This is a genomic window from Billgrantia zhangzhouensis (assembly GCF_021404465.1).
Lineage (GTDB): Bacteria > Pseudomonadota > Gammaproteobacteria > Pseudomonadales > Halomonadaceae > Halomonas > Halomonas zhangzhouensis.
In genome coordinates this window covers 282,567-339,305 of sequence record NZ_JABFTT010000004.1, presented here as the reverse complement: position 1 = coordinate 339,305, position 56,739 = coordinate 282,567, and the positions used below count along the sequence as shown (strand labels likewise).

Here is a 56,739-nt window from a genome sequence, read left to right as displayed (position 1 = left end):
AAAGATTGAGCGTACCGTCGAGGGTCAGGTCTTCAGCGACGTGGATGCGATCACTGACCCCGGAGGCCGGGTCATCCTCGCTGCCCGGACCGCCAAGCTGAAAATCGAGGATCGAGCCAGAGGAAAGGACAAGGCTGCCGCCGAAGTCGAGCGTGCCGATGGAATTGCCCGGTGCAAGAATGCCGCCATCGGCAATCGTCGTGGTGGAGCCCGAGCTGCCAACCGTGCCCGAACCACCGAGTGTGGCGCCTTCCGCGACCGTGATCGAGCCACCGAGCCTGCCGATGCCGTCGGCGTCGCCTACCAACAATGTGCCACCGGAAACGGTCGTTTCCCCCGAAAAGGCGGAACTGTCGCCGGTCAGCAGCAGCGTACCGGCTTCAATACCTTCGCCGAAGATCGCCATGCCTTCGCCAAAGACCGCCCCAGTGTAGACGCCATCGAAGTCATGATTGAAAACCATAACCGCGTTGTTCTCGACCTCCACATCGCCGCGCAGGCTGTCGGTGTCGACAAGAAGCGCGCTGTTGCGCTCAACCAGCCAATCGGTTCCTGCACGGTCATAGCCCGTCAGCATGGTACCGCTGCCGCTGCGGTTGACGAAATTCTCGAACCCGCTATAGAGGCTGCCCAGGTCTTCCACGTCGAAGCGCTCGACATCGCCCAGCGCCAGGGTGGCGTTAGCGCCGTTTGCGACCACATCGCCTTGGAAGGCATAGCCCGCCCGCAGTTCCAGCGTTCCGTCGCCCCCGTTCAAGGTCAGCGCAGCGGCGCGCCCGCGCCCCGAGCCGCCGGAGATGGTGCCGGCGTTGACGACCGTGGCCCCGTCGGCCTCGACGATAACGCCGACATTGCCGGCTCCGCCGACGCCATTACCTGATTCCCCGCCATCGCCGCCGGAGATCGCGCCTTCATTGACGATCCTGGCCCCATCGGCCTCGACGATGATGCCGACACCGCCGTCTCCGCCGTCGCTGCCTGTGCCCAAGTGTGCCCTTCCGCCATCCCCGCCGGAGATCGCGCCTTGGTTGATCAACTCACCGCCAGAGAAGGTGAGGCCGATACCCCCGTCGTTCCCGGCTCCCGCCCCGCCTTCGCCGCCGAAGATACTGCCCCGGTTGGTCAGATCGCTCCCATCGAAAACAAGACCGATGCCGCCGACGCCGCCATCAAATTCGTCATGTTCCATGCGACCACCGGCGCCGCCGGAGATCGTGCCGTCGTCGTCGTTAACAAGGGTCGTACCGTTGAAATCCAGCCCGGTGCCGCCGAACCCGCCATCTCCCTGGCGAGCCGGCCCGCCGTCGCCGCCCGAGATCGTGCCTCGGTTGATCAGTTCGCGACCATCGAAAATGAGGCCGGCACCGCCGTCGCCGCCGTCCAAGTCCCAGGTTACGTTTCCGTCACCCGACGAGCCCCCGGAGAGCCTGCCCGCGTTCGTCAGGCTGTCCCCCTGGAAATAGAGGCCGGCACCGCCGTCGCCGCCCCTGCCGCGATTGTCTCGGTCGATAGAGGAGCCGAGCCCTCCATCGCCTCCCCGGAGCGACTGGCTGTCGGCGATTTCCGCCGTTCCGCCATTGGTGACGAAGGCGCCATAGCCTCCGGCACCGCCGCCGCCGCCAGAATTCCCCCTACCGCCGTTACCCCCGGCGATGTCGTCAGCAGCGGGAATATCCTCCCCCAAGTAACCATGGCCGCCACCGCCGCCACCGCTAGTCAGACCGCCCCCGTGCTCACCGTCGCCCCCAGTGGGATCGCCCTCGTTGCCGTGGCTGCCGCCGCTTCCGCCACCGTCGGCGCCTCCAGCGGCACCGGGGCCGCCACCGCCGCCGGCGCTGCCTGCGATACCTTCGCCATCCGCGTCGATGCCACCGCCAGCGCCGCCATTGGCACTCTCGCCGCCGCTGCTGTGAGGCGGAGAAGGGAGGGTCTGGGCCAGGGCTGGCGGCATGAGCAGTGCCAGCGCCACGCCCCCTATCTGTAATGAGCGCCTGCACACAATCGCACTCATTAATGGCCGGCAAATGCGCTGCGTTGCACTCCAGCCGCTCTTGCCTCGCGCGCGAGCCGTCTCCGGCACGGCCTGCCACACCTTCAGGCTGCGATTGAAAAGACGCTTGTAGTGATGGTTCATTCTGTGCGTTCCCCCCGCCCTTGTCATCAGGCGCTTGTCTTCAGCGCGCCAATACACGTGGCAATACCCTAACGGGGCGGAACGAACGGTTCTTACACTCAGCGGTACAACAGGGAAGAGAAAGCCCCCATATTCCCCTGAATGGAAAGGCCGTTGCGGGCGTCCTTTGGGGTCATGCCGAAACGCTGCCGGAAGGCACGGTAGAACCAGGAAAGATTGTTGAAACCGGACGAATAGGCAACATCCACGATCGGGCGGCCGCCTCGTCGCTGTCCAGCTAGCTGTCGGTAGGCTCGTTGCAGACGCAGTTCGAGCAGGTGGTCGGTAAAGCTGGTGCCCTGGCGCTTGAACAGGGCTCGAACATAATCGGGCGAGATGCCGTAGCGCTTGGCCACCCAATTCACCGACAAACCACCGTAACTGGCATGAGCCGCCATCATGGCCTTGATGGCTCGCAGACGCGCCGCGCTCAAGCCACGCTTCACCGCCAGTTCCGTGGCATCCCGTGTGCCACCCAGCGTCAGGGTGGCCATATCCAGCAGTTGCTCTGCCGCCTGCGTGGTCCGTTCAGGCGATAGGGCCTCGGGAGAGTGGGTCAGTTCGAGCGCCTGACGCATGAGCAAACGCAGCGCTTCGCCAGGTACGAGACGCCCCCTGGCCGCATCCTCCAGGTCGGCCACCCGTGGCGCCAGCAACTCGCGGGGGAAATCTATACTCATGAAGCGCGCCCGCTGTCCAGGCTGCCCATGAAAATCCATCAGACCGGGACGATCCTTGAAGCCAACGCAGCCAAATCCCGCCGGGCACACCAGGTGACGCAGGTGGCGCTGATAGCTTGCCCAGCCCCCAAGGCCACCGGGATTCAACAGCAGGGAGATGTTGTCGTTACCATCGGCAAGTTGCCCCCCACCACGCTTCACCCTCAACGTGGAGCACTCCGCGAATGCAATGGAAACGCCTGGCAGAAAGCGCATCCGAACCGTGATATCGGGTGTTTCAGAGCGCGGCACACCAAGCTCGACTCTCGCCATCGGAGCATAGACATCCCGCGCCACCTCTAAACGATCCGCTTCCGGATAAACACGGGTGGAAAATTGAACTAAACTCATCTCAGTCTCTGTAACGCTATTATTTTTCTTATTCCTATCTTAATTTCATGGACGGAATGTGTCATAGCCGAAAAAAAAACCGCTCCGGCAAGCCGGAGCGGCGAAAAGAGACCATATGGGTTGACACCGATAAGGTCTGCAGGGAAATGGTGTCCTTCGAAGCGTCCCTTTGGCATCCCTGCCGATGACCTTACAGGAAGTTGAACAGCGATAAGCCCTTGATGTCGACGAAGGCCCTCTGGGCGGCCTGCAGGCCCACCTGGCGCAGACTGTATTCGGAAATTGCCTGGGCGTAATCGAGGTCGACCAAATCGGACAGCGTCTGCTCGTAGTTCATCATGCGGTTACCGCCAACGGCGTCGACCACGTCCAGCTCGTTGAGACGCGCCCCCATGGAGGCGCGAACGGTCAGCACGTTGTCGAGGCTATTGTCCAGTTCGCGCATCGCCGTATTGAGGGTGTTGCGGAAGTGAGCGCGGTTCTCAGCGGTACCCTCCTGATCCATCTCCAACAGATCGATGGCGTCCTTGAGGGTCTTGAACAGATCCTGGTTGGCGCCCTCGTCATCGGCGGGACGCACTTGAATCTGATCGCCTTCTTCGGGCATGCCTTCCAGGGTGATGCTAATACCGCCGAAGCTGACAGTCTCGCCCGATTCATAGGCCTCATCATCAACGACGAGCGTCCGGCTACCATCTTCTTCAATGGCATGGACGGAAAAGACGGGATTACCATCCTCATCGGTCGAGAATTCCAGCTCGAATGGCTTGCCGAAATGCTCGGCATTCGGATCTACACGGCTCGGACCGCCAGTGAAGGTCACGGAACCGGCGTTGGCGTAATAACCATCTTGAACGCCGAGAGAACTCGGATCACCGGGCGCGCTGTCTCGCTCCGCCCGCGCCACATAGCCGGCACCTGAAGGTATGCTCTGGAAGATGGTTTTTCCGTTGTCGGCCACCGGCATCAGCCGCGAGGCGTCGATGCGCTGCTCGCGGGTGTTCTCGTCGCCAATATAGCTGACGCCGGAAATGCCCTCGTCAGAGGTACGGGCAAAGGGCGGCGAGCTGTCCTGATAGCCGCCGAACAGGTAGCGACCGTTGCCATCGGTGGCATTGGCTTGACCGATCAGCGTCTCGTAGACACCGCGTAGATCCGCAGCCACGGATTCGCGATCGACATCGCTCAGGGTGTCGCTTGCCGCTTGTACCAGCAGTGTCTTGGCACTGGTAATGGCATCGGCAACGCTGTTGAGCACACTTTCGGACTGAGCCAGGGAGTTGCGCGCCGTCACCCGAGCATCGGCGTACTGCTGGGTCACCGCCTTGGACTGGGAAACGCCCACCGCCCGCGACGCTGCCTGAGGGTCATCGGACGGATTGACCACGCGACGACCGCTGGCGATCTGCTGACTGACCTTGAGGAAATCGCTCTGCTGCCGGTTCATGGATGCCATGCTCTGATCGAACATGGTCACGGTGCTGATACGCATCGTACTGGACTCCCTGAAGATCAGTTACGCAAGCCAAGAATGGTGTCGAACAGCGTCGAGGCAGTATCGATGACCTTGGCGTTGGCCATGTAGAACTGCTGATAGCGGATCAGATTGGCGGCCTCCTCGTCCAGGTTGACGCCGGACTCGGACTGCTGCACCGCCTTGAGCTGATCGGTGAGCCCTTGGCGCGCATCGAGGTTGACCTGCACGATATTGGTGCGGTTGCCGACATCGCTGATCATGCCCGCGTAGGCTTGGCTGACTGTTGCGCGACCGCCCACCAACGCCTTGTTCTGCAGGTCCTGTAGCGCCAGAGCATTACGGTTGTCGCCGGTGGCAGCAATGATGTTCTGGGTGACCGTCAAGGTCGCCGTTTCACCTTCTTCAGGAAGTTCGCCAAGCGTAAAAGTGATGCCATCTATAACGATGGTGTCCCCGGCCGCCAATTCCTCAGTAGACGCATCGAAGACCTCACCATTAACTCTAATCGTTGCCGCAGGTGTCAGTGACAACGTACCGTCCGAGTCCACCTCGAGCTGGTATTCCTTGCTGTTGGAAAAAGCTCCTGACGTTACGCTGAGGCCACTAACATCCAGATCGCCCGAACTTTTGAAGGAATGAAGCGCGCTCCCCCCTTCGCCCGTCGGATCACCCGCCGCGATCTTGTCCAGGTCGCTGATCAGCGCCTCGAAATTGGCCGCGGCGCGGCGTACCGGCTGCACCTCGAAGCGGTCGCCGTCAGCCGGAGTACCGCTGAATTCCAGTGTGATGCCGCCGAAGCTGAGGGTCGAGGAACCGGCATCCCAGTCGATCTCATCGGCCGGCACGGCCTGACCGTTATCCTTGCGAATCACCTGCGGCTCACCACCGGTGAAGCGTACCGTGTAATCGGTGGCGCGCAGCTTGTCGATATTGGCCGTATCGAAGCTCGCCTCAACGACCTCCACCCCGCCGCTATTGCGCTCGTTGGAGTAGGCCTGGGGCTGACCGATACCGAAGAAGTCCTCACCCTGCTCGCCATTGAGGTCAATGCCCTGGCGATGCTGCTCGTTGAAACCCACCGCCAGCGATACGGCCAGTTGACCGATCTGGTTCTGGGTCTTGTCCAGCGTCTCGGCGCGGAAGGTCATCAGGCCGCCCAGGGTGCCGCCCTGAATGGTGTTTTCCGGCAGCGATACCAGGTTGCCGCTGGAGTCGCGATAGCCCAGCACGGTACGCTGCGGGTCGTGGGGCGAGTCCATCGCCTCCAGACGATAGTGATTGGTGCCCGACACCAGCGGCTGGCCGTTGGGCAGGCTGATGTTGTAGCTCTTGCCATCCTGGATGTTCAAGCGAATGTCCATGCGCTCGCTTAGCTCATGCACCAGGTGGTCGCGCTGATTGAGCAGGCTGTTGGGCGCCTCGCCGCTGCGTGCGCGGGCCAGTGCGATCTCGCGATTGAGGGTCGCAAGTTGCTCGGTCATGTTGTTGATCTGGGTGACTTCGTCCCTGATCTGGCCGTTGATGCCCTCCTGCATGTCCTGCAGGTAGCTATCGAACGCGCGGAATTGGGCCGTCAGCGTGTCGGCGGTACCGAGTAACCCCTGGCGCGCAGCCGGGTCGGACGGCGCACCGGCGAGATCCTCCAGCGACGAGAAGAAGTTCTGCATCAGCGGCGCCAGGCCGGCCTCGCGGTCGGCCAGCAGGTTGTCGATCTGGCTGATCTGGTTTTCGTAGGTTCTCAACGCACTGGAGGCACTGGTCGCGGCGTTGAGCTGCGAGGCCACGTACTGGTTGTACTGGCGCTGAATGTCATTGACCTGCACGCCGGCATCGGCACGGCTCTGGCCAAAAATCGTCAGCTCCCGGTTATAACCGGGCGTATAGACGTTGCTGATGTTGTTGCCGGTAGTGTTCAGCGCGTTCTGGGCGGCATTCAAACCGCTCAGGCCAACGGAAAATAGGATGCTCATGGTGTCGTTTCCTTTCGCCAATGTCCGTTATATCGGCCCGTCCAGCCGGAACTTTAGGCTCTGTACGAAAACTGTCTGCGCTCGCCCATACGGCGTTAAAAATCGGCTCAAACTACTCATTTACACCCCGTAAACTCCGTCTTTTCGCCGATTTTTGCCTTGTCTGGCCATCGCTCGCCGACTTTTCGTACAAACCTAGGGATCAATAGCTGAAAAAGACCAGCGAGTCGCCGCGCTGCGCCTGCATCGGCCCCATGCCGTTCATCACCGCGATCAGCTTGTCGGCATAGGCCGGGTCGGTGGCGTAGCCGCCCGCCTGCAGCGCCCTGGCCGCCTGCTCCGGGCTGCCTGCCGTCGTCACCTCGGCATAGCGGGGGTTGGTCCCGATCAGCCGCGCATAATCGGTGAAGGCTTCTTCGAACGAGTTGTAGACGCGGAAGCTATCGACGACCCGGGTACGCTGACCATTGATGTATTCATGGGTCACGATGTCGGTAGTACGCCCTTTCCAACTGCTGCCCGCCTTGATACCGAACAGGTTATAGCTGTTGCGACCATCGGCCGTGGCAATCTCGTGGCGCCCCCAGCCGGTTTCCAGGGCCGCCTGGGCCAGAATCAGCTCGGCCGGCACACCGGTCTTGCGGCTGGCGGCTTGGGCGGGCGCCGAGAGCCGCTCCATGAAACGCTGTACATACTCAGGCCCCCGGTCGGTCGAGCCGGAGCGGGCGTTCGCCCCTGCCGGCGCCGCCGGGCTGCCTGCCTGTGCAGCGGACGCTGAGGCGGGCAGCGTGGCATCGAGTGCCGCCATGAAGCCGCCGCGCACGCTCTCGAGCTCATCGAGGAAGCTGGCCGGCATGGCGACCCGCTCTGTTTCTTGCCCCGGGTCCGCAGCATGCCGTTCGGTAAGCTTCTCTTCCCTCTCGCGTGCGGGCTGCAAGGCATCCTGGAGTACCCGGGGCGTGCCGCGCGGGATGCCGGCGATGAGTTCACTCAGTTCGCGATCCGCCACGCCGGAGCGTGGGGTCGAGGTTCCCAACTGGCCTTCCAACTGTGCCACCAGATGATCGGCCAAGCCGATACCCCGCCCCGCCATGGTCTGCGCCCACTGCTGGTCGAGCAGCGACTGGTAGAACTCGGTCTGCTGGCTGTCGAGCAGGCCACCCGAGGGAACGGTGTCGCGCATGCTCTTGAGCATCATCTGCAGGAACAGCGCCTCGAACTGTTGGGCCGCGCCGCGCAAACCGGCCGCCTCGTCGTTGCGCGCAGTATGCTTGAGCCGCTCGAGCCCCTGCACGTCGAGGGCGAACTGGCTGCCCATGTCCTGAATGCTCATCAGATGATCTCCAGGTCGGCGCGCAGCGAACCGGAAGCCTTGAGTGCCTCGAGGATTGCCATCAGGTCGCTGGGCGTGGCACCAAGCGCGTTGAGGGCATTGACCACATCGACCAGGTCGGCGCCTTCGACGACGCGCAGGTAGGCATCCTGTTCCTGCAGTTCGATCTCGGTATCGGGCACGACCACGGTTTCACCTTCGCCGAACGGGGCCGGCTGGCTGACCAGGAAGCGGCTATCGATGACGATCGACAGGTTGCCGTGGGCCACGGCGGCACGCCGCAGTGTCACGGCGCTGTTCATCACCACGGAGCCGGTGCGGGCGTTGAACACGACCTTGGCCGGGGCCTCCATGGGTGTGACGCGAATGTTTTCCACCTGAGCCATGAAGTTGACCCGGGAGTTGGGGTTCGCGGGGCCATCCAGTGCGATGACCCGACCGTTCCGCGCCGCCGCCACCGGGCGGCCAAACTCATCGTTGATGGCGTTGACCACCCGCTGCACGGTACCGAAGTCGGTCTGCTTGAGTTCGAGTTCGAGCAAACCGGCATTGGCGCCAAGATCCAGCGGTACCTCGCGTTCGACCATGGCCCCGCCGGCAATGCGTCCCGCAGCCAGTTGGTTGACCTGCACCTGGGCACCGCCCGCGGCCGCCCCCGCTCCGCCCACCAGCAGGTTGCCTTGGGCAATCGCGTAGGTGTCGCCATCGGCCCCCTTGAGCGGGGTCATCAGCAGGGTGCCGCCACGCAGGCTGCGGGCGTTGCCGATCGAGGAAACGTTGACGTCCAACCGCTGCCCCGGACGCGAGAACGGCGGCAGATCGGCGGTGACCATCACCGCCGCCACGTTGCGCAGTTGCATGTTGGTGCCCGGCGGCACGGTGATGCCAAGCTGGGAGAGCATGTTGGTGAGACTCTGCCCGGTGAACGGCGCCTGCATGGTCTGGTCGCCGGTGCCGTCGAGCCCGACCACCAGGCCATAGCCGACCAGTACGTTGTCGCGAACGCCGGCAAAGTTGGCGATTTCACGAATGCGCTCGGCTTGGGCCGGCAACGCCAGCAGGCATAAACATGCCAGTAACAGGAGCTTTGCCACCAAGGAGGGAGAACGGTTTGGCTTGAACTTCATGGGAGTCGTCATGGTCGCCTCGCTCGCGGCCGCTCAGAAAGGCGAAATGTTCAGGAAGAAGCGCTGCAGCCAGCCCATATGCTGCGCCTCGCTGATATAGCCGTTGCCCACGTACTCGATACGCGCATCGGCCACCGCCGTGGAAGACACGGTATTCTGTCCGGTGATAGTGCGCGGATTGACCACCCCGGAGAAGCGAATGAACTCGACGCCCTGGTTGATGCCGATCTGCTTCTCGCCACGTACCCGCAGGTTGCCATTGTGCATTACCTCGAGCACCGAGACGGTAATGGTACCGGTCATGCTGTTGCTGGCCTGGGAGCCACCGCCGCCGGAGAAGCCGACATCGCCGGCGGCAGAGATATCGAAACCGAGGTTGGCCAGCGCATCCAGCGCATCGGACTGCTGATCAAAGCTCAAGCCGGAGGAGGCGTTGCGATTCGCATTGGACTGTGAGTTCTTGCTGGCGCTGACCTGCTCATCCAATACGATGGTCAAGATATCGCCCACCATGCGCGGACGGCGATCCTCGAACAGCGGCTGCGATCCACGATGGCCCTGATAGATGGAGCCATTGGCCAGCCGCGGCGGCGGTTCGATGATATTGATCTGCTCCTGCTCCCCCACCACCGAGGCACGCGGCACTTGGGCACATCCACCCAAGGCCAACATCGCAATGGCAAGAATCGCCATGGCCACTCGCGGGGCCGCCAAACTCGTACCTTTCATTCTCACTCGCTTCCGGCCCTACGCTCGTGGTCCAGGAGGTTCAATGTGTCGACGATCATAGCTGGCTCAGGCGCGCCAGCATCTCGTCGCTGGTCTGCACGGCACGGCTGTTGATTTCATAGGCCCGCTGGGTCTGGATCATGCTGACCATCTCCTCCACCACGTTGACGTTGGAGGTTTCGACGTAATTCTGGAACAGCCGCCCGGCGCCGTTCATTCCCGGCATGGTCTCATTGCGTGGACCCGAGGCGGTGGTTTCCAGGTAGAGGTTGCCGCCGACGCTCTCCAGGCCGGTTGGGTTGACGAAGGTGGAGATGTTGATCTGGCCCACTTCCAGCGACTGGTTCACGCCGGGCTGGGTCACCGAGACGATACCGTCCTCACCGATTGAGATCGACAGGGCGTTGTCAGGAATGATGATCGCCGGCTCCAGCGGATAGCCGTTGGCGGTGACCATCTGGCCATTCTCGTCGAGCTGGAAGCTGCCGTCGCGGGTGTAGGCGGTGGTGCCATCCGGCAGCAACACCTGAAAGAAGCCGTTGCCGTTGATCGCCAGGTCACGCGAGTTGCCGGTGTGCTCCACGCCACCTTGGGTGTGCAGGCGCTCGGTGGCCACCGGGCGCACGCCGGTGCCGACCTGCATACCCGAGGGCAGGCGATTCTGCACGTTGTTCTGCGCGCCGGGCTGGCGCAGGTTCTGGTAGAGCAGGTCCTCGAACACCGCCCGCGAGCGCTTGAAGCCATTGGTGCTGACATTGGCCAAGTTGTTGGAGATGACGTCCAGTTTGACCTGCTGCGACTCCAGGCCAGTCTTGGCCGTCCACAGTGACTTGATCATGATACGTTTCCTCGACCCCCACGGGCCGTCAGCCCGAGATTGGATACCTTTTAACCTTGGGTGGAGAGCCCTCAGCCCTTGTATAGAAGGCCCTCAGCCCTGAATAGAGAGCAGGTTATTGGCCCGCTGGGCGTTTTCGTCGGCGGTGCTGATGACCTTCATCTGCATTTCGTAGCGCCTGGCCACGTCGATCATCGCCACCATGGCCTCTACCGCACTGACATTGCTGCCCTCCAGCGCGCCGCTGACGACTCGGGCTTCCTCATCGGCCACGAGTGCCGCCACTTCGCCTTCGGCATCGGGCGGCATGCGGAACAGGCCGTCGTCGCCACGCTGCAGGGCCTGCTCGGGTGTGACGAGCTTGAGACGGCCCACGTCTACCAGGGCTTCGGGGCCCTCTCCCTCCCCGATGGCGCTCAAGGTGCCATCGGCGCCCACCGAGACGCTGGAACCCAGCGGCACGATGATCGGGCCGCCCTCACCGATCACCGGGCGCCCCAGCACGGTCACCAGGCCGTCGCCGTCGACTTCCAGATCGCCGCGGCGGGTATAGGCCTCGGTGCCATCGTCGGCCTGCACGGCCAGCCAGGCATTGCCCTCCATGGCCACGTCCAGCCCGCGCCCGGTACGCGTGATGGGCCCCGCGCTGAAGTCGCTACCCGGGGTGGAAGCCGCCACGGAAACACGGGTGGACAACAAGCCGTCGCCCTGCACCGGCACGGCGCGCATGGCATGTAGCTGGGCGCGAAAGCCGCTGGTCGAGACGTTCGATAGGTTGTGGCTGACCACGGCCTGCTGATCCATGCTCTGCTTGGCCCCGCTCATGGCGGTATAGAGGATGCGATCCATGACTCGGCTACCCTATTCGCTTAGCGCAGGTTGATGACGGTCTGCAGGAGTTCGTCCTGAGTCTTGATCGTCTGCGAGTTGGCCTGGTAGGCCCGCTGCGCCACGATCATATCCACCAGCTCACGCGCCATGTCGACGTTGGAGGTCTCGACCGCGCTGGCCACGATGCTGCCCAGCATGCCGGTTCCTGGCGCACCGACCAGTTCCTGGCCGGACTCGGCCGAAGCGCGCCAGACGTTATCGCCCATGGGAATCAGGCCCTCGGGGTTGCGGAAGCTGGCCAGGGTGATCTGCCCCGCCGGGCGCGATTCCTCGTTGGAGTAGTTGCGCATGATGGTGCCGTCTTCCTCGATGGTGATGCCCACCAGGGTGCCGGAGGTGTAACCGTTCTGGGTCAGTTGGCTGACGGTGGAGCTATTGCCGAACTGGGTGGAACCAGCAAGGTTGAGGTTGAACTCGATGTCCTCGGCGCCACTGGTGGAGGCAAAGGTCAGTGCGACTTGGTTGCCCGTAAGGCTGCCAACGGCATCGTTCACGGCCTGGCTGGCAAGGTCGCGCGCGGCCTGCGCGTCGGCGGCGCTGGTCTGCGCGTCGTCGGCGCTGGCCTGCAAGCTGGCCATGACAACTGCCAGTTCATCCATGTCATTCTCATCGATATCGGTAATCGCCGCCTGGACGGCGGGATTGTCACTCAAGTCACGCAAGTAACTTTCCCAATCCGGGCCGATATCATCCCAGTCGTCCTGGCCCAGAGACGCAAGCTCACTCAGCACCCCTTGCAAAGCCGACAGGTTGGCCTGGGCGTCGGTCAGGTTGGTTTGGGCGTCGGCCAAGGCATCCACCAGGGCCTGGTCGATCGGTTCGCCGGCACCGACCAGCGTACCGTTCGAATTGAACCGCATCATGAAATCGTTGCCGGCATCGTAGTTGCCATCGGCCACGACCTTGGCCTGCCACAGGTTGTCGCCCACCTTCTCGTAATAGACGGTGGTGTTAACCGGGTTGCCCAACGAATCGTAGACGGTGAAGTTGTTGGCGTAGTGGTAGCTGATCTCGGTGCCGCCGACTTCAGCAACGCTGAGTTCGTTACCCACGTTTTCCCGCGCATCGAGGTTGAGCACCGTGGTGGCATTGGTGGTGGCGTTGGCGCCCAGTTCCTCGGCGGAGATGTTCAGCGGTACCGGCTGGCCACCCACTTGCACCTGTCCCTGAGCATTGAGCCCGTAACCCATGATCTGAAAGCCCTGGGCATTCACCAGGTCGCCGTTGGCCTGCATGATCAGTTGGCCATTGCGCGAGTAGACCACCTCGCCGCTGGTATCCATGTAGCGGAAGAAGCCATCACCGGCCACCGCCAGATCCAGGTTGCGGTTGGTGGACTCGATATTGCCCTCGTTGAAGTTCTGCAGCACCGTCGAGACCCGGGTACCCAAGCCGACCCGGGAGTTGGCGAAGACATCCGAAAACTGGACGCTGGAGCCCTTGAACCCCACTGTCTGGGAGTTGGCGATGTTGTTACCGATCGTACCCAGCCTCTGCGACTGGGCATTCAACCCGCTCAATGCTTGTGAAAAACTCATGTTTCGTTCCTCTGCCTACCGGCTGAATGTGCCGCTATGCGCGGTTCTTAGCGAAATCAAAGAATCTGCTTGACCTGATCGAGGGTGACCTGGCCATAGACACCACCCAGATCCAGTCTCACGCCGCCGTTCTTGTCAGGCGGCGTGACACCGCCGACAATGGCGTAGTTGAGCGTGGTGGCGTCCAGCATCTTGTCGCCGCTGGTGGCCTCGATGCGCACGTGATAGGCGCCCGACACAGCCGCCTCACCCTCGCTGGTTTGGCCATTCCAGGTGAATGACTCCACGCCCGCCTCGACCGGCCCGATGTCGTAGCGATTGATCACTTGGCCGCTGGCATTGGTGATCACCACGCTTACGTTGTCGGCCGACTGGGGCAGCTCGATACCGAATGGCGTGGTATATACTTCGCCGTCTTCACCCTTCTCGAGCAGCAGACGGTCGCCCGGCACCAGCACGCCCTGGCCGATCAAGGCGGTCGCCTGCAGGGTCTGGCCGGCATTCATCTGCTCAGTAATACCGGAGAGCGTCTCGTTGAGTTCTTCGATGCCGCTGACGGTGTTGATCTGCGCCAACTGGCTGGTCATCTCATGGTTGTCCATGGGATTGAGCGGGTCTTGGTTCTGCAACTGCGTAATCAACAGGGTCATGAAGTTGTTGCGCAGCTCGGCGGCCTGGCCGGCATCGCGGGCCCCCGGGCCACCCTGATTCACCCGCGAGGCGGCATTCGAATCGATAGTGGTCGACATGATCAGCCCTCGCCCAGCGTGAGTGTCTTGAGCATCATCTGCTTGCTGGTGTTCATGACCTCGACGTTGGCCTGATAGGAGCGCGATGCCGAAATCATGTTAACCATTTCATGCACCGGCTCGACGTTGGGCATGGACACGTAGCCCTCTTCATTGGCCAGCGGATGCTCGGGACGGTACTCCATGCGCAGCGGCGAGGGATCCTCGACCACTTCACGCACGCCGACACCGCCAATGCCATGCCCGCCCTGCAGGCGCGACTCGAACAGCACCTGCTTGGCTCGGTAGGCTTCTCCATCCGGCCCGGCCACGCTGTCGGCATTGGCCAGGTTGCTGGCGGTGACGTTCATTCGCTGCGACTGGGCGCTCATGGCCGAGCCGGCGATATCGAACACGGAAAACATCGACATGGTAAGATCTCTCTTCCTTTGATCCGGCCTGTTATTCCGGCTGCATGGCGTTCTTCAGCCCCTGGATGCGACTGTTCATGATGGTGAGCGCCGCCTGGTAGCGCACCGCGTTGTCGGCGAACTGGGTACGCTCGCGATCCATGTCCACGGTGTTACCATCCAGGCTTGGCTGGTCGGGTATGCGATAGAGCAAATCCTGCCTGGGCGTTGCCGGAGCCTGACCCGCCAGATGCCGCTCGGAGGTACGCGCCAGCGACAACCCGCCGCCAGCCGGGCGACCCTGCTCGACGGCCTTCTTCAGCTCGCTGGCGAAATCGATGTCGCGCGCCTTGTAGTTTGGCGTATCGGCATTGGCGATGTTGCTCGCCAGGATTTGGTGACGCTGCTGGCGCAGGCCCAGCGCCTGCTGGTGGTAATTAAAGGCGGCCTCGAGCTGGTCGATCATGCCGGCGCTCCCCGTGCGAAACCCAGATGGAAGACATGCGGAACTTCTTGAGGTTGAAGAATAGCGATGCCGCTGTCATTTCAATGGCAGGAACAGGCCGGTTTTCCTCGTTCATTTCCGCTGTTTCAGCCGCGCACTGCCAGCTAGAATCCTGCCATCACCTTCCTGCTGGACGGCATTGCCCCATGCGCCTGACCCGCTTCGCCCCGCTGTTGTCGTTCTTCCTGGCTGGCTGGCTGGCGATACCGGCCGCTTTGGCCGACGACAGCGAACTGCTGCAAGTCGTACACGGCTTCCTACACGAAGAGGCGCGCATGCTGGGCGACGAACTCATCATCGAGCTGCGCCCCCCTTCCGCCAGACTGCCGGCCTGCGAATCGCCCGAGCCCTTCCTCACCCGCCCGGGAGATGTTCCCCTGGGCCGCGTCTCCGTCGGCGTACGCTGCGGCAGCGATGGACGCCAGGTACGCTACCTGCAGGCGGAGGTCGGGGCCATGGGTGACTATCCGGTCCTTGCCGCTCCGCTGGCCGCGGGGGAAACCGTGCGCCACGGTCATCTCGTTTCGCGATCAGGCAACCTGGCCGAACTGCCTAACCGAACCCTGCTCGATTCCGATGAGATCGTCGGCCAGGTGGCAACCCGCGCCCTGCCGCCCGGCCAACCGCTGCAGGCCCACCAGTTCCGCCACCTGCCCCTCGTGGAGAGAAATCAGCGAGTCGCGGTCGAAGCCCGGGGGGCGGCCTTTCGCATCTCACGTGAAGGCCAGGCGCTAGAACCAGGCGGACTGGGCGACCGCGTCCGAGTCCGCTTCGACAACCGCGAAGTGGTAACGGCAGAGGTGGTCGGAGAGGGTGTCCTTGTCGTAGACTTCTGACATCGCCCAGCGCATTTGGCGGATGCTTCGAAGCGCTCCGAGAGCCGCCCCCGAGAAGGGCATCGCTTGAAAAGCCTAGGCTCTGTCTGAAAAGCCGGCGAGCGAAGGCCAGAGCTAGGCCCGTTCCCTACGGGCCAACGCACTTCCCACCTCCATGTGGGTCGCAAGGCAAAAATCAGCGACAAATCGGCAGGGAAGCCGATTTGGGCAGCTCCGCTGCTCGAAGAGCGAGCGACATGGATGTCGCGAGTCCAAAGACGGAGTTTACGTGGTGTAAATGAGTATTTTGAGCTGATTTTTAACGCCGTATGGCCAAGCGCAAGCAGTTTTCAGACAGAGCCTAAAGTTATCTGCCGGACTGCCGATAACGGATAAAAGCATTCGGCCATGAGGCAACTATCGTGAAGATCAACAGCCAGAATCCCCTGACTCGCCCGCCCCAGACGGGCCAGCGCGAAGAAACCCAGCCGGTCAAGGGCGCCACGTCTTCGGGTCGTCAGGAACCCGGCCCATCGGCTGCCACTCATCTCAGCCAGAAGGCTGCCGACTCCTCGCGCGACATCGACATGGCACGCGTCGAGGAGATCCGTGAGGCCATTCGCGAGGGACGGCTGGAGATTCGGGCCGAGCGTATCGCCGATGCCCTGATCGAATCACTGGCGACGGAGAGCCGCACGGAATGAGCCTGGCGAAGCTTCTTCAGCAACAGCAGCGACGCCTCGGCGGCATCATCGAGCTACTCGAGCGTGAGCGCACCCTGCTGGCCGATGCCGATCTCGATGGCAAGGCGCTTGCCGATATCGCCGAGCGCAAGCAGGAGCTGTTGTCGCGGGTGGAAGCCAGTGAAACGCTACGCCAGGGAGTACAGCGTCGGCTCGGCTATGCGGACGGAGCGGCAGGCGCCCAGCAGGCGGCTGTCGACGCCGGCTGCGGGCAGGCCTGGAGACAGACCCTGGAACTCACTCGCGAGGCACAGCGCCTCAATGCATTGAACGGCAAGCTGGTCAGCCTGCGCATGGAGCAGAACACGAGCCTGCTCGACATGATTCACCGAGTGGCCGAGAAAACCACGTACCACTCCAGCGGCCGCGTCGCCGCCCAGTCGGGCCGTATCGACGCATCGGTCTAGGCGCTTTCATTCCTGCCCCTGCCTGTATCGCCCCCTGCTTGACCTAAACTTCCTCTCTCCTGGTCCCGTACCGCTCGCTACCACAGGCTGTCGATCAAGTCGTCGTCAAGCGTGGTGATCACCACGGTATTGCGCCCATTGGCCTTGGCTTTATAGCTCGCCTCATCAGCGCGAGCCAATACGGTCTCGACCGATTCGTCATCCTCTTGTAGCGCCGTAACGCCCATGCTCAGGGTGATACTGTATGTCTTGCCCTCATGGGTCACGGTGACTTCAGACACCGCACGGCGCAGGGATTCCGCAATTTCGCCAGCCTGCTTCAGCGTGCAGCTGGGCAGCAGGACAGCAAACTCATCTCCACCCTGGCGGGCCACGTGATCACTACGCCGTACTTCCCAGGCCACGACCTGAGCGACGCGCCGCAGCATCTCGTCACCCAGGGCATGCCCACCCTCGTCGTTGATCGGCTTGAAGTGGTCGAGATCGAACAGGATCAGTACCGCGGGCGTGCCGGTCTTGGAGTATTCGGCCAACGCCTCCTCGAGACGCCGCTCGAAGCCGCGCCGGTTGAGCAGCCCCGTCAACGGGTCGTGTTCCGCCTCCCAGCGCTGCAGCGCCTCTTGCTGGCGTCGCGCGGTGATGTCCTTGACCATGCCCACGAAGCCCAATGGCTGTTCGTTCCCCAGCACTTGGCTGGCATGCACCTCGACCCACAGCGTGATGCCATCGCCACGCAGGAAGCGCATCTGGCGAACGAAATCGTTACCGGTCGCCAAGGTGTGGCGCCACATGTCCCGGGCCCCCTCCTGGTCGGCAGGGTGGATACGCTGCCACCACTCCCTGGTGCTATTCCACGCGTCAAGCCCAAGCAGCTCGAGCAGTGCCGGATTCAGGTAATTCAACCGTCCCTCGAGATCGGCAACGAACATGCCTATGGGGGTCGAGCCTAGCACCGCATCGAGGAACGCCTGACGATCGCGCAAGTGCTCCAGGGCGGCCAGTCGTTCGTGCTCCAGGTGGTTGAAGCTGCTGGCCACTTGGCGTAGCTCCTGCATGCTGGTGGAGAGTTCGAGGTAGCGCCTCTCGCCCGCGCCAACCTGGGCAATCTGACGCTCGAGTCGATGAAGTGGCCGTAGCAGCCGCCTGACCAACCAGCGCATGGTAATCAGCAGCAGGATGGCCAGCACCAGCCAGGCCCACCATAGACGGCTCAGGAAATCCCCCAGCGGCGCCTGGGCCTGGGCCTGGGGAATGGCCACCTTGACGATCCAGTCCGCCGGCCAGATCTGGCGATAGGACACCAGGGCCGGCTCTCCATCGACGACCGAAGCGGCCTCTCCCTGCCAACCGCTCAGCACCAGTTCCAGAGTGCCGGAATCGCCGAAAGCCTCGTCATCGGACCGCGACGAGCGGCGACGCAAATGAAACAGCGGCTCACCCGTCGCGGTGAATACCGACACATGACCGCCCCCGCCCAACCTTATGTCTTCCAACAGGCGGAACAGACCGCCACTGGTAAGGTTGATCATGCCTCCGACCATACCGGCAAAGCTGCCCTGATCGTCGAAGCGCGGCACCAGCATGAGCACCAGGGAATCGCCGCTCGCCCTGCCGATGAAAGGACGGCTCACATATGGCCACGGCGAATGACGCAGCCTGCGAAAATATTCCGTTTCGGCGGTCTCGATACCCGCCCGCCCCGGCACGATGGGCCAGTCCGCAAGCACGCGGCCATCGGCATCGGTCAGCATCAACCCCTCGAACCACTCCAGCAGAGCCTGGCTGCTCTCGAGCCTGACATGCAACTGGTTCTCCTCCACCCCACGCAAGCCCTGTTCGAGCCGCTCCAGTGCGCGCAGTCGCTGTTCCACCTGTTCACTCAAGCCATCCGCAATCAACTGCGACTCGTAGCGCAAGTGAGTCAAGTTAACGTCGTCGACCAGTTCCTCCCCGAACTGCCAGGCCAGCATCAGGACAATGCCGACGATCATCAGCCAGGTCATGGCTAGCCCGGCGAGAAGACGGCCCTGCAACGAGCAGATCGAGCGGGCCAGTGACACGATAGGTGCCGTCACGAGCAGAACTTTCCCCTTGGTCGAGGTAAAAAGCGGCCTGTCAGCTCCGGATTGATGAGACGTACCGCCTATCCTCTGTCAGTCCCGCATGCAAAGCGGATGAGCCAGCTTGATTATCGGCATTGCCGAAGCGAACCTGAGACTAGGTAGCGCATCAAACCATGTTACCCAACTTGACACTTTCGCCCCTCAACGAAAGGAGCCTTACAGCTCAAGTCCTGGCCGGAAGGGACGATAATGTTTCCAACCGACCCGAACTCCATTTATGAAACGGCCCAGATGACCAAAGGTAATAGACCAACCGGCAAGCACGTCCCCGCCCTTGCCCAACATCCGGCTCGGCTCGTGCAGCGAGCCTTCGAGCAGAGCCAGATCGGCATGGCCATCACCGATGCCGAGGGGCGTATCGTGCTGGTCAACGAGGCCTTCTGCCATATCGTCGGAAGCGACAGATCCAATACTACGGCTTGGCCGATCGAGCACTTCTACGTTTCCCTGCGCACCCCCTGGCAACTGCCGGTGATGGCCGATACCCCGCGGAACCTGGCACGCTCCTGGCAACAGGAAGTGCTCTGCCGCAGGGCGGATGGTGAGTCGGTACCGGTACTGATGACGGTCGATACCCTGCTCGACGAACATAAGCAGCCGCATCACCTGGTGCATACCTTCGTGCTGCTTACCGCTCCCAGCGGCGAGGCACTCAAGAGTCGTCACTGGATCCACCTTGATCCCATGACCGGCCTGCCCAACTGGCTACTGCTGAGGGATCGCCTGAACCACGCCCTGGCCCAGGCCGAGCGCTCCGACTCCACTCTTGCCCTGCTATTCATCGACATCGACCGTTTCAAGGCCGTCAACGATGCGGTGGGGCACATCGAAGGCGACCGCATGCTTAGCGAACTGGCTCAGCGTCTTCAGCGCGAAGTGCGTAGCAAGGATACTCTGGCCAGGCTTGGCAGCGACCAGTTCGTGGTTCTGCTGGAAAAGGAAAGCGCCGCCGAAGCGGCGCAGGCGGTGGCGGAACGCCTGCACGAGGCACTGGAGCCCCCCTTCACCTCCGGGGATCGCTACCTGCTGATGACGGCGTCGATCGGTATTGCGTTGTATCCCACTGACGGCCAGGATGACGAGACGTTGCTGACGGCGGCGCGCAGTGCCATGTACATCGCACGCAAGAAAGGTCCCGGCCGCGTAGCTTTCGTCGACCATCGGCTGACGACACGACTCAAGGAAAAGCACCGCCTCGAGAGCTTGCTCAGCGAAGCCATCCATATGCCGGACCAGCACTTTGCACTACAGTACCAGCCAGAGCTGGACCGGCATGACAATCTACGCTGCACCGGCCTGGAAGCCGTACTTCATTGGAAGCAGCCCAAGCGCTGGCAACATTCACCGGCGCACTACCTCGAGATGATCGCCCGCCAGGGCCTTGGCGTACGCCTCAATCGCTGGATGATCCAGAAGGTCATTGCCGATCATCGCCAGTGGCTCACGGAAGATTCCCCCTTGAACCAGCTGTCGATATCCATTCACCTGTGTGAATCTCATTTGTCGCACGACACGTTCGATCGCCGGCCGCTGGACCATTTCCTGCGCCATCAGGACATGGACTCCTTCGAATGGCTGACGCTGAAAGTACCCGCACAGGGTCTTGGTAACGACCTGGACACGGCGACTCACATGTTCAAGCGGCTCGAGCAACTCGGCATCCGCCTCGCCGTCGACGACTTCGGCAGCAGCCCCATCGACCTGAACTGGCTGTCTCGCCTGTCTCTGCACAAGGCAAGCATCGATGTTCGACCAGTCGAGACCCATCATAATGGTTTGCGCCAGATAGAGGCTTCATGTCGAATGTTGAGCGCACTCGACATCGAACCCGTGCTCATAGGCATCCATGACGAGAACCTGGCTGATCGGCTGAAAACCGTTTCGGCTCACCTGGTACAAGGCAATCACTATTGCCTTCCCATGGCTCCCGAGGCGCTGCGAAAATGGCTTGACGAGCGCCGACCGCCCAGCGCATGACGCCAGGCACTCCGTGCCGCACAGGGCAGCACGAACCTCAACGCCGATACGGCTCCGGACTCTCTCGAGATCGGGAGCTCATGCAAGATAGGGGGCTCGTGCAAGATCGAGCTTCTCGGGAAAGGCCGGAGGAAATGCCGCCAGGTAGGCATGGCTAACGCGTAGTATCCTGGCATCGTCATGCTTGCCACCCGCCAATTGAAACCCTACGGGCAGACCATCCGGCGTGAAGCCACAGGGCACGGATGCAGCAGGCTGTTGGCTCAAGTTGAACGGGTAGGAAAAGGGCGCCCATTCCTCCCAGTCGCGCATGCCGCTACCCGGCGGCACGTCATGGTTCAAGGGAAAAGGGCACACCGCCACCGAAGGCGTCATGACCAAGTGATAGCACTGATTGAAGTGTTCCAACTTCTCCGTCAGCCGCGCCCTGTCCTTGAGCGCATAGAACATGTCCAGCGCGCTCAGCCTCTCGGCGCGCTTCGCGTCTGCCACCATACCGGAATCGAGCAGCCGACGCTGTCGCTCGTCATGCTCGCGATATACGGCAAGCGAGGCGGTGAACCAGAGCGTATTGAAGATGCATATGGGAGACTCAAAGCCAGGATCCACTTCTTCGACCACAGCACCCAACGTTTCCAGGCGACATGCGGCCTGGCGCACGCATTCGGCAACCGCCGGCTCCACCCGGGCATAACCCAGTGTGGGCGAAAAAGCGATGCGCATACCCTCCAAACCCAAGCCAAGCCCTTCTCCCCAGTCAGCCGGTTGGCCACGCAGCGCATAAGGGTCGCGATAGTCGTAGCGACCTATCACATTGAGCATGCGTGCCGCATCGGGCACGGTGCGCGTCAGCGGCCCCAGATGGGAAAGCGATGCCTCTTTCGACCGCGGCCACTCTGGCACCCAGCCGAAGGTGGGCTTGAAGCCGAACACACCACAGAACGATGCAGGAATGCGAATCGAGCCACCTGAGTCCCCCCCTTGATGCAACACCCCCATGTTGAGCGCCGCCGCCACCGCGGCACCTCCTGACGAGCCGCCAGGCGTCAGGCGCGTATCCCAGGGATTGGCGGTGGCACCGAATACGCGATTGTCGGTGATGGCCTTCCAGCCGAATTCGGGGGTATTGGTCTTGCCCAGGAGCACAGCTCCAGCCTCACGCAACATGCGTGCCGGAGGAGAATCCCGTTCACAGGGGACGCCGGATACCGTCAGCGACCCCTTCCGCGCCGGCAACCCTGCCGATTCGGTCAGATCCTTCAATGATACGGGCACGCCATCGAGGTGACTCAACGGGCGTCCCTCGCGCCAACGCCGGGACGAGGCATCGGCAGCGGCCAGCGCCCCTTCCCTGTCGACCACAACGTAGGCATTGACGGCGTCGTTGAAACGATCGATACGCTCGAGCGCAGCACGGGTGGCCTCCAGCGGCGAGGCTTCGCCACGCTCGAAGAGTTCGCGTAGCTGCCCTGCATCCATGATGCCAAGATCGGTATCGCTCACAAGAACCTCCGTTTTCCCAGTGAGTCCTCTACGATTGTGGAAAAAAGCCGCTCATGAAGGCAAATTTACGCGCTCCTCGAATGCATACTCCCAACATAGCCGAGAGGGCATGCAGAGCCCGCCGAAGCGCCATCGGTTTTGTATCGAAGCATTGCCAGGAACTACGCTAGGTAAAGAAGACTTGAGCAACAACAAGGCAAAAGCCATGAATAAGACATTGGCGGCTGCCGTCTGCCTGGTCGGCATCGGTGCCGGTGTCCATCTGCTCAACACGGCAAGGGATCAGCCGGTCACGGTCGATCCGGAGGATCTCACACCGGACCAACAGCGCTACTGCGAGAAGGTCGAGCAGTGGTACAGGGAGGAAATGCTCGATGTCGCGCCGAAGTGGCGTCTCGGCCACCCTGACGAACAGGGTACCTATGCACAATGGTGTGCGGGTAGGTAGCACCCCGCGACGAAGATGAAAAAGCCGCTTGGCGCATCGCGCCAAGCGGCTGATTCGTAAAAACTCGTTGGTGGAGCCTAGCGGGATCGAACCGCTGACCTCAACACTGCCAGTGTTGCGCTCTCCCAGCTGAGCTAAGGCCCCACATATTCCCGCCCGGCGAGAACGAGGCGTACTTTACCTACTGGGACGGGGTCCGTCAAGAGTATGTCGCGGAACTTAACCTGCGTTGATAAAGAAGGGGAATCGGGACACCCATCCAATTTCCCTCGCCTCACGAGTATGGCAAGCTTGCCCTGAACAGCTAGAGTTCTCGGTATCGCATCGCGGAACTCGCTTCAAGCTCCGCAGCGGCTCCGCTCGTTGCCGCAAGCTATCCGTAATGACGAGGAATGTCAGCCTTGATCAAGGTGCTCATTGTCGACGATCATCATCTGGTTCGTACCAGTATTGCTCACCTGCTTGAGAATGAAGAGGATATCGACGTAGTGGGTGAGGCTGCCAGCGGAGAGGAAGCCATCACTCTGTGCCGCAAGCTCAAACCGGACGTCATCCTGATGGACCTGCGTATGCCAGGCATCGGCGGTCTCGAGGCCACCCACAAGATCATGCGCAACAATACCGATGTTCGCATCCTGGCGCTGACAGGTTTCATGGAAGACAATTTCGCCCAGCGCATGCTCGAAGCCGGTGCTGGCGGATTCATCAGCAAGGACACTCCCGTACCCGACATGGTCGAAGCCATTCGCAGCGTCTTCGCCGGACATCGCTACATCAGCCCCGACATCGCCCAGCGCCTGGTGCTGTCCCGCTTCGATTCGGAAGAGAACCCATTCGACAAGCTCTCGCAGCGCGAACTGCAGGTGGCCATGATGATTGTCAACTGCCAGAGAGTCTCGGAGATTTCCGACCGGCTGTTTCTCAGCCCCAAGACCGTCAATACCTACCGCTACCGGATCTTCGAAAAACTCGGCATCGAGACTGACGTGGAGCTGACACATCTGGGCCTGAAACATGGCTTGGTCGACGGATTCGACGCCACCAACTGAGTGCACGCTTCTGGTAAGCTATGCCACCATGCCAGACAGCCACGACACCATGACCTTCGATTCGCGGCAGTTCCTTGCCAATCTCACGCAGGCGCCGGGCATATATCGAATGCTCGACGAGCGCGGCGACACGCTCTACGTCGGCAAGGCCAAGCGGCTGAAAGCCCGCCTGGCCAGTTATTTCCGCGGAGCGCTCAATGCCAAGACCCAGGCCATGGTGGCGCGCATCGCGGATGTTCAGGTCACGGTAACGCGCAGCGAGATCGAGGCTCTGCTACTCGAGCAGACCCTGATCAAGGAGCTGCGCCCGCCTTACAACATCTTGCTGCGCGACGACAAGTCGTATCCTTTCGTTTTCGTCACCGACCGCCACCCCTACCCCGCCCTCGAGTACAAGCGGGCCCGCCGGCGCTACGACGATGGACGCTATCTTGGCCCCTACCCCAGCAGCGGTGCGGTACGCGAAAGCCTGTCGTTGATGCAGAAAATCTTTCGAATCCGCAACTGCGAGGACAGCGTCTTCGCCCACCGTACCCGCCCGTGCCTGCAGTATCAGATCCAACGCTGCAGCGCTCCTTGCGTCGGATATATCAGCGAAGCGGACTACCGGCGCGACCTGGAGCATGCCGTGATGTGCCTGGAGGGGCGCAGCGAGCAGGTAACCGAGGAGTTGACCGAGGCCATGGAAGCCGCCAGCCGCAACCTGGCCTTCGAGGATGCGGCCCGGCTACGCGACCAGATTCAGCATCTGCGCCAACTGCAGCATCGCCAGTTCGTCGACACCGAAGGCGGCGACGCCGATGCCTTTGCCCTGGCCGAACGCGAAGGGGTGCTCACTATCTCGGTGCTGGCGGTACGCCAGGGAAGGCTGCTGGGTGCACGCCACCATTCGCCGGACAATGGCCTGGGGCTGGGCGCGGCCGAACTGCTGGGCGAGTTCGTCAGTCAATTCTATCTTGGCCAGGGTCGTGAGATTCCGCGCGAAGTGATCACCAGCTTGCCGATTCCCGACGACAGCATTCTGGAAAGCGCCCTGAGCAGCCGGGCCGAGCGGCGCGTTCGCGTGACCCACAAGGTACGCGGCCACCGTAGCCAGTGGCTAGAACTGGCCCGAACCAATGCCGAGCAGCAATTGGCCAGCCGTCTGGCCAGCCAGAACGAACTCGACCGACGCTTCGACGCGCTGCAAGAGGCCCTGGCATTGGATACACCGGCCGAACGCCTGGAATGCTTCGACATCAGCCACAGTCACGGTGAAGCGACCGTTGCCTCGTGCGTGGTCTTCGATCGCAATGGACCGCGCAAATCGGATTACCGACGCTTCAACATCGAAGGCGTGACCGCCGGCGACGACTATGCCGCCATGCGCCAGGCCCTCACTCGCCGATTCCGTCGCCTCGCCGAGGGAGAAGGCGTCGCGCCGGATATCTTGCTGCTGGATGGCGGCAAGGGGCAGCTCAACCTGGCGCGCGAGGTACTCGGTGAGCTGGGCCTTGCCCATGTTCGTCTGCTTGGCGTGGCCAAGGGCACCACTCGCAAGGCCGGCCTCGAGACGCTGTTCATCGAAACCATCGACCGCACGCTCGACCTGCCGGCGGCTTCGCCGGCCCTGCACCTGATCCAGCACGTTCGTGATGAAGCACACCGCTTCGCCATCACCGGACACCGTAACCGACGCGACAAGGCTCGCCGCAGTTCGGCACTCGAGGACATTGCGGGGATCGGTCCCAAGCGTCGCCGGGAACTGCTGCGCTTCTTCGGCGGACTGCAGGGTGTCAAGCAGGCCAGCAGGGAGGAACTCGCCCGGGTCCCCGGGATCAGCGCCGCTCTCGCTGAGACGATTCATCGCTCCCTGCATGGATGATGACGCCCGGTACAGATAGAATAGGGCCCTACTTCGGCTGTCCAGACCTAGGCGAGGAAATCCCGTCAATGAACATCCCCAACATCCTGACGCTGGCAAGAATCGCCTTCATCCCGCTGCTGGTGGTGTTCTTCTATCTCCCCCATTCCTGGAGCATGCCCGTCGCCGCAGGCCTGTTCGCCCTGGCCTCGGTCACCGACTGGCTCGACGGCTATCTGGCACGGCGCTGGGATCAGTCCACGCCCTTCGGTGCCTTTCTCGACCCGGTGGCCGACAAGCTGATGGTTGCCGTAGCCCTGGCCCTGCTCATCGAACGTTACGACACGCTCTGGCTCACCCTGCCAGCGTTGGTGATCATCGGGCGCGAGATCGTGATCTCGGCGCTGAGAGAGTGGATGGCCGAAATGGGCAAGCGGGGTAGCGTAGCAGTTTCGTGGCTGGGCAAGGTCAAGACCACTTTGCAGATGGTTGCCTTACTGCTGCTGCTGGCCTTTACCCCGGGCACTGCGCTTGCCTACCTTGGGGTAGTCACGCTGCATGTCGCCGCGATCATGACACTGTGGTCGATGGCCATGTACCTGCGCGCCGCCTGGCCCCACCTGTCGAGCTCGATGTGATCGAAACCCACTCAACGCCATCAAGTGATTGACATCAGCGAGCTTATCCGTATAATTCGCACTCGGGTCAAGCGGGAATAGCTCAGTGGTAGAGCATCGCCTTGCCAAGGCGAGGGTCGGGAGTTCGAATCTCCTTTCCCGCTCCATGCGACTCTTTGAGGCTGGATGGCAGAGTGGTTATGCAGCGGACTGCAACTCCGTGTACGCCGGTTCGATTCCGACTCCAGCCTCCATTCCCCGTTTCCTTTCAGCTGATTGCTCGAAACCGTGCCGCCCGGATGGCGAAATTGGTAGACGCAAGAGACTTAAAATCTCTCGGTGGCAACACCGTGCCGGTTCGAGCCCGGCTCCGGGCACCAGACTCTTCGCTATCGCGCCCCCTTACGACTCCGCCGCACGCTCCTCGAGCCCAACTGGCTGATGCAATAGGCTTCAGCGAGACTACCCATGCCCCCAAGCACACTGGTTCGTAGCGAGCACGATGTCCTGGTGATCGGCGGTGGCGTCGCCGGCCTGACGCTCGCCTTGCACATCGCCGGGACACGCCGCGTAACCTTGGTGCGCCCCGCCAGCGACGATCAGGGAGCCAGCCGCTGGGCCCAGGGCGGCATTGCCGCCGTACTCTCGCCTCAGGATGACTTCGACGCTCATGTCGCCGACACTCTGGTTGCTGGCGATGGACTATGCGATGAGCGAGCCGTACGCTTCACCATCGAACAAGGCCCCAGTGCCATCGAGTGGCTGCTCTCGCTCGGCGTGCCGTTCACCAGGGATACCAGCCCGACGGCCAACTACCCCTATCACCTGACCCGCGAGGGCGGGCACGGTGCGCGGCGTATCATCCACGCCGAGGATGCCACTGGACGTGCCGTACTCGACACGCTGAAGCATCATGCCCAGATGCATCCGGATATCACGATCCGCGACGATCTCGTGGCCATTGGCCTACTGGCCGATGCGCAGCAACGCTGCCGCGGTGCCCGTTGCCTAGACAGTCGTGGCCAGCTCCAGGAACTGGTGGCCGGCGACACCGTACTGGCCACCGGAGGCGCCAGCGGTATCTATCGGCACACCACGAGTCCCCACCCGGCCAGTGGCGAAGGCATGATGATGGCGGCCGAACTGGGGGCCGAGTTGATGAACCTAGAGTTCCAGCAGTTTCACCCAACCTGCCTCTACGATCCGGACGGCCCGCCCTTCCTGATCAGCGAGGCAGTGCGCGGCGAAGGGGGGCGACTGTTCAGCACCGATGGGCGCCGCTTCATGCTCGAACTCGACGAGCGTGCCGAGCTGGCTCCGCGCGATATCGTCGCGCGTGCCATCGATGCCGAGATGCAGCGCACCGGCTCGCCTCACGTATGGCTCGACGTGACCCATCTCGGCGACGAAGCCATACGTCATCACTTCCCCACCATCCATGCCCACTGCCTCAAGCGCGGACTGGACATCACCCGACAGCCGATTCCCGTCGTGCCCGCCGCCCACTACAGCTGCGGCGGCGTTGCCACCGACCTCGACGGCAGCTCCAACGTGCCGCACCTGTACGCCATCGGCGAGGTTGCCTGCACCGGGCTGCATGGTGCCAATCGCATGGCCAGCAATTCACTGCTGGAGTGCCTGGTCTATGCGCGCAGTTGCGCGGCGAAGCTCGCCACGCAACGCGGTCCGACCACATCCCCTACGACGCCTGCACAACCGGGAGCCGGCGCCGTGGAGGCTCGACACGTTCAGCAGTGGCATACGGCCCTGCGTGACATCATGAGCCGTTACGTGGCAATCGTACGCCATGATGCCGGCCTGGATACCGCTGCACACCAGTTGAGCGAGCTGAGTCGAGAGATACAGGCTGCTTTCGAAAGTGCTGCACCCAATACGGCACTGGCCAGCCTATGGCATGCCGTGAGGTTGGCTCGCCTGACTGTGCTTGCGGCTCGCCAGCGCCGCGAGTCACGCGGCCTGCACTTCAACCCCGACTGTCCGCCTCATACCGAAACCGGTCTCGCACCCCGTCCTTCCCGGCTTCACCTAGACGACCTTTCCGCCTGAGCCCTGCCCGCCTGAAGCAAAAGCTTTGAACCTAGCGAGCCAAGGCGCGCCGCAACTGGCGCAGCGCTTCGCGCGATGCGCTATCAGGCCATAGCCATGCCCGCTGGCGATCAATTTCCAGACCGATCAGCCATGGGCCGAAATAGACACAGCGCAACTCGACGGGAAAGGCCTCGGTAACGGCGGGCGGACGCCACGACCAGCGCCAGCCACCACCGGATTCCGGCTGCATGAGCAGCTCGCCACGGAACTGACCGCGCCACGCCCACCAGCCAAGCGGCACGAGCCATACCAGGGCCGGCAACGTCAGCCAGCCAGGGGCATGGCTCAATACGCTACCGGTGACGACCAGCCCGAGCAGCCCCTGGCTGCACCAGGCCAGCCTAGACGGGACGACGTGGATCGTTGTCGGCGTTCTCGGCATGGGCCTGGATCCGCGACACGATACGGCGAAACTCGGGAGCAGGCGTTTCACGCTGCATCAGCCAGGCGAAGAGGTCCTGGTCTTCGCCTTCGATCAGGGCGCGATAAGCCGCTTGGTCCTCGGCAGCGAGCCCATCGTAGCAGTGCTCGAGAAAGGGAATCAGCAGCAGATCGAGCTCCCACATTCCACGCCGGGAGTGCCAATAGAGCCGCTTGCGCAGGGCTGCAGCATCGGAGGTATTCGCTTCGCTCAACGTCGGCCTCGGTGATAAGAGAATGGGTCGTCCAGTATACCGGAGCCGCGAAAATGAGACAGCGCTTCGACCAGCTTTGCCATCTTTTCTTGACCATCGTCGTAGTGCGTTGTTTTATCTCGGTTTGAGCAGTATGCTGACGGTAGAAAAAGAATGCCGCCCGGGCCCCACCGGACCGGGAATCGCCTGGAGATGACCCGATGACCAAATCCGAATTGATCGAACAGATCGCCATGCGGCAGCCAGAGCTTTCGATCAAGGAAGTCGAATCCGCGGTGCGCCTGATTCTCGACGACATCACCGATACGCTGGCCGAAGGGGGCCGGGTCGAGATCCGCGGGTTCGGCAGCTTTTCCTTGCATTACCGGGAGCCAAGGGTAGGCCGTAATCCCAAGACCGGCGAACCGGTCGCGCTGGATGGCAAGTTCGTGCCACACTTCAAGCCTGGCAAGGAGCTTCGCGAACAGGTCAATGCCAGCCGTGCCCTCGGCTATTAATATTTTCGTCACTCACAAGGGATAGAATCATGCGTTGGCTCAAAGGCCTGATCCTGGCCATCATCCTGCTGGCGGTCTTGCTTGTCGGCATTTTGTTCGCCGTCAACAACCAGCAGACGGTACCGCTCAACTTAATTTGGGTGGAACTACCGGCCATATCGCTTTCCGTCTGGCTCCTGGCGGCACTGGTCTGCGGCGTGGTGCTGGGCATGTTGGCGATGGCAGGGGTCTGGCTAAGGCTACGCACCGCTCTTTCCCGTGCCCAGCGCCTGAACCGACAGCAGCGCAAGGAACTCGACCGTCTTCGCGTTCAGGAGCTCAAGGAACTTCCCTAAATGCCTGATGCCCTGCTGCTTGTGCTGCTGGTGGCTGCCGTTGCCATTGGCTGGTGGCTAGGCCGCCGTGAGCGACAGGGCAGCCATGATCCCGCGCCACCGAATACACTGTCGCGAGATTATTTCGTTGGCCTCAACTATCTGCTCAACGAGCAGCCGGACCGCGCCATCGAGACGTTCGTCAGTGCGCTCGAGGTCAATAGCGAAACCATCGACACTCACATCACCCTGGGCAACCTGTTCCGCACTCGCGGCGAAGCCGATCGCGCCGTCAAGATCCATCAGAACCTGCTGGCACGCCCTACCCTGACGGCCCTGCAGAGCGATCAGGTCCAGCTCGAGCTCTCCCGGGACTTTCTGCACCTGGGGTTGTTCGACCGCAGCGAGCGCCTGCTCCAGCAGTTGATACACGACTCCAGTCACGACGACATTCGTCATGCCGCCAAGCGCCTGTTGACGGACCTCTTCGACCGCGAAGGAGAATGGCAGGCCGCTCTCGACGTGGCCTACCCCAACCTGATACGTCAGCATGAGGACATCCGCCGGGCGGCAGCCCACTGGCTGTGTGAGATGGCCGACCAGGAGCGTCGCTCGGCAAGCCCCGGGTTGGCCCGCAAGCATCTGCGCCGGGCACTCTCCATCGATCCACGCTGCGTGCGCGCCAACCTGCTGCTGGCGGCACTGGCTCAGGATACCGGGCACTATCGCGAGGCCATCCGGATACTCATGCGTATTCCAGACCAGGATCTCGACATGATGCCGATCATCCTGGAGCCGCTTCACCACGCCTATGCCATGCTCGACGATGAAGCAGGACTCGTTGACTGCCTGCAGCGCCTGTTGGCACGTGCCCACGTGACCAGCCTGATCATTCTGCTGGCGGAAACCCAGCGCAAGAGACATGGTCTGCGGGTGGCCATCGAGCTGGTCAGCGAACAACTCAACCGTGCACCGAGCCTGGGAGCACTCGATTATTTACTCGATCTCTATCAACACCAGCAACAGGAGCAGGGCCCACCCGACAACCGGCTGCAACTCCTGAAACAGCACACCCACACCCTGTTGGCGGCACGGCCTCGCCACCGCTGCCAGCGCTGCGGCTTCGCCGGCCAGCCTCTACACTGGCAATGCCCCAGTTGCCGCAGTTGGGGCACTACCCGTCCGATTACCGGCATTGAAGGAGAATGAGGCTCAGCCTCCAGCGAGTTCCTGCTCGATGGCCGTCAATGCCGCCATGGGATCATCCGCCCGGGTGATCGGCCGGCCAATGACCAGATGCGTGCTGCCCGCTGCCATTGCTTCGGCCGGCGTCATTACGCGACGCTGATCGCCTTGCTCGGCGAAGCGCGGCCTGATACCCGGTGTGACCTTGAGGAACGCCTCGCCGCAAAGCTCACGCAGCCTGGTTGTCTCCTGCGCCGAACAGACGACTCCATCCATACCGCATTGATGTGCCAGCACGGCCAGACGTTCGACATGTTCGGCCGGCGTTGCGGTGACGCCCACCTCGGAGAGGTCCTCCGCCGACATGCTGGTCAATACGGTGACAGCAATCAGATGCGTACTCAGGCCATGACGGTCCAGCCGCTCGCGTGCCGCCTCCATCATGCGTCTGCCGCCGCCGGCATGCACATTGACCATCCACACGCCCTGCTCGGCAGCAGCCTGCACGGCCCCAGCTACGGTATTGGGAATGTCATGAAACTTGAGATCGAGAAAAACCTGAAAACCTCGCCCATGGAGTGCCTCGATCACTTCCGGGCCACTGCGGGTGAACAGCTCCTTGCCCACCTTGACGCGACAGCGCTCGGGATCGAGCCGGTCGGCCAGGCACAAGGCGGCATCGAGGGAGGGGTGATCCAGGGCAATGATCAGCGGCGAATCGCTAGACACGTTGACGAGCTCCGGCTGCGGAATGAAAGCCCTGAGTATACCAGTCGAGGATATGGGTTAACCGTTCTTTCCAGGCTGGACTATCCTCTGAACTAAGCTTTATTTGGCAGCTTACGCACGCACGACGCATCCAGCAGTTCAGGCTTCAACGACCATGCCTTGAATCGATGGACCGGGAGGACTCCATGACAAGCGAACAACGCATTGGCCCGATCGTCCTGCCTGACACCCGAGCCCAGCGAGTACTGACTTCCTTGCTGGAAGGCTCCGGCGTGACCCTCAACGGCGACGCCCCCTGGGACCCACAGATTTATCATCCTGACTTCTGCTCGAGGATCCTGCGCCAAGGCTCGCTCGGGCTGGGAGAGTCTTACATGGACGGCTGGTGGGAGTGCGAGCGTATCGACGAAATGGCCTGCCGGCTGCTCCAGCATGGTCTCGGTGAACGGGCTCGCCCCCCTTCCGACCGTATCATGTATCGCCTCCAGGCCGGCCTGCTCAACCTACAAAGCAAGGCCCGAGCCTATATCGTCGGTGAAGCGCACTACGACCTGGGCAACGACCTGTTCGAGCGCATGCTCGACTCCACCATGTGCTACTCCTGCGGGTATTGGAAAGAGGCCAGGACCCTTCACGAAGCCCAGCTCGCCAAACTCGAGCTGGCCTGCCGCAAGCTGGAGCTACGCCCCGGCATGCACGTACTCGATATCGGCTGCGGCTGGGGCAGCTTCGCAGAATACGCTGCCCGCCACTATGGAGTCTCCGTCACCGGGATCACCATCTCCAAGGAGCAGGCCGAACTCGCTCGGGAACGTTGCGCCAGCCTGCCGGTAACGATCGAACTCAAGGACTACCGCGAACTCAGCGGGAGCTATGATCGCATCGTCTCCATCGGCATGTTCGAGCACGTGGGGCATCGCAACTATGCGGTCTATTTCCAGACCGTGGAACGACTGCTGGCCGTGGATGGTCTCTTCCTGCTGCATTCTATCGGCTCCAACAGCTCCGAGATCAGCGTCGATCCATGGATCGATCGTTATATCTTCCCCAATGGGGTTCTGCCCTCGGCACGTCATATCGCCGATGCCAGCGAGGGTTTGCTGCTGCTGGAGGACTGGCACAATTTCGGCCCTGACTACGACAGGACCCTGCTGGCCTGGCGCGACAACTTCGATGCCCACTGGCACGAGATCGCCGAACGCTACAGCCAGCGCATCGAGCGAATGTTCCGCTATTACCTGTCGGTATGCGCGGGAGCCTTTCGCGCCCGCGACATCCAACTCTGGCAGGTCGTCTTCTCGCGCGGGAGACGTTCCCGCTACGACGCACCGCGATGAACTTCCTCATGACGGTTATGTCTTACAAGCGGCATAGACAATATCTTACATACTTCGCTAGATGATTGACGCACCGTTACGTATATTAGTCATTCTTTCAACGGCTCCCTTCTGGTGGCAGGAAGCTTCCCGCTGAACCCCTGCATGCCCATGGCAATGCCGTGAGCCGTTACATAACAACAGCAGGATTGCGCCTGCCTGCCGCAGGCCACAAGGGACGCCCGCATGCCTGAAGAGAATGCCATGACGGGAGGGGGGCTGAATGAGCCGATCAGCATGCGTAACTTCACGGAACGCCTGCCCGGCGTCGTCTTTCAGTTTCATCGTGACCACACTGGGCACATGCACTTCCCCTTCCTCGCCGGAAGCGGTACCAGCCTGCCAGGAATCGACCGCGATGCCCTGAGGCAGGACGCTCGTCACATGCTCGACCGCCTGGATGAAGAGGACCATCCACGGGTAATGGCCGCCATCGAGCGCTCCGCTCGCTGGCGCATCCCTATCGCCACGAAATTCCGCATTCGCCTGTCGGGCAGACGCTGCCGCTGGGTCGCGCTACGCGCCCAACCCGAGGATTCAGCCATCGGCGTGCTCTGGCATGGCCTGATGATCGACATTACCGAACAGATGGCCGAAGAAGCACGGCTGCGGCGGCTGTCGGATACCGATGACCTGACCGGCCTGGCCAACCGTCGCAGGTTGATGGCACGCCTCGACGAAGAGATTGCCAAGAGCAATCGGCACGGCAGCCCGCTTTCGCTGATGCTCATCGACCTTGACCACTTCAAGCGCGTCAACGATACCTGGGGCCACCTTCAAGGCGATCAGGTGCTGACTGAATTCGCTACCCTATGCCAGCACCTGCTGCGTGAGGAAGACGTCATCGGGCGCCTGGGCGGAGAAGAATTCGCCGTGGTCCTGCCGCAGACGCCGCTGGTCGCCAGTCAACCCTTGGCCGAGCGGCTCCGGCGCACCATTGCCGATCACGATTTCTCCATTGCCAATGGTCAGGTCACAGTGAGTATCGGCTTGGCCGAATATCGCCTGGGCGAGCCGAGGGATGCGCTGATCGACAGAGCCGACCGCAGCCTCTATGCAGCCAAGCGCCAGGGCCGTAACAGGGTCGTCACCTGAAAGGCGGCGTTCAACGTAGCCGGCGACGCCCCTGCAGCCAGCACGTGGCGCCGTGTACCGGCAGGTAGATCAGCAGCGGCCAGGCCACGGCCAGCATGATCAGGTATGGCAGCGGTTCGAGGATTTCCTGTGGAGCACCGAAAGGTCCCCGAACCCAATTGATGTTGCGCTCGGGTTCAGCGAACAGGAAGGTAAGCAGCAGCACCCACCATGTCAGCGCCGTCTGCCACCATAAGGCAAGCCGATCGTACCCCAGCCTTACCATTGCAAAACCCGCCACCAGCGGCAGAATGAGATGATAGAGTGAGAGCCCCCGGGCCAATGGGGGATGTTCCGGGTCGAACATGTACTCCGTGCCCCCGATGGGATGCACTCCGGTCAACCAGGCGATCCCCACGTCCAAGGTCCAAAAGGCACCGACCAACGCCACGGAGAGCCATTGCATCGAGAGCAGGAGACGGCTTTCCCACCACAACCCGACGAGGATCAGGAAACTGGCGACGTTACATAGCCAGAAATAGTTCTGCACACCTAGCATCAATGCAAACGAGGGCGCCCAGAAAAGGATCCAGGCTGAGAACAACAGTTTTAGCCAGAGCGGCAAGGCGGCGCTATTCTGATGAAGCATTGGACTCCCCCATGCGTAGCGCGCATTCTCGACCTCACATGCGCCGGGTCAGTGTTCGAGCAGCCTCACCGACCAGCATAGCCCCGGGCCAACCGAGGCACGATGACACGGCTCTCACGCCAGTCCTGCGACGCCTGTCGCTGGAGAGATTCCACCATCGCCGAGGCCGAGACAAGCTGCTCAAACCCGAAGTTCCCGAGTGGCAGATCGTCGAACGCAGTGGCATCATGCAACTGGAGCGGGTCTTTACCTTTGCCGATTTTCGCCAAGCCCTGGCCTTCACCAATCGCGTAGGCAGGCTGGCTGAAAACCGCTAGCCACCATCCAGCACTGTTGCCAGAATGGGGCAAGGCCACCGTGAACTGGTGGACACACAAGATCAAGGGCCTGCATCGCAACGACTCATACTTGCCGCCAGAACCGACGAGGTAGCGAAATAAATGTTCGAACATATTGAGCGGGTTCCCGGGGATGCCATCCTCGGCCTGATCGAGGCCTTCAAGAAGGATACCAATCCTCACAAGGTCGATCTCGGCGTCGGCGTCTACAAGGATGCCCAGGGCAACACCCCGGTGATGCGCGCCGTCAAGGAAGCCGAGGCCCTACTGCTCAAGAACGAGACCACCAAGACCTACATCGGCTCCCACGGGGCGCCGGAGTATGGCGAAGTGGTTCTGCCGATGGTACTGGGTGAAAACTCACCGGTGCTCGCAGCCGGTCGCGCCAGTGCGACCCAATCCCCCGGCGGCACCGGCGCTCTACGACTGGCAGCGGATTTCATCAGTACCCAGCTCCCCGGCAAGGGAATCTGGGTAAGCAACCCTACTTGGCCGAACCACCACGGCATCTTCACGGCTGCTGGTATCGAGTTGCACAAGTATCCCTACGTCGATGCCGAGAATCGCCTCGATTTCGACGGCATGCTGGCCGCCGTCAAGCAGATCCCAGCCGGTGACGTCATCGTGTTGCATGCCTGCTGCCACAACCCTACCGGCTTCGACCTGAATCGTGAGCAGTGGCAGCAGATCCTCGAGGTGGTGCGTGAGCGCAGCCTGCTGCCGTTGGTCGACTTCGCCTACCAGGGCTTCGGTGAAGGCCTCGACGAAGACGCCTACGGCGTGCGCCTGCTGGCCGAAAACCTCGACGAGGTGATCATCACCAGTTCCTGCTCCAAGAACTTCGGTATCTACTGCGAACGCACCGGCTGTCTCATCATGGTGGCCAAGACCAACGAGCAGATGGAGAACGTCCGCTCGCAGGTGGCTATCGTCGCGCGCGAGAACTACTCCAACCCGCCGGCCCACGGTGGTGCGATCGTCTGCGAGATCCTTCATTCCGCCGAGTTGGCTGCTCTGTGGCGCGAAGAGCTTGCCGAAATGCGCGACCGCATCAATACCCTGCGTCGCGATTTCGTCGAGGCACTGAAGCCATATGGACTCGACCAGAAGTACGCCTGCGTGGCCGAACAGCGCGGCATGTTCTCCTATACCGGCCTGCAGCCCGGGCAGGTCGACCGCCTGCGTGACGAGTTCGGCATCTACATGGTGCGCTCGGGCCGGGCCAACGTGGCCGGTTTCTCCCACGCGAATCTGCCCTATCTGGCCAAAGCCATCGCCGCTGTCAACTGAGACGACTCTCGGCAGTCACACGACGCCCTGGGCTCCTGCCCGGGGCGTCGTGCGTATGGCCAAAGAAATGAAGCGAGAGGCAAGCTTCAAAGGCGACGGGAAAGACGCACTTCTCAGACAGCATTGCTCAAACATTGGCCTCATGAAACAGCGGCCGCATGTTCTCGATCAGATAGCGGTCATCGAACCCTGCCTCATGCTTCAACGCCTCCAGGTCCGGTATCGTTACGTTGTGGCGATCCCGAAAGACCAAGCCATCCTCATTCAAGGCGGTAAAGGTCCGGCTGATATGGACCGGGCTCAGCCCCAGCAGATCGGCCAGGAGTTCCTGTGACAGCGGCAAGCGAAAGCTCTCGCAACCATCGCTCTGCGTCTGCTTGATACGCTGGCACATCTCCAGCAGGAAATGGGCAAGCTTCTGTCGCGCATTGCGACGCGCCAGGTTAACCAACCGCTCCGTAATCATCACCTGCTGACGGCTGCTTATGGCGAACATGATCGAGGTAAGCGTGAGCGACCGGCGAAAGATGTCGATGAGGTGGCGATGGGGAAAGAAACAGACTTCGCCATCCTCGATCATCTGCACCCCCGCCAGGCGCTGCGAAAAAGCGAATTCACGCAGACCGACGATGTCGCCAGGCAGGTAGATCTCCAGGATCTGACGCGAGCCGTTCTCCAGGTCACGGTAAGAGAACGCCCAGCCACGCTTGAGCGTGCAGAACTCATAAGCCTTGTCCCGTTCTCCCCAGAGAGAGGTTCCCGCCTTGACCGGGGAGACGCTATCTTCCAGTCGAACCAGCAACATCTTGTCGTCATCGGAGAGACGGAAGTACTGATCGAAATGGCGGACGATGCAACTCTCGTCTGGGTTCATCGAGTATCATCTCTACGCTGGCTGCATGGGTGCACTATGCGCACTCTGCGCAATAGCACAGCGGCTTTCCACTATGAGGCAACTCCCCTGACCTGGTAGCCTCGCGGGCAATACGACAAAGGCAGTCTTGACCAAACAGTCAGGTCATGGCCAAACTGGCCTTGCCTTGACTACAAACCCAACACACAAGAGGCTTACCATGGCGGCTTCCCCTGCGCACTATCCTTGGTACAAGAAGGAGGATACCGACGCCTTCTTCGCACTATTTCAGAACAATATCGCGAACTTCGTCATCATTGCCATTACCATGCTGGGCATGGGCTTTCCTGCCTCCATCGTGTTCGGCCAGGTGCTGCCCGGCGCTGCGGTCGCCGTCATGGTGGGCAATTTCTATTATGCCTGGTCGGCAGCCCGCCTGGCGCGCAAAGAGAACCGCACCGACGTGACGGCCCTCTCCTACGGCATTTCCACCCCCGTGATGTTCGTCTTCCTGTTCGGCGTACTGCTGCCTGCCAAGCAACTCACCGGCGATGCCGAGCTGGCCTGGAAAGTAGCGGTCGCAGCCTGCTTCATCAGTGGCGCCATCGAAGCCGCCGTCAGCCTGGTAGGCCGCTGGGTGCAGTACCACCTGCCGCGAGCCGCCATGCTCGGGGCTGTGGCGGGGGTTGCGCTGACCTTCATCGCTGGTGAAATGCTGTTCAAAACACTGGAAATGCCCGTCATCGGCCTGCTGGTATTGGCAATCATCATCGTCGGCCTGGTGGCCCGCGTGAGCATGCCGTTCCGCTTGCCAACCTCGCTGTTTGCCATCGTCATCGGCACCGCCATGGCTTACCTGATCGGTGATGCCGGCGGCGAGCGTTTCAGCGACGCCTTTACCCATCTCGGGTTCTATCCGCTGCTGCCCAACCTCGCCTGGTTCGAGGGCTTGGGGCTGTTATTCACCGGCATGCTGGCCGTACTCACGGTAGTACTGCCGATTACGCTGTATAACGCCATCGAAACAATGAACAACGTCGAGGCGATGGAAGCCGCCGGCGACAAGTATGATGTGCGCGAATGCCAGGCCGTGGATGGGGCCGGTACCATGATCGGTGCACTGTTCGGCGGCGTCTTCCCCACCACCGTCTATATCGCCACCGTGGGTGCCAAATGGATGGGAGCGGGACGCGGCTACAGCATTCTCAACGGCGCCGTCTATGCCGTTGCCACCATGTTCGGCCTCATTGCCGCGCTGGCAGCCATCATTCCCGTTTCGGTGGTCGCACCGATCCTGGTCTTCGTCGGCATGTCGATGATCGCTACCGCCTTCCAGAGCAACGACACCCGCTACTATCCTGCCGTGGCTCTGGCCATGCTGCCCTATTTCGCCAACTACGTGATGACCCGATTCAACCGTGGAGCCGGCGACGTGGTGGCGGATATCTCTGGCGGCATCGTCGCCATGGGCCAGGGGGCGATGTTCATGGCTATCTTCATCGGCGCCATGACGGTCTCGGTCATCGATCACCAATTCCGTCGTGCTGCCATCTTCGCCGGCGTTGCGGCCGCCTTCTCCTTCGTCGGCCTGATGCACGCACCGGAACTAGCCTTCAACGCCGCCTGGGATTTTACCCTCGGCTACCTGGTGATGGGTGCTCTGTTCCTCTACTTCGCCTGGCAGCAGGAGAAGCTCGCAGCGCCGCACGTATCATCGTCGCGTCCAACCTCAGCCCCTCCCGCAGCCGACTGATTCGAACGCTTCGGGGGCGCCATGGCGCCCCCGCTTTCCCTCGATTGCTCTTGCACTGACATTGGGGGCTCGGAACGGATCAGCTGGTCTCAAGGGTACTTCCAGCTTCCAGGTCCCCCAGACCGGCAAAGATCAATACCGTACTGGCGGTCAGTGTCTCGAGCTTCACAGCGCCTCCTATCCTTAGACTTACTGTGCTGGCTGGGCGGGTTGCCCTTCCTGCTGCTGCATCTGGTCCTGCAGGTCCTGCATCTGCTGTTGCTGCTGGGCAATCGCATCGTCCAGGCGTTGGCGCTGTTCCTCGGTGAATACCGCTTCGATACGTGACTGCAGCAACACCGTCTCGGCAGTGATCTCACCGGTCAGATCGCCAAGCCTTGCCGCATCCTGCCGAATGGCGTTCTCGTCGAAGTCGGGCCCAACGTAATCGCCCAGGCGCGCCTGTAGCGCTTGGGCCTCCTGCTCCTTGGGTGTCAGTTGACGCTCGGCCTCGTCCAGCAGGCTGCGGATCTCCTGCTGCTGATTCTCGTCCAGGTCGAGCAACTGATCGAGTTGATCCACCTGATCGCCCTGAGGCGGAGCCTGCATCTGCTGTGCAGCGGCTACGCCTGTAACACCCAGGGCGAACACGATCGTTGCCAGAAACTTGGTGAGCTTCATTTCCTACTCCCTTCCATGAGTTACTTTCATGGCCCGAGTCTATCGGTCCACTACGTCCTACCCTGACAGCAATTCGATCGTCAGGTTCGCTCACGAGAGAAAAGTTTCGGCTCGCCGTGCTCGTCGGCTTCGCTCCGCGCTTGCATGCGGCGCATCAACTGCCAGGCCGCCATGCCAGCCAGCACGTTACCGAGCGCCGCCCCTATGGCGAGTCCTGCAAGACCACCGAACGAAGCCCCCAGCCACAAGCCGGGAAGATAGCAGAGGAAGAGTCGTGCCGCCGACATCAGCATGGCACGCAGTGGCCAACCCAGCGCGTTGCCGGCGGAGACCACCAGCATACAGACGCCAAGTGCGGCATAGCTCGGCAGCAGGAAACGGATCAGCACCGTTAGATCATCGCGAACCTCGGGGCTCCCCGCCAACAAATGCGCCGCCCAGGGCGAGAGCAATGCCAGCACCATGCCCAGACTCAGTTGCCATAACACCACGACCTTCAACGCCAAGCCGATCAGGCGCCTGATCTGAGTCCAGTCGCCGGCGCCGTAGCAACGCCCTAGCCACGGCGGCAGTGACATGGTCATGGCCAGCACCACGACCAGGGCAAGCGTCTCCAGACGGCTTGCAAGGCCCCAGGCCGCCACGGCGGAGCCCCCGATATCCGCCACCACCGAGACGGCAAGCATCGACGCTAGCGGCGGCATCAATTGGCTGATCATCGCTGGCCCGGCGATGCTTGCAAAGGGAGGCAGCGAAGCAGCAAGCTCCAGCTTGAGTCCACGCCGTGCCAGCCAGTCGTTGCGCCGCAATCGCTTGACGACCATCAGTAACCCGCAACCAAAAGCAATCGTCGTGGCCCAGGCCGCCCCGGGCAACCCCAGCCCCTCCCAGGGACCGACGCCGAAAATCAGTAGCGGATCGAGCACCAGATTGACCAGGCTCGTCATTACCATCACCTTGCCGGGCAGTCGCGTATCGCCGTGAGCGCGAAAGAGGCTGTAGACGAAATAGAGCACCGCCCCCAACCAAGCCGCGAACAGCTGCGGTGCCCAATAGTCGCGGATCAGGGCTCGCGTCACCGCATCGGCCCCCAAACGAGAGAAGATCGGCGCCTGGGTCCACCATAGCACCAGGGCGAGCAAGGCAATGGTCGCACTGCCTACCATCAATACCAGCGAGCCCAGGCGTCGGGCCCTCAGCGTCTCGCCGGCCCCTAGAGCACGGGAAATCAGCGCCGCGATAGCGATACCGAGCCCAACCTGAACGCCAATGATGAGAAAGCTCAACGGAAAGGTGAACGACTGCGCCGCCAATGGCGCAGTACCCAGCCGAGCGACAAAAGCGCTGTCTACCAGTTGGAAGCCCAATAATGCCAGCACACCGATGGCCATCGGCCAAGTCTGGCGCCAAAGTGTTGCGCCTAGGGAAGTGGCGGCAGAGGCAGGAGGCATCCGGCGGCTCCATCAGTGTAGGGGAGCTGCATTCTACGTCAAAGCGCGCCCTCGCTCAGCCCCGCAAGCCATTGAGCGCACTTACCAGCCCCAGCAGGCTAGGCTACCACTTCGAGTCTGAGACGGTCTTGACCTGCCTCGTCCCAAAAACAGGACACCCTCGGCACAGGCCGAGGGTGTCCTCGCTAAAGATCAGGACTCGTTACTGACGCACGCCCTCGAAAGTGACGTAGAGTTCGAGCTCATGCATCATTTCAGGAAAATCGCTCATATCGATGCCGAAATCGGCAAGTGTCAGCGTGGTCGAACCTTCGAAACCGGCACGGTAGTTGCCCCACGGATCCTCGCCCTCTCCCATCAGGGTTACCGGCATCTCGATTTCACGCGTCTCTCCCTTCAGGGTGAGATCACCGGTGAGCACGCCTTCGCCGTCTCCACTCGGCTCGAAGCCAGTGGAAACGAAAGTGGCGGTCGGATACTGGTCGGCACTGAGGAAATCATCGCTCAGGAAATGGCGATCACGCTCGGCATGGTTGGTGTTGAGGCTGTTGACCTGCACCTCCATTTCCACGCTTGATGCCTCGAGGTTCTCGGGATCGTAGTGGAAATTGCCTTCGAACTCTTCGAAGTTACCCAGAATGTAGGAGTAGCCAAGGTGGTTGATCTTGAACTGGACGAAGGCGTGCTGCCCCTCGGTATCCACCACGTAGTCGTCGGCCAGGGCCTGACCGGCCACGGCCAGAGAAGCGGCGCCAAAGGCAGTAGCGAGTGCGGCTTTCTTGAACATGAGTCTCTCCTTGGTTGAAGCGCTCGAAGGCGCTAACGTTCAACGGCGACGCGTACGTGCCGGGTTCAACATTCGCACGAAGATATCGTGGCGATCGAGGAAATGATGCTTGAGGGCGGCCAGCGCATGGCCTGCGGCCAGCAACAGTAGGGCCAGCGCACTATACCAATGCACCTCGCCGGCAATGCTCGCCTGGTTGGGCAGGTGACTCACCAGCGCCGGCACCTCGAACCAGTCGAATACGCTGATGCCACGCCCGCGGGCAGTGGAAATCAGGTAACCGCTCAGCAGGACCGTCAACATCAGCACATATAGGGCAATATGGCCCAGATGCGCCGCGAGCCGCTCCAGACGGCTGCCCTGCGCCACGGGGGTCGGCTGGAACAGGCGCCAGGCGATACGCAGCAGAGTCGCGAATAACAGCAACATGCCGACGGAGCGATGCCACCACGGAGCACGGTTGTACCAGGGATCGAAATACCCCAGGTCGGTCATCCACCAGCCGAGCACGAACAGACCGACGATGACCAGGGCACTGAGCCAATGGAAGATGATGCTGACTAGGCCCCAGCCTGATCGGGTGTTACGCCACATCTCATCGCTCCCGTTGAACTTCGTCGTCGATGGAGCAGCATACCGCAACGCACCATCAGTTTTTATTGAAAAAAGCCGAACAGATCATTCTAGAAACCGCATACGACCTACCTGCGACAAGATTCCGCTCATCGTGCTTGACCGGCCGGTAGCTATCGTTACAGAGAAGCCAGCTCGATGATGTTGTTTAGACTGACCTCGTCCATCGGTTGCCCCTGCCGCATGGAGAATTCGTAAACGAGACGGATGATTCGGGCTTCTGCCTCTGGCTTGAGGGCCAAGCTCTTGTACTCGGAGATCCGTCGCGTTCTGATGATGACGTCTTCCAGGGTCTCCAGGTCGATAAGCCGTTGCCCTGCTGACGGGCCGGCGTCCGGGGTGCCTTCGCCAGTCGCGAGCCATTCCACGGAGAGGCCCGCGGCCCTTGCCATTCTCACCAAGCTGCTCAGGGTTGGCTCAGATAGTCCCGCCCGCCATTTTCTGAGAACCGAGGTGGAGACCCCCGCCTTCTCCGACATGATCGTGGCGCCTCCTGCTCGCTTTATCGCTATGTTCATGCGCTTTTCGAACGCGTCAACCTGGTCTTCCTTGGAGGAAATGTTAGATATTTCAAGGTCATGACGCGCCATGGCTTTCCCTAAAAGTCAAATAACAAATCGTTGCAAAAACAACACAAACATGGCGAACAAGAGCATTATCGACACATACGTGTTGACATTCGCTCCATTTGTGCCGTAAGCTCCCTGCAACGAGTAGAGAGCCGAAGTTCGTCGCCTAATGTCACGCCAAATCGAAGCGATAACAGGCAGGCCCTCCAACCCCGACGCCCCATAGGGAGACAAACGTGATGGAAAGCGAACCATTCGTGGCGGCCGGTCCATGCCGAGGCGCCGAGTGTTCTTTTTCCGAAACAGTATGGAAACAAGAATAGCATTCGTGGGGGCGCGAGACATTCGGCAGGGACGGGCACAGAGGTCTGGACTACGGCATGACGATTCATATGGAACGTTTGTTGATTTTCGAGCATGACCCCCAGGCGGCCCGGGCCGCGGCTCGCATCGCAAAGGATGCAGCACTGCAGGTGCGCATAGCAGAGAGTGTCGAAGGCTTTCATTCCGCCCTGAACGAGGAACGCCCGGCCTGCGTGTTGATCGACCTGCCCATGTCCGGAACGGATGGCCTCGACATCATCCGGTTGCTGGCAGACCGAGGGAGCGAGGCCAGTGTCATTCTGACCAGCGGAGCCGACCCGCGGGTACTCGATGCTGCGGCCCGAATAGCCTCGGCACGCGGTCTGCGCGTTATCGGCCACTTGACCAAGCCCTTCTCCTCGAGCGGACTGAGCTGGATGCTGAGGCAGGTGGGCGGGGACCTGCCCGCCACATACGAGCTTGGTGCCCACCATACGCTGGAGCTGCCCTCTTCCATCCTGCTTCAAGCCATCGAGAACTGCGAGTTCAGTCTGGCCTACCAGCCTCAAGTATTCTGCCGCGACGGCCAGTTGGCGGGATTCGAGGCCCTGGCAAGGTGGCGGCACCCTGTGGATGGACTCATTGCTCCCGACCGCTTCATTCCGGCAATCGAACGAGCTGGCCTGATGCCAGAATTCACCGCACGGATAGCCGAGCAGGCGCTGTTCTGGTTTCGCACGAATATTCTGTCTCCGCCACGGGCGTTTGCCGACATCGTGGCGCAAAACGTTCCGTCGCTGTCCATCAACATCTCTGCGCGTAATCTCACTCGACCGGATTTTCCCGAGGTCATGGCCCAACTGTGCGAAAGCCATGAAGTGGACACCAGCCGGGTGGTCCTCGAACTGACCGAAACCAGTGCACTGGACGACCCCGTACTTTCCCTCGAACTGTTGACACGATTGAGGGTGCAAGGCTTTCAGCTCTCTATCGATGATTTCGGGGCCGGCTACTCCTCGATGCAACAGCTGGCAAGGTTACCGTTTTCCGAGATCAAGGTAGACAGAGCCTTCGTTGCCACGGCCCTGCATTCTGCTACGTCACGTTCGGTCGTCAAGAGCATTGTCGAACTTGGCCATTCCTTGGGGCTTCGCTCGACGGCGGAGGGCGTCGAGGACGAGGCGACCCTGCAGTTTCTCGATTTCGTCGGTTGTGACCTGGTTCAGGGATATTTTATCGCACATCCCATGTCCGGCGAAAAGCTCACCAACTGGCTGAGCAGCGCACCGGAGTGGCCGTGGCGCGCTTTGGGAACGCGCCGCCGCTAACCCCTCATCGATTGCCTGTCTGCGGAATTTCTCTATGGAATGGAAGACGACATCAGCACTTTCCAATCAGGCCATCCGCACCGTCGGGCGAATCGTCGAGGGAAGTCACGACATCACCATCTTCTCCAACACTCGGGCCCATCCGCTGTCAGCGCAGGTGGCAGGCATCGATATCGGCAGAAGAACCCTGACCTTGCGTGTTTTCTGCCCTGCGGGCAACATCGGCGATTACCTATCCGACGGGCTGGTATCCTTTGACCTGGAAAAGATCAACCGGGACGACCCACCGCTACTGCTGTGCTTCGAAAAGGTCCAGGCGACCTGTGAACGGATCCATAGCAGCCTGTTCGAGGTCCGCTGCACCCTGGCCGACACGCTGCTGATCACCATCAAGCCCGGAGGCGTCAGAGTTCCGTTTGTGCTAGGAATGTCGGCCTCGGTGTCGCTCGACGTGTACACGGGCCTCACCATCAGCGCCCGCCTGTGCAATCTTTCAGTAGGCGGCTGCATGCTCGAAGTCCCGCTCGAGGACAGCATGCCGCTGACGATACACCAGCAGCTACCAAATATTTACATTCAATTCCCCAACGGTGAGGGTTTGCGCTCCAAGGGTTCGATACGCAACATGCGCCCCTTCGGTCGCGCGCGGCACGTGGCGGTTGGAATACGCTTCATCGATCTCGATCGAGATATGCGACAGCGCCTGCTCTACTTCATCACCGAATCCGAAGCGGAGTTGGCCAGGCGCATGGGAATGGAGAACCGGCGGGCGGGAATATCACCGCTTTTCCTCGTCAGCCCCCACGACAAAAAACCGGCCAATTCGAACAAGCGGCGAAACAAGCTACCGCCCATGGCCCATGCCATCAAAGAGGTGGCTCGACAACAACACATCATTTTGCATTGTCTGAAAAATGAACGCCCCTTCCCCGAAGACATGCTTTACGATAGCGCGGACACCCTGCTGCACCTGGCCGAGAGCGATCGCCATCAGTTTCTGTATGCCCTGCGCTATCTCAGCGAAGAAGCGGCGTGGGTACGGCACTCCGTGCGAGTCGCTGCCCTGTTGGGCGACGTTCTGCCAACGCAACCCGGCCTCGTTGACGATGCGCGGGAAGCGGTGGCCGGCATCCTGCTGCACGCGATGGGAAAACCCCTGCTGCTCAGCGAGCATCTGCCCTCCCTGGATACCCACCTGACGGCATCTCAGAGAAACCTCTTGAAACACCATGTGGAGGCACTGCGCCGGCAGTTGCATAAGGTGGGATGGTCCCCCGGCCCCGTACTCAACCGCATCGTCGGCGATATCAACGAGCGGCTCGATGGCAGTGGCTACCCGGCTGGCAAGAGGGCAGAAGCATTGTCGGAACTGGTGCGCACCGCATCGATCATCAAGATCGTCGATACGCTAACTCATGCACGCAACGGCAGGCCCGCCCTGTCGCCTTTGGATGCCTACCGCTGGGTATACGGCAACGACGGCTACGACAAGAAGTGCCTGACTCGCTATGTCCGCCGCTACGGCTTGTACCCGGTGGGCAGCCTAGTCAAATATACGGGCGGATTTCTCGCCTGGGTCATGGAACTCGACCGTGAGGGCTCGCCGAGACAGGTTCGTGTCGTCAAGAACCTGGCATTTCAGGACTCTAAGCTCGACACAGTCTTGGCTGACCAGGACATACAGCAGATCGGCAAACTGGAAGAGGTGGTCGACCCCGCCAACTTCCAGCTTTGAGCGAGTGAGAAAACCAAGTGGCGCCCCGATGCGGTACCGAGTGTCGACATCGCTCCGTTGGACACCGGCTACGCCAGCGCGTCCAGGCCACGAGCCAGGTCCCTACGGATGTCATCGAGCGCCTCGAGCCCCACCGCCACGCGGATCAACCCTTCACCGATGCCTGCCGCCTCCTTCTGCGGTTGCGACAGCCGCCCATGCGTGGTGGTGGCAGGATGAGTGATGGTGGTCTTGACGTCACCCAGGTTGCCGGTGATCGAGAGCATGCGAGTGGCATCGATAACCGACCAGGCGGCCTCACGCCCTCCTTTCACTTCGAAGCCCAGCACTGCACCGAAGCCGCTCTGCTGACGGCGGGCCAGTTCATGCTGCGGGTGCTCCGCCAAACCGCTGTAGTGCACCCGAGCCACCGCCGGGTGCGCCTGCAGCCACCCGGCCAGTGTCTGGGCATTCTCGCAGTGGGCGCGCATGCGCAGCGAGAGCGTCTCGAGGCCCTTGGTGAAGAGCCAGGCGTTGAACGGACTCAGGCATGGTCCACAGGTGCGAACGACCCCGAACACCTCCTCCAGCTCCTTGTCGTGCCCGACTACGGCGCCTCCGACCGCACGACCCTGCCCGTCCAGATATTTGGTGGCGGAATGGATCACCAGATCGGCCCCCAGCGTCAACGGCTTTTGCAGCGCAGGCGTCAGGAAGCAGTTGTCGATGGCGAGCAGCGCTTCATGTCGGTGAGCGATCTCGGCAAGCGCGGCAATGTCGACAACTTCGGAGAGCGGGTTGGAGGGCGTCTCGGCGAACAATAGGCGCGTTCTGGGCGTGATCGCTGCCTCCCAGGCGGCCAGGTCGGAAAGCTCCACATAGCACGTAGCAATGCCCAGCTTGCCGAAGTACTTGTCGAACAGGCTGACGGTGGAACCGAACAGCGAGCGCGAGGCGACGATCTCGTCACCAGCCTGGAGCAGGGCAAGCACCGTGGAAAGAATCGCCGCCATGCCGGAGCTCGTCGCCACACAGCGCTCGCCTCCTTCGAGCGCCGCCAGGCGACGCTCGAAGGTATGTACCGTGGGGTTGGTGAAGCGCGAGTAGACGTTGCCGCGCTCCTCCCCGCCGAACTTGCGCGCCGCCTCGGCGGCGCTGCCATAGACGAAGCTCGAGGTGGGAAAGATCGGCTCGCCATGCTCCTGCTCGTGGGTGCGCCGATGGCCCGCGCGAATCGCCAGGGTTTCCAGCGCCCAGCTATCGTCAGGGCTCATTTCGTCATTCATGCTCGGCCACCTCAGTCGTCGATGTCGTCGTCCTGATTATGCATGCCCACCAGCGCGTGGGCCCCAGCACTCGATTGCTGCTTGGCGGCGTCGTTGCGCGACGCCTCCAGCGCCGACAGGTAGCCGGCATCGATATCGCCGGTCACGTAGCGACCGTCAAATACCGAGCAGTCGAAATGCTCGAATTCCGGGTTGACCTCGCGACAGGCAGCCTTCAGGTCTTCCAGGTCCTGATAGAAGATGCGGTCGGCTCCGATCAACTCGCCCACCTCAGCCTCGCTGCGGCCATGGGCGATCAGTTCCGTGGCCGCCGGCATGTCGATACCGTAGACGTTAGGATAGCGCACCGGCGGCGCCGCCGAGGCGAAGTAGACCTTGTTGGCACCTGCGTCACGGGCCATCTGGATGATCTGCTTGCAGGTGGTGCCACGTACGATGGAGTCGTCCACCAGCAGCACGTTCTTGCCCTTGAACTCGATGCCGATGGCATTGAGCTTCTGGCGTACCGATTTCTTGCGCTGCGTCTGGCCCGGCATGATGAAGGTGCGGCCGATGTAACGATTCTTCATGAAACCTTCGCGATAGGTCACACCCAGGTGCTGGGCCAACTCCAGCGCCGAGGTACGCGAAGTATCCGGGATCGGGATCACCACATCGATATCATGATCCGGCCACTCGCTGCGGATGCGGTCGCCAAGCTTGCGCCCCATGTGCATGCGCGTGCCGTAGACATAGGCACCGTCGAGGATCGAGTCGGGACGCGCCAGGTAGACGTGCTCGAAGATACACGGCGACAGCTGCGGCATGTCGGCACACTGTTGGGTGTGCAGCGCCCCGTCCATGTCGACGAAGATCGCCTCGCCAGGGGCCAGGTCGCGATGCAGCTCGAAGCCGCCAACATCGAGCGCCACTGATTCCGAGGCAATCATCACCTCCTGTCCATTGCCCTCGTCGCGGGTGCCGAATACCACTGGGCGGATACCGTTGGGGTCACGGAAAGCAACCAGGCCGACACCGTTGATGATGGCCACCGCGGCGTAGCCGCCCCGGCAGCGGCGATGTACCCGTCGCACTGCGTCGAAGATATCGCCGGGGGAAAGATGCAGCCCCTGCTTGCCCAACTCATGGGCGAACACGTTGAGCAGCACCTCGGAATCCGAACTGGTATTGATATGCCGCAGGTCGGAAGAGAACAGCTCCTGCTTGAGCTGCTCGGAATTCGTCAGGTTGCCGTTGTGTGCCAGCGCGATGCCATACGGAGAATTGACATAGAACGGCTGCGACTCTGCCTCGCTGGAAGATCCCGCGGTGGGATAGCGTACATGCCCAATGCCTAGGTTGCCCTGCAGTCGTGCCATGTGGCGCGTGTGGAACACATCGCGCACCAGACCATTGCTCTTGCGCAGCAGAAAGCGCCCCTCGCTCCATGTCATCATGCCAGCGGCGTCCTGGCCGCGATGCTGAAGCACCGTCAGGGCGTCATAGATAGCCTGGTTCACGGTCTGCTTGGCCAGAAGGCCGACGATACCGCACATTCCACCTTACCTCGCTTGCAGGGTGCCGACCGGGTCGGCAAAGGAAAATCCGTCGTTCACAGCACGTCGTCGGCCGACTCGGGCGCCTGCCCGTCACGACGCTCGGGCAGCGAAATGTTCCGCCAGCCCTCGGCGGCCTCGGGCATACGCCCTTCCCAGGCTTCGAGCTGGCTCACTGCCCAGTCACGCAGTTGCTCGAAAGTGGGCCGCAGCTCTGCATTCTGCCACGCCTGCAGTTGGGCCAGCGGTGTCAGGCTGATCAGGATAGTGGCTACTACCAGTATGGCTGCACCGCGGGCGACTCCAAAACAAGCGCCGGCGACACGATTGAAGAAGCCCATGCCGACCCACTCCACGGCGGCATGAACCATACGAATGACGATACCGCAAAGCAGTACCACGCCGAGGATCACCAGCACGAAAGCGAGCACCAGCCGGCCATCGGGGTGATCGATCAGACCGGACAGCAGCTCGGCCACCGGCTCGGCCAGCAGCCGGGCGGCCAGCAGCGCGATGATCCAAGCCGCCAGCCCCAACCCTTCGCGGATCAGGCCGCGCATGAAGCCCGCCAGGGTCGAGATGGCCAGTACGGCAAGAAAACCCCAGTCGATCCAGGTCAGCGTCATTGCCATCAATCTCTCACGCGAACCAGCAGTCCCTGCTGATTGATTCGTTCTTTCACCGCGTTCATGGCCCGCTCACCGGCTTCCGAAGAGTCGAAGGGGCCGACATAGACCGTGGTCATGTTGTTGTCGCGCTGCCGACTATAGGCAGGAAAACCCTGCTCCTGCAGCCGCACCAGCAACCGCTCGGCATTGCCCGCCTCACCGAAGCTGCCCACCTGAACGGCCCATTCGCCGCCGGGCGAAGCGCTCACGGCGGCTGTCTGGCGCTCAGGCTCGGGGCTGGAGGAAGCCGGCTGGTTGCTTTCCAGCCGCTCGGAGGCAGCCTGGGCCAGATCGGCGATCGGATCCTGACGAGCGGTCTCGGCCGGCGCTGAAGGCTGCTCCGAGTCGCTATCCGCAGTGCCTGGCTGAACCGCCACGGCGGGGGCCGTCTCCACGCGAGCCGCTTCACCGGGATCGGGCTCGACGTCTTCGAGGGGGGGTTGCGGCTCCATCCGTGCGGGACTCGTCTCGGGAGTGCGAATCTCACCCAGACTCTCCGGCGGCTGCGGGTCGGGCACGTTACGCCGCTCCACCGGAACCGGTTGCTCGATGGTCAGCATCGGCTGGGGGCGCTCGTCGCGAGGCGCCGGCTCGTCGAACAGCATCGGCACGAAAATGACTGCCAGGGCGATCAGGATGATGGCCCCACTGATTCTTTCGCGCATTCCGTACTTCATTTGCCCTCCTGCCCCAGCCAGGCCGACTGCGCCTGCTTCCATGCCAGTATGGCCGCCACCATGAAGAAGGAGCCGCATACCAGCACGCGATCATCCGGTGCCAGACGCCCAGACAGCCATTCGGCGCCAGCCTCGGGCGACTCGGCCTGGTAGGCGACATGACCGCCTTGATTCTCGATGCGGCCCGCCAGGTCGGCTGCTGCGCGCGCCCGTTCGCCGGCCAGGGTCACCGCTACCCAGCCATCCGCCACCTTGGCCAGAGCCTCGACGACCCCATCGGCATCCTTGTCGGCCAGCATGCCAAGCAGCACCCAGGTGCGTCCACGGCATGGCTGCGCCGAGAGCTTCTCCGCAAGATAGCCCGCAGCATGCGGGTTATGGCCCACGTCCAGGCACCATTGCCCCAACCATTGCATGCGGCCAGGGACTCGCAACTCACGCAGGGCCAGCCGGCAGCTCACTTCATCGAGCGCCATGCCGGCTGCGGCCAGCGCCTGCAGTGCCGTTGCCGCATTGTCCAGCGGCAGCCCCGGGTCGGGCAAGTCTTCCAGGCTCGGCGAGGCGTCATCGCCAATGGTTCCCTGCCAGCCGAAGCGGCCTGAAACGCCCGCTTGCCAGCGAAACTCCTGCCCCAGCGCCAGAACCGGAGCACCGCAAGCCTCGGCACACTGGCGTACGCTGTCGGGAAGCTCGTTGCTACCCAGGATGGCAGGGCTTCCGGCACGCATGATCCCGGCTTTCTCGCGGCCAATTCCCGCAAGGTCGGTGCCAAGGAAGGCCGCGTGGTCGAGAGCGATGGTCGTGATCACGGCGATGTCGGCATCGATGACGTTGACCGCGTCCAGGCGGCCGCCCAGCCCCACTTCGAGCACAGCGAGATCAGGCGAGTGATGGGCAATGGCCCACAACGCCGCCAAGGTTCCGGCCTCGAAGTAGGTCAGGCTGACGGGCTCGTCGGCCAGGCGTGCGGCCTCGACGGCTTCGAAGCCGGCAATCAGCGTGGCATCGTCTGCCTCGGCACCGTCGAGACGCAGCCTTTCGTTGTAACGCAGCAGGTGCGGCGAGGTGTAGGCGGCCGTAGTCAAACCGTGCGCCCTGGCCAACGCCTCGATCATGGCGACGGTCGAACCCTTGCCATTGGTCCCGGCGACCGTGATCACCCGCGGCGCCAGGCGATTGTCCAGCAGCCCCATGCGGCGGGCCACCTCGGCCACCCTGTCGAGGCCAAGGTCGATGCCCACCGGGTGGAGCCGTTCCAGGTAATCGAGCCAGGCCTCCAGGGTACGAGACGGAATCGCAGCCATCACGGGCAATCAGCGCGCCGGGTCGCCACGATCGAGGTTCTCGGACGACGAAGTTTCCTCCGACGTACCCGTCTCGACCGCATCGATGTATTCGCCCTCTTCCGCTTCTGCGCGCTCGGCCTCGTCAACCAGGTCCGGCTCGAGAAGCACGTTCTCTTCGAGGCCGCTGGGGGGCTGATGGGTCAGCTTGCGCAGCACGCCACCGAGGCGGTCACGCATTTCGCCACGATGAACGATCATGTCCACCGTGCCGTGCTCGAGCAGGAACTCGCTGCGCTGGAAGCCTTCGGGGAGCTTCTCGCGCACGGTCTGCTCGATGACGCGAGGGCCGGCGAAGCCGATCAGGGCATTGGGCTCGGCCACGTTGAGATCGCCGAGCATGGCCAGCGACGCCGAAACGCCACCGAACACCGGGTCGGTCAACACCGAGATGTAGGGTACGCCAGCCACGCGCAGGCGCTCCAGCGCCGCCGAAGTCTTGGCCATCTGCATCAGCGAGAAAAGCGCTTCCTGCATCCGCGCCCCGCCCGAGGCGGAGAAGCAGACGAAGGGAATACGCTCCTCGAGCGCCAGGGTGGCCGCACGCACGAACTTCTCACCCACTACCGCGCCCATGGAGCCGCCCATGAAGGTGAACTCGAAGGCCACCACGACCACAGGCAGGCCATCCAGCGTGCCGCGCATGGCTACCAGAGCATCCTTCTCGCCGGTTTCCTTCTGAGCCGCGCCAAGGCGATCCTTGTACTTCTTCGAATCGCGGAACTTGAGGCGATCCACCGGCTCCAGATCGGCAGAGATCTCCTCTCGCCCATCCTTGTCGAGGAACCAGTCGAGCCGCTTGCGCGCCGTCAACCGCAGGTGATGGTCACATTTAGGACAGACGTTGTGATGCTTCTCTAGTTCGGGCAGGTAGAGTACCGCCTCGCACTTTGGGCACTTGCGCCACAGGCCGTCGGGCACACTGGCCCGCCGGTCCTTGCGCTGAATCCGCCCCATGGAGGGAACAATCTTGTCGAGCCAGCTCATGTCAGAAAGACTTCCGTATGCTGTTGCGTCCGGCGATACCGGGCGTCATGAGTCGAAATCGTGGGCAAGGACAGCCTCGTGGCTAATGCGCCGGCAGCGCATCCAGAGCCTGGCGCATCTCACCGAGAATGGCCTTGAGTTCTCCAGCAATCGCTTCCGGTCGCTCGGCGTGCTCGGCGATACGGTTGACCAAGGCACTGCCAACGATGACACCATCGGCAACCTTGCCGACCTCGGCGGCAGAAGCACCGTCACGAATGCCGAAGCCGACGCACAGTGGCAGATCGGTCAAGCCACGCAGCGGTGCCAGGTGCTCGGCCACATCCGCGGCGTTCAGCGTGGCGGCCCCGGTCACCCCCTTGAGCGCGACATAGTAGAGGTAGCCCTCGCCATGGGCGCATATTGTAGCGGCCCGTTCCTGCGATGTGGTAGGGGCGACCAGAAAGATCGAAGCCAAACCCTGCTGCTTGAGGATGGGCCCGAACTCGTCGGCCTCTTCGGGCGGCATGTCCACGGTCAGCACACCATCGACGCCAGCAGCGGCGGCCTGCTCGGCGAAAGCTTCGAGACCGATACGCTCGATAGGATTGAGATATCCCATCAGCACGATCGGGGTCTGGTCGTCACGCTGACGGAATTCGCGCACCATTTCGAACAGATGGGTGAGGCGTACGCCGTGCTTGAGCGCCCGCTCGCAGGCCTTCTGGATCACCGGACCATCAGCCATGGGATCGGAGAACGGAACTCCCAGTTCGATCACATCGGCACCCGCTTCCACCAGGGCATGCATGAAGCCTACCGTGTAGCGTGGAGCCGGATCGCCGGCGGTGATGTAGGGGATCAGTGCGCGACGCCCCTGGGCCTTGAGTTCGGCGAAACGTTCATCGATTCGATTCATCGTCAAAACTCCAGGCCGTCGATCTTGGCGACCGTCATGATGTCCTTGTCGCCGCGGCCGGAGAGATTGACCACGATGTTCTGGTCGGGACGCAGGGTCGGGGCCAATACCTTGGCATGCGCCAGAGCATGGGCCGATTCCAGCGCCGGCATGATGCCCTCCACCCGGGTCAGCTCGCGGAAAGCCTCGAGCACGGCGTCATCGTTGGCCGCCACGTATTGCACCCGCCCCACGTCCTTCCACAGCGCATGTTCGGGTCCTACGCCAGGGTAGTCCAGGCCGGCCGAGATCGAGTGGGTATCCGCCACCTGGCCGCCTTCGTCGGACATCAGATAGGTGCGATTGCCATGCAGCACGCCACGTGGCGCATTGGAAGCCAGCGGTGCCGCATGGCGCCCGGTTTCGACGCCGTCGCCGCCGGCTTCGACACCGTACATGGCGACGTCGTCATCCTCGACGAAGGGGTAGAACAGGCCCATGGCGTTGGAGCCGCCCCCCACGCAGGCAATCAGCGCATCGGGCAACTTGCCGAATTCTTCGAGCGACTGGCGGCGCGCCTCGCGGCCGACCACGGCGTTGAAGTCGCGTACCAGCATGGGATAGGGGTGTGGCCCGGCCACGGTGCCGATGATGTAGAAGGTGTCATCGACGTTGGTGACCCAATCGCGCAGCGCCTCGTTCATGGCATCCTTGAGCGTGCGGGTGCCGGACTCCACCGCAATCACGTTGGCCCCGAGCAGACGCATGCGATAGACGTTGAGCTTCTGGCGCTGCACGTCCTCGGCGCCCATGTAGACCTCGCACTTCAGCCCCAGACGCGCCGCGACGGTGGCCGTCGCCACGCCGTGCTGGCCGGCACCGGTCTCGGCAATCACCCGCGGCTTGCCGCTCATCTTGGCCAGCAGCGCCTGGCCGATGGTGTTGTTCACCTTGTGCGCGCCAGTATGGTTGAGGTCTTCGCGCTTGAGCCAGATCTGTGCCCCGCCGAGCTGCTTCGACCATCGCTCCGCATGGTAGAGCGGAGAAGGACGGCCCACGTAATGGGCCAGATCATAGTCGAATTCGGCCTGGAAACCGGGATCTTCGCGAAGACGCATGTAGGTCTTCTCCAGATCGTCCAGGGCGAAGCTCAGGGTCTCCGAGACGAACCGGCCGCCATAGGGGCCGAAGTGGCCGCGGGCGTCCGGCAGTCGGGTCAGGTCACTGAACTTGCTCACTAAAGACACCTCATAGGGTCGCCATAAGGGACAGGGGTTGGGTCAGCTTGGGCAAAAGACGATCATGCCAGGCGCTTGCGATCCGCCTCGGCCACCGCCGCGGCAAACGCCGACAACAGGCAGGGATCCTTGCAGCCGGGCTCGGCCTCCACACCTCCGGAAACGTCCACCGCAAAGGGGCGCACGCACTCGATGGCGTCGGCGACATTGTCCGCCGTCAGCCCACCCGCGAGAATAACAGGTTTTTCAAGACTTGCGGGGATTCGCGACCAGTCGAAGGTCTCGCCGGTACCGCCCGGCATCCCCGGGCGATAGGCATCCAGCAGCAGCGCCTGGGCGCCGTCATAGGCCGTGGCGGCGGCGTGCAGATCGAGATCGTCGCGCATGCGCAGCGCCTTGATCCAGGGCCGGCCAAAGCCGGCACAGAATGCTGGCGTCTCGTCGCCGTGGAACTGCAGCAGGTCGAGGTGAACGGCACTGCGCGCGATGAGTTCGGCGTTCTGATCGACGAACAGCCCCACTCGAGTGACGAAAGCCGGCACCTGGGCTGCCAATGCGGCAAGGCGCTCCTCGTCGACGCAGCGCTTGCTACCCGGCCATAGCACGAACCCCAAGGCATCGGCACCGGCAGCCACGGCATCGGCCACGTCACGTTCTCGGGTCAGGCCACAGAATTTGATGCGGGTACGTGTCGGTTGCACACAGGGTACCGTCATGACTCGCCCTCCTTCGCCATGGGCGCGTTACCCGCAGCTTCGGCCATGGGCCGGCCCCGACGAAATTCGACCATGGAACACACCGGCAGTTCGCGTTCACCGGTCCACTCGCCGAGAAAGGCCAGCAGGTTCGGCCCCAGCGGCTCACGCGGCAGGTCCCAGGCCTCGTCGTAGAGCGAGTCGACGAAGTGCAGCCCGCAAGCGGGCGCGGTAACGTCGGAGAGCGTACGATCCCTGAGCGCCAACAGTTCGGCCAGGTAGTCGTCGCCACGCTCGCCACGCCCCACGGTGACCAGGGCGCCGACGATGTTGCGGATCATGTGGTGCAGGAACGCATTGCCCTGTACGTCGACCACCACTAGCGGGCCGTGGCGGTGCACCTCGATGAAGTGCAGGCGACGCCAGGGCGTCTTCGACTGGCAACCCGCCGCACGAAAGCTGGAGAAGTCGTGCTCGCCCACCAGCGCCTGGGCCGCACGATGCATGGCCTCGGCATCCAGTGGGTCGCGGCACCAGGTGACGTTGGCGCGCTCCAGCACCGGCCGGCTCGGCTGGTTGAGAATGAGGTAACGATAACGACGCGCCAGGGCCTTGAAACGGGCGTGGAAGCCGTCGGACACCTCGCGCACCCAGCGCACCGCGACATCGCGCGCCAGGTTGGCATTGACGCCGAATACCCAAGCCTTCTGCGAGCGGGGCGCGGGGGCGTCGAAGTGTACGATCTGGCGCGTGGCGTGCACGCCGGAATCGGTTCGACCGCTGGCATGCACCGTTACCGGCTGGCTCGCTACCTTGGAGAGTGCCCGCTCCAGCTCGGCCTGGACCGAGGGGGCATGCTTGAGCCGCTGCCA

General features: G+C 62.2%; 53 protein-coding genes, 4 tRNA genes and 1 pseudogene (2 of these 58 running past the window's edge). 22 read left to right on the top strand and 36 right to left on the bottom strand.

The annotated features are described in order from the left end of the window. The 13 genes from HOP51_RS07085 to flgB form a co-directional block, all read right to left on the bottom strand. Positions 1–2,134, bottom strand: the 5' end (the start) of a protein-coding gene (locus HOP51_RS07085) for an autotransporter domain-containing protein (RefSeq protein ID WP_267957635.1). Its footprint begins 2,846 nt before the window's first position; only the first 2,134 of its 4,980 coding nucleotides appear in the window; its start codon is at positions 2,132–2,134; the stop codon falls past the left edge of the window. Positions 2,135–2,232: 98 nt separating this feature from the next. After that, a complete protein-coding gene (locus HOP51_RS07075) occupies positions 2,233–3,054 on the bottom strand; it encodes a helix-turn-helix transcriptional regulator (RefSeq protein ID WP_234273274.1) in 822 nt (273 codons plus the stop codon). A gap of 379 nt (positions 3,055–3,433) precedes the next feature. Beyond that, a complete protein-coding gene (gene flgL / locus HOP51_RS07070; protein ID WP_234273229.1) occupies positions 3,434–4,735 on the bottom strand; it encodes a flagellar hook-associated protein FlgL in 1,302 nt (433 codons plus the stop codon). A gap of 20 nt (positions 4,736–4,755) precedes the next feature. Next, positions 4,756–6,690 (bottom strand): flagellar hook-associated protein FlgK, encoded by a 1,935-nt coding sequence (flgK, locus tag HOP51_RS07065; RefSeq protein ID WP_234273228.1) that lies wholly within the window; start codon positions 6,688–6,690, stop codon positions 4,756–4,758. A gap of 202 nt (positions 6,691–6,892) precedes the next feature. After that, positions 6,893–8,023: a flagellar assembly peptidoglycan hydrolase FlgJ gene (gene flgJ, locus HOP51_RS07060; RefSeq protein ID WP_234273227.1), complete on the bottom strand. Its 1,131-nt coding sequence runs from the start codon at positions 8,021–8,023 to the stop codon at positions 6,893–6,895. Next, complete coding sequence (locus tag HOP51_RS07055; RefSeq protein WP_234273226.1) at positions 8,023–9,162, bottom strand: flagellar basal body P-ring protein FlgI; 1,140 nt, start codon at positions 9,160–9,162, stop codon at positions 8,023–8,025. The genes flgJ and HOP51_RS07055 overlap by 1 nt, the downstream gene beginning before the upstream one ends. 21 nt (positions 9,163–9,183) lie before the next feature. Further along, complete coding sequence (locus tag HOP51_RS07050) at positions 9,184–9,843, bottom strand: flagellar basal body L-ring protein FlgH (protein ID WP_407061784.1); 660 nt, start codon at positions 9,841–9,843, stop codon at positions 9,184–9,186. Between the two features lie 91 nt (positions 9,844–9,934). Further along, positions 9,935–10,717 carry a flagellar basal-body rod protein FlgG gene (gene flgG / locus HOP51_RS07045; protein ID WP_234273224.1) on the bottom strand — a complete coding sequence of 261 codons (783 nt, stop codon included), beginning with the start codon at positions 10,715–10,717 and terminating at the stop codon, positions 9,935–9,937. A 93-nt stretch (positions 10,718–10,810) separates the two neighbouring features. Further along, positions 10,811–11,566 (bottom strand): flagellar basal body rod protein FlgF, encoded by a 756-nt coding sequence (locus HOP51_RS07040; protein WP_234273223.1) that lies wholly within the window; start codon positions 11,564–11,566, stop codon positions 10,811–10,813. A 20-nt stretch (positions 11,567–11,586) separates the two neighbouring features. Further along, positions 11,587–13,146 (bottom strand): flagellar hook protein FlgE, encoded by a 1,560-nt coding sequence (locus HOP51_RS07035; protein WP_234273222.1) that lies wholly within the window; start codon positions 13,144–13,146, stop codon positions 11,587–11,589. 56 nt (positions 13,147–13,202) lie between these two features. Beyond that, positions 13,203–13,895, bottom strand: coding sequence for a flagellar hook assembly protein FlgD (locus tag HOP51_RS07030; RefSeq protein WP_234273221.1), 693 nt, complete (start codon positions 13,893–13,895; stop codon positions 13,203–13,205). A gap of 2 nt (positions 13,896–13,897) precedes the next feature. Then, a complete protein-coding gene (flgC, locus tag HOP51_RS07025; protein WP_234273220.1) occupies positions 13,898–14,305 on the bottom strand; it encodes a flagellar basal body rod protein FlgC in 408 nt (135 codons plus the stop codon). Positions 14,306–14,336: 31 nt separating this feature from the next. Beyond that, complete coding sequence (gene flgB / locus HOP51_RS07020) at positions 14,337–14,750, bottom strand: flagellar basal body rod protein FlgB (RefSeq protein WP_234273219.1); 414 nt, start codon at positions 14,748–14,750, stop codon at positions 14,337–14,339. Positions 14,751–14,935: 185 nt separating this feature from the next. Between flgB and flgA the strand changes: the two genes are divergently transcribed. The 3 genes from flgA (at position 14,936) to HOP51_RS07005 (ending at position 16,754) form a co-directional block, all read left to right on the top strand. Next, positions 14,936–15,625 (top strand): flagellar basal body P-ring formation chaperone FlgA, encoded by a 690-nt coding sequence (flgA, locus tag HOP51_RS07015; protein WP_234273218.1) that lies wholly within the window; start codon positions 14,936–14,938, stop codon positions 15,623–15,625. Between the two features lie 401 nt (positions 15,626–16,026). Beyond that, the gene (flgM, locus tag HOP51_RS07010; RefSeq protein WP_234273217.1) at positions 16,027–16,308 is read left to right on the top strand and encodes a flagellar biosynthesis anti-sigma factor FlgM; all 282 of its coding nucleotides are present in this window, start codon (positions 16,027–16,029) and stop codon (positions 16,306–16,308) included. Beyond that, positions 16,305–16,754, top strand: coding sequence for a flagella synthesis protein FlgN (locus tag HOP51_RS07005; RefSeq protein WP_234273216.1), 450 nt, complete (start codon positions 16,305–16,307; stop codon positions 16,752–16,754). The genes flgM and HOP51_RS07005 overlap by 4 nt, the downstream gene beginning before the upstream one ends. Positions 16,755–16,831: 77 nt before the next feature. Here the strand turns inward: HOP51_RS07005 and HOP51_RS07000 are convergent, their stop codons facing one another. Then, entirely contained in the window at positions 16,832–18,829 is a 1,998-nt protein-coding gene (locus HOP51_RS07000) for a sensor domain-containing diguanylate cyclase (RefSeq protein ID WP_338073036.1), read from the bottom strand. A 279-nt stretch (positions 18,830–19,108) separates the two neighbouring features. On the opposite strand from HOP51_RS07000, the gene HOP51_RS06995 reads away from it, so the two are divergent. After that, a complete protein-coding gene (locus HOP51_RS06995) occupies positions 19,109–20,854 on the top strand; it encodes a diguanylate cyclase domain-containing protein (RefSeq protein WP_234273215.1) in 1,746 nt (581 codons plus the stop codon). Between the two features lie 78 nt (positions 20,855–20,932). On the opposite strand, the gene HOP51_RS06990 is transcribed toward HOP51_RS06995, so the two are convergent. Further along, positions 20,933–22,357: an amidase gene (locus tag HOP51_RS06990; RefSeq protein WP_234273214.1), complete on the bottom strand. Its 1,425-nt coding sequence runs from the start codon at positions 22,355–22,357 to the stop codon at positions 20,933–20,935. Between the two features lie 205 nt (positions 22,358–22,562). Here HOP51_RS06990 and HOP51_RS06985 point away from each other — a divergent pair, with 205 nt between their 5' ends. Next, complete coding sequence (locus tag HOP51_RS06985) at positions 22,563–22,805, top strand: hypothetical protein (RefSeq protein ID WP_234273213.1); 243 nt, start codon at positions 22,563–22,565, stop codon at positions 22,803–22,805. 68 nt (positions 22,806–22,873) lie between these two features. Here HOP51_RS06985 and HOP51_RS06980 read toward each other — a convergent pair. After that, positions 22,874–22,949, bottom strand: a tRNA-Ala gene (locus tag HOP51_RS06980). Positions 22,950–23,206: 257 nt separating this feature from the next. Between HOP51_RS06980 and uvrY the strand changes: the two genes are divergently transcribed. The 7 genes from uvrY (at position 23,207) to nadB (ending at position 28,381) form a co-directional block, all read left to right on the top strand. Next, entirely contained in the window at positions 23,207–23,854 is a 648-nt protein-coding gene (uvrY, locus tag HOP51_RS06975) for a UvrY/SirA/GacA family response regulator transcription factor (protein WP_159552669.1), read from the top strand. A 49-nt stretch (positions 23,855–23,903) separates the two neighbouring features. After that, positions 23,904–25,718, top strand: coding sequence for an excinuclease ABC subunit UvrC (gene uvrC / locus HOP51_RS06970; RefSeq protein ID WP_234273272.1), 1,815 nt, complete (start codon positions 23,904–23,906; stop codon positions 25,716–25,718). A gap of 68 nt (positions 25,719–25,786) precedes the next feature. Beyond that, entirely contained in the window at positions 25,787–26,335 is a 549-nt protein-coding gene (gene pgsA, locus HOP51_RS06965) for a CDP-diacylglycerol--glycerol-3-phosphate 3-phosphatidyltransferase (RefSeq protein ID WP_234273212.1), read from the top strand. A 71-nt stretch (positions 26,336–26,406) separates the two neighbouring features. After that, positions 26,407–26,481, top strand: a tRNA-Gly gene (locus HOP51_RS06960). A 13-nt stretch (positions 26,482–26,494) separates the two neighbouring features. Continuing rightward, a tRNA-Cys gene (locus HOP51_RS06955) sits at positions 26,495–26,568 on the top strand. Between the two features lie 39 nt (positions 26,569–26,607). Continuing rightward, positions 26,608–26,694: transfer RNA gene (locus HOP51_RS06950), tRNA-Leu, on the top strand. 88 nt (positions 26,695–26,782) lie between these two features. Continuing rightward, the gene (gene nadB / locus HOP51_RS06945; RefSeq protein ID WP_234273211.1) at positions 26,783–28,381 is read left to right on the top strand and encodes an L-aspartate oxidase; all 1,599 of its coding nucleotides are present in this window, start codon (positions 26,783–26,785) and stop codon (positions 28,379–28,381) included. Positions 28,382–28,412: 31 nt separating this feature from the next. Here the strand turns inward: nadB and HOP51_RS06940 are convergent, their stop codons facing one another. Together HOP51_RS06940 and HOP51_RS06935 are read right to left on the bottom strand one after the other, a co-directional pair. Continuing rightward, positions 28,413–28,805, bottom strand: a complete 393-nt coding sequence (locus tag HOP51_RS06940; RefSeq protein WP_234273210.1) for a hypothetical protein — start codon at positions 28,803–28,805, stop codon at positions 28,413–28,415. Then, entirely contained in the window at positions 28,765–28,989 is a 225-nt protein-coding gene (locus HOP51_RS06935) for an FAD assembly factor SdhE (RefSeq protein WP_234273271.1), read from the bottom strand. The genes HOP51_RS06940 and HOP51_RS06935 overlap by 41 nt, the downstream gene beginning before the upstream one ends. Before the next feature lie 269 nt (positions 28,990–29,258). Between HOP51_RS06935 and HOP51_RS06930 the strand changes: the two genes are divergently transcribed. The 3 genes from HOP51_RS06930 to lapB are packed head-to-tail and all read left to right on the top strand — an operon-like array spanning position 29,259 to position 31,078. Then, complete coding sequence (locus tag HOP51_RS06930; RefSeq protein ID WP_104201932.1) at positions 29,259–29,555, top strand: integration host factor subunit beta; 297 nt, start codon at positions 29,259–29,261, stop codon at positions 29,553–29,555. A gap of 29 nt (positions 29,556–29,584) precedes the next feature. Beyond that, the gene (locus tag HOP51_RS06925) at positions 29,585–29,890 is read left to right on the top strand and encodes a LapA family protein (RefSeq protein ID WP_234273209.1); all 306 of its coding nucleotides are present in this window, start codon (positions 29,585–29,587) and stop codon (positions 29,888–29,890) included. Next, positions 29,891–31,078 carry a lipopolysaccharide assembly protein LapB gene (lapB, locus tag HOP51_RS06920; RefSeq protein ID WP_234273208.1) on the top strand — a complete coding sequence of 396 codons (1,188 nt, stop codon included), beginning with the start codon at positions 29,891–29,893 and terminating at the stop codon, positions 31,076–31,078. It begins immediately after the preceding gene. Between the two features lie 3 nt (positions 31,079–31,081). On the opposite strand, the gene pyrF is transcribed toward lapB, so the two are convergent. Beyond that, entirely contained in the window at positions 31,082–31,783 is a 702-nt protein-coding gene (gene pyrF / locus HOP51_RS06915; protein WP_234273207.1) for an orotidine-5'-phosphate decarboxylase, read from the bottom strand. 185 nt (positions 31,784–31,968) lie between these two features. Here pyrF and cfa point away from each other — a divergent pair, with 185 nt between their 5' ends. After that, entirely contained in the window at positions 31,969–33,120 is a 1,152-nt protein-coding gene (gene cfa, locus HOP51_RS06910; protein WP_234273206.1) for a cyclopropane fatty acyl phospholipid synthase, read from the top strand. A gap of 225 nt (positions 33,121–33,345) precedes the next feature. After that, complete coding sequence (locus HOP51_RS06905; RefSeq protein WP_234273205.1) at positions 33,346–34,254, top strand: GGDEF domain-containing protein; 909 nt, start codon at positions 33,346–33,348, stop codon at positions 34,252–34,254. Between the two features lie 10 nt (positions 34,255–34,264). Here HOP51_RS06905 and HOP51_RS06900 read toward each other — a convergent pair whose 3' ends face one another. Continuing rightward, entirely contained in the window at positions 34,265–34,882 is a 618-nt protein-coding gene (locus tag HOP51_RS06900; RefSeq protein WP_234273204.1) for a hypothetical protein, read from the bottom strand. A 102-nt stretch (positions 34,883–34,984) separates the two neighbouring features. On the opposite strand from HOP51_RS06900, the pseudogene HOP51_RS06895 reads away from it, so the two are divergent. Further along, positions 34,985–35,322, top strand: a pseudogene (locus tag HOP51_RS06895) (4a-hydroxytetrahydrobiopterin dehydratase). After that, on the top strand, positions 35,323–36,510 hold the full coding sequence (locus HOP51_RS06890) for an amino acid aminotransferase (RefSeq protein WP_234273203.1): 1,188 nt from the start codon (positions 35,323–35,325) through the stop codon (positions 36,508–36,510). Positions 36,511–36,637: 127 nt separating this feature from the next. On the opposite strand, the gene HOP51_RS06885 is transcribed toward HOP51_RS06890, so the two are convergent. Continuing rightward, the gene (locus tag HOP51_RS06885; RefSeq protein WP_234273202.1) at positions 36,638–37,384 is read right to left on the bottom strand and encodes a Crp/Fnr family transcriptional regulator; all 747 of its coding nucleotides are present in this window, start codon (positions 37,382–37,384) and stop codon (positions 36,638–36,640) included. A 199-nt stretch (positions 37,385–37,583) separates the two neighbouring features. Between HOP51_RS06885 and HOP51_RS06880 the strand changes: the two genes are divergently transcribed. Then, the gene (locus HOP51_RS06880) at positions 37,584–39,116 is read left to right on the top strand and encodes an NCS2 family permease (RefSeq protein ID WP_234273201.1); all 1,533 of its coding nucleotides are present in this window, start codon (positions 37,584–37,586) and stop codon (positions 39,114–39,116) included. Positions 39,117–39,305: 189 nt separating this feature from the next. Here HOP51_RS06880 and HOP51_RS06875 read toward each other — a convergent pair whose 3' ends face one another. The 5 genes from HOP51_RS06875 to HOP51_RS06855 all read right to left on the bottom strand — a co-directional run bounded on the left by HOP51_RS06875 (position 39,306) and on the right by HOP51_RS06855 (position 43,237). Beyond that, positions 39,306–39,776: a periplasmic heavy metal sensor gene (locus HOP51_RS06875; protein WP_234273200.1), complete on the bottom strand. Its 471-nt coding sequence runs from the start codon at positions 39,774–39,776 to the stop codon at positions 39,306–39,308. A gap of 80 nt (positions 39,777–39,856) precedes the next feature. Beyond that, positions 39,857–41,227: an MATE family efflux transporter gene (locus tag HOP51_RS06870; protein WP_234273199.1), complete on the bottom strand. Its 1,371-nt coding sequence runs from the start codon at positions 41,225–41,227 to the stop codon at positions 39,857–39,859. Between the two features lie 202 nt (positions 41,228–41,429). Continuing rightward, entirely contained in the window at positions 41,430–42,014 is a 585-nt protein-coding gene (locus HOP51_RS06865; protein WP_234273198.1) for a YceI family protein, read from the bottom strand. Positions 42,015–42,053: 39 nt separating this feature from the next. Then, positions 42,054–42,608 carry a cytochrome b gene (locus tag HOP51_RS06860; protein WP_234273197.1) on the bottom strand — a complete coding sequence of 185 codons (555 nt, stop codon included), beginning with the start codon at positions 42,606–42,608 and terminating at the stop codon, positions 42,054–42,056. A 158-nt stretch (positions 42,609–42,766) separates the two neighbouring features. Next, positions 42,767–43,237, bottom strand: coding sequence for a helix-turn-helix domain-containing protein (locus tag HOP51_RS06855; protein ID WP_234273196.1), 471 nt, complete (start codon positions 43,235–43,237; stop codon positions 42,767–42,769). Between the two features lie 359 nt (positions 43,238–43,596). Here HOP51_RS06855 and HOP51_RS06850 point away from each other — a divergent pair, with 359 nt between their 5' ends. After that, positions 43,597–44,847 carry an EAL domain-containing response regulator gene (locus HOP51_RS06850; protein ID WP_338073035.1) on the top strand — a complete coding sequence of 417 codons (1,251 nt, stop codon included), beginning with the start codon at positions 43,597–43,599 and terminating at the stop codon, positions 44,845–44,847. A gap of 34 nt (positions 44,848–44,881) precedes the next feature. Continuing rightward, positions 44,882–46,582 (top strand): HD domain-containing phosphohydrolase, encoded by a 1,701-nt coding sequence (locus HOP51_RS06845; protein WP_234273195.1) that lies wholly within the window; start codon positions 44,882–44,884, stop codon positions 46,580–46,582. 68 nt (positions 46,583–46,650) lie between these two features. On the opposite strand, the gene HOP51_RS06840 is transcribed toward HOP51_RS06845, so the two are convergent. From HOP51_RS06840 to truA, 10 genes are all read right to left on the bottom strand, one after another. After that, the gene (locus HOP51_RS06840) at positions 46,651–47,847 is read right to left on the bottom strand and encodes an O-succinylhomoserine sulfhydrylase (protein WP_234273194.1); all 1,197 of its coding nucleotides are present in this window, start codon (positions 47,845–47,847) and stop codon (positions 46,651–46,653) included. An 11-nt stretch (positions 47,848–47,858) separates the two neighbouring features. Continuing rightward, positions 47,859–49,382: an amidophosphoribosyltransferase gene (gene purF, locus HOP51_RS06835; protein ID WP_234273193.1), complete on the bottom strand. Its 1,524-nt coding sequence runs from the start codon at positions 49,380–49,382 to the stop codon at positions 47,859–47,861. Positions 49,383–49,438: 56 nt separating this feature from the next. Further along, positions 49,439–50,008, bottom strand: coding sequence for a CvpA family protein (locus HOP51_RS06830; protein ID WP_234273269.1), 570 nt, complete (start codon positions 50,006–50,008; stop codon positions 49,439–49,441). Between the two features lie 5 nt (positions 50,009–50,013). Beyond that, positions 50,014–50,727, bottom strand: coding sequence for an SPOR domain-containing protein (locus HOP51_RS06825; protein WP_234273192.1), 714 nt, complete (start codon positions 50,725–50,727; stop codon positions 50,014–50,016). Further along, a complete protein-coding gene (gene folC / locus HOP51_RS06820) occupies positions 50,724–52,031 on the bottom strand; it encodes a bifunctional tetrahydrofolate synthase/dihydrofolate synthase (RefSeq protein WP_234273191.1) in 1,308 nt (435 codons plus the stop codon). Before folC ends, HOP51_RS06825 begins: the two co-directional genes overlap by 4 nt. A gap of 9 nt (positions 52,032–52,040) precedes the next feature. Continuing rightward, positions 52,041–53,057 carry an acetyl-CoA carboxylase, carboxyltransferase subunit beta gene (accD, locus tag HOP51_RS06815; RefSeq protein WP_234273190.1) on the bottom strand — a complete coding sequence of 339 codons (1,017 nt, stop codon included), beginning with the start codon at positions 53,055–53,057 and terminating at the stop codon, positions 52,041–52,043. A gap of 82 nt (positions 53,058–53,139) precedes the next feature. Further along, the gene (trpA, locus tag HOP51_RS06810) at positions 53,140–53,955 is read right to left on the bottom strand and encodes a tryptophan synthase subunit alpha (protein WP_234273189.1); all 816 of its coding nucleotides are present in this window, start codon (positions 53,953–53,955) and stop codon (positions 53,140–53,142) included. A gap of 2 nt (positions 53,956–53,957) precedes the next feature. Beyond that, complete coding sequence (trpB, locus tag HOP51_RS06805) at positions 53,958–55,172, bottom strand: tryptophan synthase subunit beta (protein ID WP_234273188.1); 1,215 nt, start codon at positions 55,170–55,172, stop codon at positions 53,958–53,960. 62 nt (positions 55,173–55,234) lie between these two features. Then, positions 55,235–55,888 carry a phosphoribosylanthranilate isomerase gene (locus tag HOP51_RS06800; protein WP_234273187.1) on the bottom strand — a complete coding sequence of 218 codons (654 nt, stop codon included), beginning with the start codon at positions 55,886–55,888 and terminating at the stop codon, positions 55,235–55,237. Continuing rightward, a protein-coding gene (gene truA, locus HOP51_RS06795) for a tRNA pseudouridine(38-40) synthase TruA (RefSeq protein ID WP_234273186.1) crosses the window boundary here: on the bottom strand, positions 55,885–56,739 show its 3' portion. 90 nt of this gene lie beyond the right edge of the window; 855 of the gene's 945 nt are visible here — the last part of the coding sequence; its start codon lies off the right edge, out of view — the gene reads right to left on this strand; it ends in the stop codon at positions 55,885–55,887. Before truA ends, HOP51_RS06800 begins: the two co-directional genes overlap by 4 nt.

Coding starts and splice junctions, on each gene's coding strand:
- HOP51_RS06890 (WP_234273203.1), top strand. CDS start 35,323: ATGTTCGAACATATTGAGCGGGTTCCCGGGGATGCCATCCTCGGCCTG.
- uvrC (WP_234273272.1), top strand. CDS start 23,904: ATGACCTTCGATTCGCGGCAGTTCCTTGCCAATCTCACGCAGGCGCCG.
- nadB (WP_234273211.1), top strand. CDS start 26,783: ATGCCCCCAAGCACACTGGTTCGTAGCGAGCACGATGTCCTGGTGATC.
- HOP51_RS06855 (WP_234273196.1), bottom strand. CDS start 43,237: ATGGCGCGTCATGACCTTGAAATATCTAACATTTCCTCCAAGGAAGAC.
- HOP51_RS06880 (WP_234273201.1), top strand. CDS start 37,584: ATGGCGGCTTCCCCTGCGCACTATCCTTGGTACAAGAAGGAGGATACC.
- trpA (WP_234273189.1), bottom strand. CDS start 53,955: ATGAATCGAATCGATGAACGTTTCGCCGAACTCAAGGCCCAGGGGCGT.
- HOP51_RS06925 (WP_234273209.1), top strand. CDS start 29,585: ATGCGTTGGCTCAAAGGCCTGATCCTGGCCATCATCCTGCTGGCGGTC.
- purF (WP_234273193.1), bottom strand. CDS start 49,382: ATGTGCGGTATCGTCGGCCTTCTGGCCAAGCAGACCGTGAACCAGGCT.
- lapB (WP_234273208.1), top strand. CDS start 29,891: ATGCCTGATGCCCTGCTGCTTGTGCTGCTGGTGGCTGCCGTTGCCATT.
- cfa (WP_234273206.1), top strand. CDS start 31,969: ATGACAAGCGAACAACGCATTGGCCCGATCGTCCTGCCTGACACCCGA.
- flgJ (WP_234273227.1), bottom strand. CDS start 8,023: ATGAGCATTCAGGACATGGGCAGCCAGTTCGCCCTCGACGTGCAGGGG.
- pgsA (WP_234273212.1), top strand. CDS start 25,787: ATGAACATCCCCAACATCCTGACGCTGGCAAGAATCGCCTTCATCCCG.
- flgG (WP_234273224.1), bottom strand. CDS start 10,717: ATGATCAAGTCACTGTGGACGGCCAAGACTGGCCTGGAGTCGCAGCAG.
- HOP51_RS07040 (WP_234273223.1), bottom strand. CDS start 11,566: ATGGATCGCATCCTCTATACCGCCATGAGCGGGGCCAAGCAGAGCATG.
- HOP51_RS07030 (WP_234273221.1), bottom strand. CDS start 13,895: ATGTCGACCACTATCGATTCGAATGCCGCCTCGCGGGTGAATCAGGGT.
- HOP51_RS07050 (WP_407061784.1), bottom strand. CDS start 9,843: ATGGCGATTCTTGCCATTGCGATGTTGGCCTTGGGTGGATGTGCCCAA.
- HOP51_RS06830 (WP_234273269.1), bottom strand. CDS start 50,008: ATGACGCTGACCTGGATCGACTGGGGTTTTCTTGCCGTACTGGCCATC.
- HOP51_RS06825 (WP_234273192.1), bottom strand. CDS start 50,727: ATGAAGTACGGAATGCGCGAAAGAATCAGTGGGGCCATCATCCTGATC.
- HOP51_RS06940 (WP_234273210.1), bottom strand. CDS start 28,805: ATGCCGAGAACGCCGACAACGATCCACGTCGTCCCGTCTAGGCTGGCC.
- flgA (WP_234273218.1), top strand. CDS start 14,936: ATGCGCCTGACCCGCTTCGCCCCGCTGTTGTCGTTCTTCCTGGCTGGC.
- HOP51_RS06900 (WP_234273204.1), bottom strand. CDS start 34,882: ATGCTTCATCAGAATAGCGCCGCCTTGCCGCTCTGGCTAAAACTGTTG.
- flgL (WP_234273229.1), bottom strand. CDS start 4,735: ATGCGTATCAGCACCGTGACCATGTTCGATCAGAGCATGGCATCCATG.
- HOP51_RS06860 (WP_234273197.1), bottom strand. CDS start 42,608: ATGTGGCGTAACACCCGATCAGGCTGGGGCCTAGTCAGCATCATCTTC.
- HOP51_RS06870 (WP_234273199.1), bottom strand. CDS start 41,227: ATGCCTCCTGCCTCTGCCGCCACTTCCCTAGGCGCAACACTTTGGCGC.
- HOP51_RS07035 (WP_234273222.1), bottom strand. CDS start 13,146: ATGAGTTTTTCACAAGCATTGAGCGGGTTGAATGCCCAGTCGCAGAGG.
- HOP51_RS06800 (WP_234273187.1), bottom strand. CDS start 55,888: ATGACGGTACCCTGTGTGCAACCGACACGTACCCGCATCAAATTCTGT.
- HOP51_RS06850 (WP_338073035.1), top strand. CDS start 43,597: ATGACGATTCATATGGAACGTTTGTTGATTTTCGAGCATGACCCCCAG.
- HOP51_RS06995 (WP_234273215.1), top strand. CDS start 19,109: ATGACCAAAGGTAATAGACCAACCGGCAAGCACGTCCCCGCCCTTGCC.
- HOP51_RS06930 (WP_104201932.1), top strand. CDS start 29,259: ATGACCAAATCCGAATTGATCGAACAGATCGCCATGCGGCAGCCAGAG.
- HOP51_RS06875 (WP_234273200.1), bottom strand. CDS start 39,776: ATGAAGCTCACCAAGTTTCTGGCAACGATCGTGTTCGCCCTGGGTGTT.
- flgC (WP_234273220.1), bottom strand. CDS start 14,305: ATGTCGATGTTTTCCGTGTTCGATATCGCCGGCTCGGCCATGAGCGCC.
- accD (WP_234273190.1), bottom strand. CDS start 53,057: ATGAGCTGGCTCGACAAGATTGTTCCCTCCATGGGGCGGATTCAGCGC.
- HOP51_RS06865 (WP_234273198.1), bottom strand. CDS start 42,014: ATGTTCAAGAAAGCCGCACTCGCTACTGCCTTTGGCGCCGCTTCTCTG.
- HOP51_RS07005 (WP_234273216.1), top strand. CDS start 16,305: ATGAGCCTGGCGAAGCTTCTTCAGCAACAGCAGCGACGCCTCGGCGGC.
- HOP51_RS06985 (WP_234273213.1), top strand. CDS start 22,563: ATGAATAAGACATTGGCGGCTGCCGTCTGCCTGGTCGGCATCGGTGCC.
- folC (WP_234273191.1), bottom strand. CDS start 52,031: ATGGCTGCGATTCCGTCTCGTACCCTGGAGGCCTGGCTCGATTACCTG.
- HOP51_RS06885 (WP_234273202.1), bottom strand. CDS start 37,384: ATGAACCCAGACGAGAGTTGCATCGTCCGCCATTTCGATCAGTACTTC.
- HOP51_RS07055 (WP_234273226.1), bottom strand. CDS start 9,162: ATGACGACTCCCATGAAGTTCAAGCCAAACCGTTCTCCCTCCTTGGTG.
- HOP51_RS06935 (WP_234273271.1), bottom strand. CDS start 28,989: ATGTGGGAGCTCGATCTGCTGCTGATTCCCTTTCTCGAGCACTGCTAC.
- HOP51_RS06840 (WP_234273194.1), bottom strand. CDS start 47,847: ATGAATGACGAAATGAGCCCTGACGATAGCTGGGCGCTGGAAACCCTG.
- flgB (WP_234273219.1), bottom strand. CDS start 14,750: ATGATCGACCAGCTCGAGGCCGCCTTTAATTACCACCAGCAGGCGCTG.
- HOP51_RS06845 (WP_234273195.1), top strand. CDS start 44,882: ATGGAATGGAAGACGACATCAGCACTTTCCAATCAGGCCATCCGCACC.
- HOP51_RS06905 (WP_234273205.1), top strand. CDS start 33,346: ATGCCTGAAGAGAATGCCATGACGGGAGGGGGGCTGAATGAGCCGATC.
- flgK (WP_234273228.1), bottom strand. CDS start 6,690: ATGAGCATCCTATTTTCCGTTGGCCTGAGCGGTTTGAATGCCGCCCAG.